Origin of the sequence: Staphylococcus sp. HMSC036D05 (assembly GCF_001836225.1) — a bacterium.
Lineage (GTDB): Bacteria > Bacillota > Bacilli > Staphylococcales > Staphylococcaceae > Staphylococcus > Staphylococcus caprae.
This window is the reverse complement of record NZ_KV827781.1, coordinates 170,011-227,681: the sequence shown is the minus strand read 5'-3', so window position 1 is coordinate 227,681 and position 57,671 is coordinate 170,011. Positions and strand designations below refer to the sequence as shown.

The following is a 57,671-nucleotide window of genomic DNA, read 5'->3' as shown; positions in this document are numbered from 1 at the left end:
TTACGATAGTTAATATTATTGATTACGTAATATAATTAAATGTGTTGAATTCCATATTCATTATATCACGCTTGTTCTACTAATTAATGTGATTATGCTTTAAATCAAAGTTGAAATTTATAACGTTTGATATAACATCTATCTCATTAAAAATTTTACTAAACTCCTACAATTTAGACAAACTAAAAAGAGAGTAAAACTGTACTCATTTGGAAAAAATGAATACAAAGTTTTACTCTCCTAGTTTTAACTTATAATTAAATAATGATGTTATTAAATTAAAAGCGTCATTTAAAGTTGTTTCGGTTCACTTAGAATTTCTGACCATATTAAACCGTTGATGACCTCATCGTTGTCAAATTTGAAAGCTGAATGAGACATACTTCGTTCAACATTTTGAGAATTCAGTAGCTGTTTTAAGCGATAACGTTTTGTTCTTTCTGATAAATATTTATCTTTAATAATATCTCTCGCTTTTTTCTCAATCATTTCTAGTTGTTTTTCTTTTTCTCTATCAATCTCACTACGAACGTTTTTTAAATCCTCAGTTAAACTAGCTTCAAGTTCTTTTCTTAGTTTTTCAGCACTTTCGTCTCTTGATGTTGTGGCAACAGGTTGAGGTCTGTTGTTCTCATTGTTGTATGGTGTTGGATCTGGTTTAGGATGTGTATGAGTTTGTGACGGCGTGGTTGTTTCTTTATATGGTCTATCTTCTTCCTCATCTAAATCTTTATTTATAGGAGGAAGTGTTTCTTCAAAGTCTTTACGTTGTTTCTTTTCAGTTTCACCATTTAATTCATCATTAAGTTCCTTAAAAGTTTTCTCAAATTCTTCAAAGAAACCACCCTTTTTAGGTTGTTGTTCGCCTTGTGATTTCTGAGGTGGTCTTTGATTTTGTCTGTCTTCGTGGCTCTTGTCACGAATCGCACTAATGGCTGTAACAATTATTGATATTATAAATATTATAATACCGATACTCATCTAATCACCTCATTATATTATTGTTCTGGTGATTCATCATCATTTTGATCAGTACGTTTGTTAATCGCTTTTCTCATGCCAGTATCTGCTTCGATATTCTTCAGATTATAATAATCTTTAACTCCGATATTACCTGATCTTAATGCTTCAGCCATAGCTAATGGTACTTCTGATTCTGCTTCAACAACTTTAGCTCTCATTTCTTGTACTCTAGCTTTCATTTCTTGTTCAGATGCTACAGCCATAGCGCGACGTTCTTCGGCTTTAGCCTGTGCGATATTCTTATCTGCAAGTGCTTGTTCAGTTTGTAAATCAGCACCAATATTTTTACTAATATCAACATCTGCAATATCGATAGATAATATTTCAAATGCAGTTCCAGAGTCTAACCCTTTACTTAATACAGTTTTAGAGATGTTGTCCGGATTTTCAAGAACTTCGGTATGATGTTCACTTGAACCAATAGTAGAAACGATACCTTCACCAACACGGGCGATAATTGTTTCTTCACCAGCACCACCGACTAATCTAGCAATGTTAGCACGTACTGTGATTCGGGCTTTTGCTTTAACCTCGATACCATTCATTGCCACACCTGCGATAAATGGTGTTTCGATCACTTTAGGATTAACTGACATTTGAACAGCTTCAAGTACGTCACGACCTGCTAAATCGATAGCGGCACCACGTTCAAATGGTAAATCTATATCTGCGCGTTGTGCTGCAATATTTGCATCTACTACTCTATCAACGTTACCACCAGCTAAGTAATGTGATTCTAATTGATTTGTAGTTAACTTTAAGCCTGCTTTATGCGCTTTAATTAAAGGTGCTATGACCTTTCTTGGTGATACTCTTCTTAGTCGCATACCTACAAGTGTACCAATGCCGACATGAACGCCAGCTGCTAATGCAGAAATCCATAATCCTACTGGTACAAATGAAAATAGGATTAATAATGCAACTACGATAATTACAGCTATGATTATAAAACCAATACCAAACATTGAATCGCTCCTTAATATTATTCTATTTCTCTAACAACTACACGTGTACCTTCTACCTCAAGAATTTTTACTTGTCTATTACGTAAAATAAACGTGCCATCTGATACAGCATCTATTCTTTCATCGTCACAAGTGATAATTCCTGCAGGTCTAAGATCGGTAACTGTTCGAGCGGTTTTACCCACGAGATGAGAGCGGTCTTCATGTGAACGATAACCAGCCTCAGAATTTGTTGAATCTTTTAAGATTACTTTATCTAGAAATGGAATTTTTCTTTTGAAGATTTTCACTAATAACACCCACTCTATAATTGATAATATTAATGCAATCACTACATTACCAAGCATGAGTATAATATTATCACCTAGCATAATAATACTTAATGTAATAAGTGTCATACCAATAATGCCAATGACTGCACCAATAATAAACAGCTCTATAATAACTAGTATTACGCCTACTGTAAATAAGAGTACAGATAATACGTTGACATCCCCATTAATAAGGAATCCTAAAAATAGTAATAATAATGCTAATGAAGCAATGATTCCTATGATATTAATACGTTTTGAATATAATTGGTATAGAAAACCTAGGAAGATAATACATGTAAGTATTAGCGAAACGAAAGGTTGAGTTATCATATGCGCAATATGATCAACCCAATTATTTCCACTAGTAAGTTTCGTTAAAAGCAACGTATGTATTAGATTGGAGTAATTCACTATTTCACCTCACCCTCATTATGATTATACATGAAAACGCCCACATTATATAGCATTTCACTAATATATAAATTGCTAAATTGTAGAAAAGTAATTTAATTTGAAGTAGTTTAATAATATTTGATTAATTTTCTGAAAAATAAAAAGTATAAGAATTGGGAGCTGTCTATTGAAGAGTTTTATAAAAAGTAACATCGAAATAGGAAAAAAGTTTATAAAAAAACCCTAGTTATAAAAACTAGGGCGATATTTATAATTAACATTCGTGTTGAGGGAGTCAACAGAGCTATTAATTATTTGAATTTACGTTTACGTGCAGCTTCTGATTTCTTTTTACGTTTAACGCTTGGTTTTTCGTAAAATTCACGTTTACGTACTTCTTGAATTGTTCCACTTTTTGATACTGAACGTTTAAATCTACGTAAAGCATCTTCTAGTGATTCGTTTTTACGTACTACTGTTTTAGACATCTGTATTTCCCTCCCTCCAAATATCAACGGAACTTTATAGTCGATGCACAGTAAAAACTATGCAACTATTAGTATAATATAACTCAAATTGGTGGTCAATTAGTAAAATTTACATTTTTTAAATATTTAGACAAGTACTTCTTCTTCTGATTTATTCGTTGCATGTTCAACCACGCGAATGGCTTTACCATCATTTAGTGGATAATCTGCTTTAAGTATTTTTACTTTAACAATTTGTCCAATTAATGATTCGTCACCTTCAAATTGAACTTTCATATAATTATCTGCATATCCAACTAATGTGTTAGGTTTTTCCCCTTGTTCTTCTGGTATCACTTCAAGAACTTCATTTTCAAATTTAGAGGCATATTCTTTAGCAAGTTGATTGCTAAGTGTAATTAATTTATGCACGCGTTCATTTTTAATTCCTTCATCAATTTGGTCATCCATTCGAGCTGCGGGTGTACCAATTCTTGGAGAATAAGGGAATACGTGTAATTCAGAAAATTGATGTTTGACGATGAAGTCGTAAGTTTCTTGGAATTCTTCTTCAGTCTCACCAGGGAAACCTACAATTACATCACTAGTAACAGCTAAATCTGGTAAAGCCTTGTGTAATTCAGTTAATCTTTCTGAAAAGCGTTCCATCGTATATTTACGTCTCATACGTTTTAATACACTGTCAGAACCTGATTGTAACGGTACGTGTAAATGTCTTACTACTTTATTTGAATTTCCAATGACTTCTATCACTTCATCAGTTAATTGACTTGCTTCAATAGATGAAATACGAATTCGTTCTAGGCCATCAATTTCGTCTAAATCTCTTAATAATTGAGCGAGATTATAGTTTTTTAAATCTTGACCATATCCGCCAGTGTGAATACCTGTTAAGACAATTTCTTTGTAGCCTGAGTTAACAAGTTGTGAAGCTTGTTCGACAACCTTTTCAGGATCTCTTGAGCGCATTAAACCACGAGCCCATGGAATGATACAGAACGTACAGAAATTATTGCATCCTTCTTGAATCTTTAATGAAGCTCTAGTTCTATCTGTAAAATAAGGAACTTCAAGTTCTTCGTATGTACGGTTCTTCATAATATTACCTACACCATTGATAGGTTGTCTTTCTTGTTGAAATTGATCTATATAATCAAGTAATTTATGACGGTCTTGTGTTCCTACAACGACATCAACGCCAGGAATTTCCATAATTTCAGCTGAAGAAGTTTGTGCGTAACAACCTGTCACACAGACAACAGCTTCTGGGTTTTGTCTAATTGCACGACGAATAATTTGTCTACTTTTCTTATCACCAGTATTGGTTACTGTACAAGTATTGATTACAAATACATCCGCATTTGTTTCAAAATCTACTCTATCATAATCTGCTTCTTTAAATAATTGCCAAATTGCTTCAGTTTCATAGTGGTTTACTTTACAACCTAATGTATGAAATGCAACTGTTGACATAGTCTTCACCCCAATAATTCTTTTTCAAAACTAACTGCACTTAAAGCATATAGAGGCGCAGTTTCTGCCCGTAAAATGCGTGGGCCTAAACCAACAAGTGTACTATGCTCTTGGAATAACGACACTTCTTTATCTGATAGTCCACCTTCAGGCCCAAATATCATTAAAACACGATCTTGTGCTTCAAATTGTTTTAAAATATGTTTAAAATGACTTAAATCTCCATGCTTCGCTTGTTCTTCGTATGCAATTAGAACGTAGTCATAATGATTTATCATATCATAAATTGCTTTTAAATTCGACTTAAAATAGATATTGGGAATAGTTAATCTATAACTTTGTTCGGCTGCTTCTTTAATAATCTTTTGCCATCTATCTATTTTTTTAGCTACTTTAGATTCATTTAATTTTACGACTGAGCGATCCATTCCCACGGCGATAAACTCGCTTGCACCCATTTCAGTAGCTTTCTGGATCATCCATTCATATTTATCTGCTTTAATCAAACCGCTACAAATAGTAATATGTTGAGGTAATTCAGTATTAATATCTTGTTTTTCATCTAATTGTAGTTCGATATTATTGTCGTTGATAGAGATAATTTCGCATTTATACACCTTTTTATCTGAAAAGGTAATAATGATATGATTACCTTCTTTATAACGCATTACATGAGTAATGTGATGTACATCTTCCCTATCTTCAATAAAAAAACGCTGATTTTCATCAGCGTTTTGATTAATAAAATACCTTTGCAAATTAATCACTCACTTTCTGACCAACTATACATACCCAACCGTTGTCATGTTCAACAGAAATGATATTAAAGCCAACACGCTTCATTTGAGATTCTATTTCTTCATATTTTTCTTCTATAATACCAGAAGTTATGAAATAACCTTCTTCAACTAAAGTATTATAAGCATCTTCAATCATTTCTTCAATAATGTGAGCAAGAATATTTGCTATAACAATGTTAAATTTTTTATCTTCATCTTGTAATAAATTACCTGGAACTGCTTCAATTGCGTTTTCACAGTGATTCTTCTTGAAATTTTCTTTTGCAACATTTACAGCCATTTCATCAATATCTAATGCTTTAATTCGTTTTACACCAATTAAATGACTTGCGATACTCAATATTCCAGAGCCTGTTCCAACATCTATCACAGAATCTGTAGGCTTGACATATTTTTCAATGGCTTTCAGACACATGCTTGTCGTAGGATGATCTCCAGTACCAAACGCCATGCCTGGATCTAGTTCAATACATAATTCATTATTACTTTCTTTTTCATATGTTTCCCAACTTGGAACTATTGTAAATCGTTCTGAAGCTTTAAATGGATGAAAATAGTTCTTCCATTCATTAGCCCAATCTACTTCAGCGATTTCTTTTTCCGAAAACGTAACTATATTTTTATCTAATTCTGGAAGGTTCAGAACTGCGTTTTTAATATTAGTTCTAAGCGTGTCATCAAAAGTGAGTTCATTGAAATACGCTTTTAATCTGACGCCTTGATCAGGATAGTAATCAGGGTTTAATTCATAAATTTCTCCAAATTTATCAGCAGGTTGATTCACTAAATCTTTGGAGTCTTCTATCACAACGCCATTAGAACCATGACTTTCAAGTATGTCTGTTACATCATATTCTACTTCGTGATTGACTACAATTGAGAGTTCCGTCCAATTCATTACTTATTCTCCTTTGAAGAATCGTTTTGCTCTATCTTTAAAATTAGATGGCTGTTCATTCACTTCTTCACCATTAATTTCAGCAAATTCTTTCATGATTTCTTTTTGTCTGTCATTCATTTTAGTTGGAGTAACTACTTTAATATTTACAAATAAGTCACCGTGACCATAGCCATGAACGTTTTTAATACCTTTATCTTTAAGACGGAATTGTTTACCTGTTTGTGTTCCTGCAGGGATTGTAAGAACAACATTACTTTTTAATGTAGGTATTTTGATTTCGTCGCCTAAAGCAGCTTGAGGGAAACTTACGTTTAAATTATAGTATATGTCGTCTCCATCACGTTCAAACGTATCAGAAGGTTGAACTCTAAACACAACATATAAATCACCATGAGGACCACCGTTAATTCCAGGTGAACCTTCTCCAGCTAATCGAATTTGTTGTTCTGTATCCACACCTTCAGGTACAGTTACTTCTAATTTAACTGTTTTATTTTCAGTTCCTTTACCATGACATGTAGGACATGGTTCTTCAAATTCTTGTCCACTACCTTCACATTTAGGACAAACTTGTTCTGTGCGCACTCTACCTAGGATAGTATTTTGTTCCACAGATACGTGTCCTGCGCCGTTACAGTAACTACAAGTTTTCTTGCTTGTACCTGGTTTAGCACCTTCACCATCACATGTATGACATGTAACGTCTTTACGTATAGATATTTCTTTTTTAGTACCAAACACGGCCTCTTCGAACGTAACGGTCATAGTATATTGTAAATCATCACCTTTACGAGGTGCATTTGGATCTCTTTGTCTTGAACCACCACCGAAGAATGAACTGAAGATATCTTCGAATCCACCTCCGCTAAATCCGCCAAAGTCTGCACCACCGAAGCCTTGACTGCCAAATCCACCTTGAGGGCCTTCGTGACCAAATTGGTCATAGTTTGCACGTTTATTATCATCACTTAAGACTTCATAAGCTTCGGAGATTTCTTTAAATTTTTCATCTGCGCCTTCTTCTTTATTGATGTCAGGATGATATTTTTTGGATAATTTACGGTAAGCTTTTTTGATTTCGTCCTTAGAAGCGCTTTTACTTACGCCTAAGACCTCATAATAGTCTCTTTTGGCCACAACTATCTCTCCTTTTATACGTTTAACAAGATTAGTTTATCTAATTCACTCTAACTATCCAAATAAAAAGCCAAAGCCAATGTTCAATTGACTTTGACTTTTTTGGCTTAGTTATGAATTAAATTCATTTACTAACTCATCTCAGAATTATTTTTTATCTTCGTCGTCTTTAACTTCTTTGAAATCAGCGTCTTCTACAGTGCTATCTTGAGAACCTTGTTCTCCTTGAGCCTGTTGTTGTGCTTGTTGAGCTTGCTCGTATACTTTAGCTGATAACTCTTGAACAACTTTTTCAAGTTCTTCTTTTTTAGATTTGATGTCTTCAATATCTTCGCCTTCAAGCGCAGATTTAAGTGCATCTTTTTTCTCTTCAGCATTTTTCTTATCATCTTCGCCAATATTGTCGCCTAAATCGCTGATAGTTTTTTCAACTTGGAATACTAAGCTATCAGCTTCATTGCGTAAGTCAACTTCTTCACGACGTTTTTTATCTGCTTCAGCATTTTCTTCAGCGTCTTTCACCATACGGTCGATTTCTTCATCAGATAAAGCTGAGCTTGATTGGATAGTGATATTTTGTTCTTTGTTTGTACCTAAATCTTTAGCGGTTACATTAACAATACCGTTTTTATCGATATCGAATGTTACTTCGATTTGAGGTACACCACGTGGAGCTGGTGGAATATCAGTTAATTGGAAACGACCTAATGTTTTGTTGTCAGATGCCATTGGACGTTCACCTTGTAATACATGGATATCAACTGCTGGTTGATTATCTGCAGCTGTTGAATAAACTTGTGATTTAGATGTTGGAATAGTAGTATTACGTTCGATTAACGTATTCATACGTCCACCCATAATTTCGATACCAAGTGATAATGGTGTAACGTCTAATAATACTACGTCTTTAACATCACCAGTGATAACGCCACCTTGGATAGCTGCACCCATTGCTACTACTTCATCTGGGTTCACACCTTTATGAGGATCTTTTCCTACTTCTTTTTTAACTGCTTCTTGTACAGCTGGAATACGAGTTGAACCACCAACAAGGATTACTTCATCGATTTCTGAAGTTGATAAACCAGCATCTTTTAATGCTTGACGAGTTGGTTCCATTGTTTTTCTGATTAATGAATCTGCTAATTCTTCAAATTTAGAACGGCTTAGGCTCATTTCTAAGTGTAATGGACCACTTTCACCAGCTGAGATGAATGGTAGTGAAATTTGAGTTTGAGATACGCCAGATAAATCTTTTTTAGCTTTTTCAGCAGCATCTTTTAATCTTTGTAATGCCATTTTGTCTTGAGATAAATCTACGCCATTTTCTTTTTTGAATTCAGAAACTAAATAGTCAATGATAACTTGGTCAAAGTCGTCACCACCAAGTTTGTTATCTCCTGCAGTAGATAGTACTTCGAATACGCCATCGCCTAATTCAAGGATAGATACGTCAAAAGTACCGCCACCTAAGTCGAATACAAGAACTTTTTGATCTTTATCAGTTTTGTCTAAACCATAAGCTAATGCAGCAGCTGTTGGTTCATTAATAATACGTTCCACTTCTAAACCTGCAATTTTACCAGCATCTTTAGTAGCTTGACGTTCAGCGTCGTTAAAGTAAGCTGGCACTGTGATAACTGCTTTATCTACAGTATCACCTAAATAGCTTTCTGCAGTACTTTTTAAGTTTTGTAAAATCATAGCTGAGATTTCTTGAGGTGTATATGATTTACCTTCGATATCTACTTTATAATCTGTACCCATATGACGTTTAATAGATTGAACAGTGTTAGGATTTGTAATTGCTTGACGTTTAGCAACTTCACCTACTTGAGTTTCTCCATTTTTAAACGCAACTACTGAAGGAGTTGTACGTGCACCTTCTGGATTTTGAATTACTTTTGGTTCGTCGCCTTCTAATACAGCAACACAAGAGTTTGTAGTACCTAAGTCGATTCCGATTACTTTACTCATAATAAAATTCCTCCAATTTAATATGTTTTAAATTTACAATGTTTTTTCAATCAACTTATTGATTTACTTTAACCATTGATGGTCTTAATACACGATCCTTAAGTTTATATCCTTTTTGTAATTCTTGAGTGACTTCACCTGATTTGAAATCAGGATTATCATCTTGAACCACTGCTTGATGTAAATTAGGATCAAATTCTTGCCCTTCGGCTTGAATTTCTTCAAGACCATTATCTTTTAAAGCTCTTAGTAAACTTTCGTGTACCATTTGCACACCTTTTTGAAGTGATTTAAAAGATTCATCATCACCTTCAATTTGAAGTGCGCGTTCAATATTATCTATTGACGGAAGAATATCAGTTAAAACACCTTGAGCTTGATAAGTTTTATTAATTTGATTTTCATTTTGAATTCGACGCTTATAATTTTCGAATTCAGCATATAATCTTAAATATTTTTCTTCATTATCATTTGCTAATTTTTCTAATTCTTGAATTTTTTCATCTTTTGGATCAACATCTTCTTGTTGATCTGTTTCTTCAGAATCATCTTGCAATTGATTATCTTTAACTTCATTCTTATCAGTGTGATCTACTGATTCCTCGTTATTTTCAAAAGTTTGATTATCTTCGCTTTCTTTTGAATTAACTTCTTCCTCAGTTTGATTCACTGTATGATCTTTTTCTGTCATTGTCTGACCTCCAATACAACTCTCATTACTACCATATTTGGTTAAGTAATTGAATTACATTTTGATAATGCATAGCAGTTGGTCCTATGACCGCAATTTGACCTTTTAGTGACTCGTCAAAATGATACTGACTTGTCACGATAGAAATATCACTTAAACTTTCATCAATTTCTTTGCCAATACGAACATTGATTTGAGATGTTGATATTTCATCTAATAATTCAGTGATTCGATTTGATTCGATATATTGAAGAATTGGTTGTATAGATGACACGTTTGTTTCATTCAACGCATCAATAAGTTTAACCTTTCCTCCCATATAAATGCTATTACTTTGATTATTAATATGTTGTTCCATCAAATCAATCATTTCGCTTACTAACTTTTTCTCTTCATCTGAATTTACAACCATATGAATATCACGAGATAAATTTTTATGATTCTCATTAAAATGTGTAGTCAAAAAGTTAGCTATTTTATTTAAGTTAAGACGATTCAGTTCTACATGAGTTACAACATGAATGTTCTCAACATGACCTGATGAAAATACCATAATTAAAATAACCAAATGATTGTTAGCTTGAATCAAATGAATATTACTAATAATATCTTGATTGTGATTTGGACGTACAACCAACGTTGCATATTGAGATTGCATTGATAATTCATTTGCAAAATAAGTCAATGCGGTAGAAATATCATAATGATTCTCAATCAATAACTGATTTAAACGTTGAATTTTGTTTTGATTTTGATGAGATGTTTGTTCTAATAAACGATTGACATAATATCTAAAACCTAATTCGGATGGTATCCTACCTGAAGAGGTATGTGTCTTCTCAATGAAGTTCATATCTTCAAGTTGTTTCATTTCATTTCTAATGGTAGCAGGACTAACATCTAAATTATGTCGATGAATTAAAGTTTTAGAACCAATCGGTTGTCCAAAATCAACATAATCTTCAACAATTGCATTTAGGATGCTTAATTGCCTATTTGTAATCATGTTTTCACCTCATTAGCACTCTTTTATCTCAAGTGCTAATTATAATTTATCAAAAAGGTCAAAGTAAGTCAATGTTAAAGCATTAAAATATCGAAATTTTTAGAGGTTAAGTAAAAATGCCTCGAAAACCTCATTACCAATCACTTTACCACGTTCAGTTAATGAAATGTTTTGTTGTTGTTTTTGTAATAGATTTCTTCCTAATAAATTTTCAATTGTTTGACCAAAAACACTTTCAATCGGTAATCCGAATTTGTATTCAAATCTTTCAGTATTAACGCCTTGGTTCATTCTTAAACCAAGAAACATTTCTTCTTCCATTTTTTCTTCAAAAGTTGGTTCTGTTTGAGTAAGTATAGGTTGTTCATTTTTATTAATAGCATCAATATAATGACGAACAGGATTTAAGTTGGTATATCTTACCCCGTCTACGTAACCACTTGCACCTGCACCAAATCCATAATATTCCTCATTTAGCCAATAAACTTTATTATGTGTAGATTCGTGCCCTGCTTTTCCAAAATTAGAAATCTCGTACTGCTTTAGATTTGATTGTTCTAATCTTTGCATTAAATATTGGTACATTTCAGCACCTAAATCTTCATTTGGAAGTTTAAGATGTCCCTTTCTATACATATTATAAAATTGAGTTTTAGGTTCTAGTATAAGCCCATAACTAGATATATGATCAATATCCATCTTTAGAGCTAATTCCAAACTTTGTTTGAAATCATCCAAAGTTTGTTGTGGTAGATGATACATCAAATCAAGACTAATTGATTCAATTCCAACTTTGCGTGCATTTTCAACAGCTTCGTATATGTCTTCTTTTTTATGAGTTCTGCCAAGTATTTCTAATAATTCTGGTTTAAATGTTTGCACACCCATTGAAATTCTATTGACGCCATACCTTTTTAAGAGTGCTACCTTTTCATAAGTTAACTCATCTGGATTAGCTTCAAATGAATATTCGCCACTTATAGTAAACGTATTATTAATCGCTTTAAGTAATTTTTCAAGTTGCGTTAAATTTAAAGCAGTAGGCGTTCCTCCGCCTACATACATCGTTTGAAGTTGTCTATTATTATTAACCTGCATTTCTTTAATAAGAGCATCTAAGTATTCATCTACTGGCTGTTTATCTATAAAATACTTATTGAAATCACAATAAGTACAAATTCGTACACAGAAAGGAATATGAATATATGCGCTTGTAACTGTCAAAATTATCCCCCCAATACTGAACATAAAAAAGAGCGGAAGCGAAATCTTGTAGTTAAAATGATTTCATCGCTCCGCTTCGTCAAGGATGATTAGTGCTGAACTAGTGGATAAAAGAAAAATCGGGTTTATTCGATTATCTCATTTTTAGGCACTTTCAATACGTTTTAAAGGCTGAGACTCATGTGTTTATGTCTCAACCTTTGAATTAAAGTTTTATTCATCATCCATTTTAAGCACTGCTAAGAAAGCATCTTGAGGAATTTCAACATTACCTACAGCTTTCATTTTAGCTTTACCGGCTTTTTGTTTTTCTAGTAATTTACGTTTACGGCTAATATCGCCACCATAACATTTTGATAAGACATTTTTACCCATCGATTTAATATTTGTACGAGCAATAATTTTTTGACCGATGGCTGCTTGCACTGGTACTTCGAATTGCTGTCTTGGGATAAGTGTTTTTAATTTTTCTACGAGTGCTTTACCTCTTTCATAAGCAAAGTCTCTATGAACTATGAAACTTAACGCATCAACTTTATCACCATTAAGTAGAATATCCATCTTAACTAAGTTACTTTCTTTATTCTCAATGAATTCATAATCGAAAGAAGCATATCCTTTAGTATTAGATTTTAGTTGATCAAAGAAATCAAATACGACTTCTGATAATGGAATTTCATACACAATATTTACTCGTATATCATCCAGATAGTCCATATTCACAAATTGACCACGTTTACGTTGACATAATTCCATAACAGCACCGACGTAATCATTAGGAACCATCATTGTAGCTCTAACGAAAGGTTCGTAAATATGTTCGATTTTATCTCTTTCAGGCATTTGGGCTGGATTATCTACAGTAACTTCTGAGCCGTCTTTTAAAATACATTGGTAAATTACTGATGGTGCAGTCGCAATTAATTCAATTCCGAATTCTCTTTCAATTCTTTCTTGAATAATTTCCATGTGTAACATACCTAAGAATCCAGTTCTATAGCCAAAACCAAGAGCTTGTGAAGATTCAGGTTCAAATTCTAATGATGCATCATTAAGTTGAAGTTTTTCCAATGCTTCTCTTAAATCATTATAATCTTTATTATCTATTGGGAATAATCCGCAATAAACCATTGGATTCATCTTTTTATAGCCTTTAAGTGGCTTGTCAGCTGGTCGATGAGCTAATGTGATTGTATCACCAACACGTGAATCATCTACATTTTTAATGCTGGCGATAATATAACCAACATCCCCTACTGTTAATTCTTCAACAGGTAACTGTTTAGGTGTATTGATACCCACTTCAGTTACTTCGAATTCCTTACCAGTCGCCATCATTTTAATTTTATCTCCAGCTTTGACTACACCATCTATAATTCTGATAGAAGATATAACGCCTCTATATGGATCATACTCTGAATCAAATATGAGGGCTTTTAATGGTGCTTCTGGATCTCCATCTGGAGCTGGTACGACTTCGACTATTTTTTCTAATATATCTTCAATACCAATATTTGATTTGGCACTAGCTAAAACAACATCGTCTTGATCTAAGCCGATAACATCTTCTAATTCTTGTTTTACTCTTTCAGGTTCTGCTGCTGGTAAATCAATTTTATTCACCACAGGTAATAATTCTAAATCATTATCTAAAGCTAAATAAACATTAGCTAAGGTTTGTGCTTCGATTCCTTGAGCCGCATCGACGACAAGAATTGCACCTTCACATGCTGCCAAAGAACGTGACACTTCATATGTAAAATCTACATGTCCTGGTGTATCAATAAGATGGAAAGTATAAGTTTGACCATCTTTAGCGTCGTATTTTAAACGAACAGCATTCAATTTAATTGTTATTCCACGTTCTCTCTCTAAATCCATAGAATCAAGTAATTGATCTTGCATTTCGCGTGTTTCGACTGATTTAGTATTTTCTAAGATTCTATCAGCTAATGTCGATTTCCCGTGGTCAATATGTGCGATGATAGAGAAATTTCTTATATTTTCTCTTCTATTATAGCGTTCTTGCTTATCCATCTTATCCTACTCACTTTCATAAAAATAACCCGATTTATGTATACATCTTTGATATGATAACGTTTTTAAAGTTTAAATGCAAATGAACTTAAAGGAAGTTATTGAGGTTGAGACATTAATAACATTTTCATTATTCCTAAGAAAACTTCATTCTATGTCATTACAATGGTTTCTATCCAGAATAAACCCCTTTATTCCAGTATCATTTAAGTTCTAACAATTTTAATTATATAGAGTTAATGGTCACTTTCCAATAGTTAAAGACTTTAAACTATATTCACAATACTGATAAATAAATGATTGCACAAAGATTAGACATTTGATAAAATATTTCTTGTTGTAATCAAATAAATTTTGATAAGTTAAGTTCACTTTTAGGAGGTGACAGAAATGCCAAACATTAAATCTGCAGTTAAACGTGTGAGAACAACTGAAACAGCTGAAGCACGTAATATCTCTAAAAAGAATGCTATGCGTACAGCAGTTAAACGCGCGAAAACAGCTATCTCAACTGATGCTGAAAACAAAAATGAATTATTAAATTTTGCGATTAAACAAGTTGATAAAGCTGCTCAAAGCAACTTAATCCACTCAAACAAAGCTGATCGTATTAAATCAAAACTTATGACAGCTAATAAATAATTCTACTTATTAAAAAGATCAAGCGGTGAGCTTGATCTTTTTTATTTTAAAGAGATAAGATAAATAGTTCTAAAATAAGCTGTTTATCCATATATGAAGATTTTAATTTATAATCAGTTTCTGCACATGAATCAATAATATTTAATAAATCATTTAATTGATAATTCCGAGCTTGATTTAAAGCTAATTTCACCCTATAAGGATGCGCATTAACTGTTTTAGCTATTTGTTGACCGCTGTAGCCCTTTTGACCTAATATTTTACATTGATAATACAATCTATAGTTACTTGTTATTAATGCTAAAAGTTTAATAGGCTCTTCTTTCATTGTGATTAAATCATTCACTAACTGTACTGCTTTATTTTTTCTGCCTTTTTGAATAAATTCAGTTAATAAAAACACATTTTGTTCTAAGCTTCTATTGATAATTTGATTGACATCATCTTTATTTATTGTAGGTCTATCCCCTAAGAAAAGCATTAATTTTTCAAGTTCTTGAGAGACAATATTAAAATTAATGCCTGTGAGCTCAATAAAAAGATTTAATGCATCTTGTTTTATATCTTTATAATTCTCATTTAATTTGCGCTGAATCCATTTTTTTATTTCTTCTTCAGACATCTGTTCTACTTTTTTTAATTGAGCATATTTTTTAAGCGATTTCGTTAGCTTTTTACGTTCATCTAATTTATTTTGATAAACTTCAAAGATAATTAAGTTTTCGCCATCATACTTTTCAATAAACTCCATGAGTTGTTCAGCACTATGATTGAGTTCTTTAGTTACTTTTTCGCCAGTAAACACATAGGCATTTTTTACTACAATAGCCTTTTTATCTGAGAAAAAGGGCATCGTTAATGTTTCTTCTATTATAGGCGTCAAGTCGTTTTCATACATATTAAATTTCACAAAGTTGAAATCATCTTTGTCTTGTCCAAGATATTGATTGACTATTTCAGAACTTTTCTTCTCAACAAGTTCAGGCACTTCACCGTATATAGCCACAATATTATCGCTCATAAGTACACCCTTCCTCTATTTCTCATACCTGTAAATTATATCATTTTATTGCGTTACTTCTCTAGCGTTAGTTGATTGACGTTGATATATACGTTGAATCTTCGTTTTTATGTCATCTAAATTAATACTTAGTTCCCCATTATCCTGTGTATCATAAACTTCGCTTCCATTCTCTTTTAAACGAGTTATAACATCATCATTGGGAAGATGATATTTATTATGCTTGCCACTTGAAATTAAACTTATTTTGGGTTGTATGTTTTTAACAAATTCTTCAGAACTGCTTGTTCTACTACCGTGATGTCCTACTTTTAATATATCTATTTTTGGCAATTTGTAATTTTGTAAAAGAATTGATTCATTGTTCTTAGTCGCATCCCCCATTAATAGAATATTTTTATTACGGTATTGGATGAGTGTGATAATGGATTGTTCATTTTTATCTGAACTGGCGGGTATAAATGTATTGAAAAATTTTAATTTAGTTACTTCAAAATTAATTTGAGAAATATTTTTAACCTCATGTATTTTAATATTCTTCATCTTGCCTTCCTTTATAATATATTTTAATAAATCATTTGGAAAACCATCACTATTCAAAATAATGTTTTTAATTTTTACGTGTTCAAATAGATATGGTAATTCTCCCATATGATCTGCATGTGGATGCGTTAAGATTAGATAATCAATCGTAGAAATTCCTTTTCTTTTAAGACTCGGAAGAATTTTAAACTTAGCTATATTATGATGACTAATACTTTTAGATTTGTTTTCATCTCCTTTACCTCCAGTATCTATCATAATCGTTTTATTGTTTCCTGTTTTGAAAAGTATACTATCACCTTGTCCGACATCAAACAGAGTTAATTCAGCATAACTTGGTTTATTAGTAAATGTGAGTAGAGATAATATGATTATAAATACTGATAAGGAAATAAATACCTTTTGATGTACGAATAAATAGTAAACGATAAATATTGATAATATGAATAGCAGTAATTGCTTTTCACTTAAATCAGGGATATACCATTTATAATGAGATAATTTATAAAATAAATTGAGTAACAGATCATGAACGTTATACAAAAATGCCATATAGCGATTCATGATTTCGAAGTGAGAAATTAAATGACTTGTGATGAAAAATAAGATAATAGATGGAAAAAGTAAGAAGCTATAAAATGGAACAAAAAGCAAGTTCGATAGAAAACCAATCCATTGGAATTGATTAAAATGATAGACGCTAATAATGATAGACCCAAATTGGGCTATACATGTTATTGCTAAGAGACTTTTTATAGGTGTTAAATTTTTAAGAAATGGTTGAGCCATTAGAATGAAGAAGCAAATTAAAAATGAAAATTGAAAACCTATGTTATAAATATACCCTGGATAAATAATGTACATAATTATAAAAATTAATGAAAGTAAATTGAGAGAAGATTTTCTAAGAGATTTGGGGAGTAATATTGCTAAAATAGCTATTGATATTGCTCTCACAGCGCTAGGAACAAAATCAGTATAAATAGCGTAAATAACTAATACGCATATGGTTAAAATTTTTATGATGAATAAAGGTGTATTAAATCTTACGAGAGATTGATGGATGATTAAAATAATTGCGGCTATATGTGTACCGCTTATAGCTAATAAATGATATATTCCTATCTCTTTTACTTTTTCCTTATAATCTGGATTGATTAATGTCGTATTGCCAGTAATTAATGCAAGGATTCTATTAGGATATTTCACTCCTGAATGGTATATCTTATTCGAAATGTATTCTTGATGATTATAAATCCATTGAAAATGACCATTAGTTTTACAAGAATCCAAGTTGATAGATGAAATCGTTATAGAAGGATGCTCATTATCAAATTTAAAATCCCCTTTTATGTAGCACGTCTTATTTTTTAAAGATGCGTAAGTTTTAGACATTTTAGTCTTAAAGAAAAATTTATAGTTTTCATTCTTATATATAAGATAGCCAGTAGTATACTTTTGTTTATTTTCTAATGATTTAAAAGTTACGTCATTTCGAACCATAGGATGGTTTCTAAGATAATTTTGCGATTTGGTTTCCTTTTGAGTATAAGAATAAATAATAAAATATGAAAGTATGGAAGAAGCAAACATTAATATAATAAGAGGGAGTTTGAAGTTCTTAATCGTCGCAAGTATGAACGCCAATAGAAATAGTGAGGTAGAGATAACTTTGAAATTCATCCAAAGTATCCCTACTAAAAATGAAAGTGCTATGTATATCATTGATTAACCTTGCGTAAGGTATTGTGCTACGTATTCTGGAGAGAATGGTATTCTTTTATATTCAATACCTGATTGTTGAAGTAGTTTAATAGCGTAGTCATGATTGTGATAATCTTCTGCATAATATATCGTCTTAATGCCAGCTTGTATAATTGACTTTGTGCAATTTAAACAAGGGAAATGAGTCACGTAAATTGTAGCGCCTTCTGTTGAAACACCTTGTTTAGCGCATTGTAGTAGTGCATTCATTTCTGCATGTATTGTTCTAATACAATGACCATCTTCAATAAGGCAACCTTCATCAATGCAATGAACTTCCCCTGCTACTGATCCGTTGTAACCACCAGCAATAATTCTATTATCTTTGACAATTGTAGCTCCAACAGAGAGTCTTTGACATGTCGATCTCAAAGCTAATAAATGACTTTGAGCCATAAAATATTCTTCCCATTTAATTCTTTCCATGTGTAGTTGCCTCCTTATGTAGAAAAACAATTAATATTTATAGCTTAATCATTTAAAGCAATAAATGCAATAATGAATCAAAGCTAAATAGTAAAGTGTTCTTTTAATTTTTCGAACGTTTTCTCGCCAAACCCTTTAATCTTTTTTAAATCATCTATTTTATCAAATCTACCGTTTTGTTCTCGATAGTTTATAATTTCTTTAGCTTTTGTTGGTCCAATACCTGGGACTCCTTTAAGTTCTGATTCAGTCGCATTATTAAGATTGACTTGTTTATTTTCACTATTTTGATTCGTAGTTATTGGAGAATTATTATTTCTAATAGTATGAGGTTGCTCTCCTTTTGTGGGCACATATATTAACTTTTGGTCTATTAATTTTTCTGATAGATTAATTTGGGAAACGTCTGCATTTTTAGAAAGTTTTGCCTTATTCAAAGCGTCAATGACTCGTTCAGTCGATAGCATTTGATATACATTAGGATGCTCGACAGCCCCTTTAATATCAACATAAACTTTTTCCTTACTGTTTTCTTTATTACTCATATTCTTATTATTTGTATTAGCTTTAGTATGAGATTGATTGTTTTTAATCTCATTTGAATCTAGATGATGATCTTTTGGAAACTCATTCATTTCATTATTCTCATTATGAGATTCATCTTTGTTAGTCAAAGTAAGAATCGCGATAATGATTCCGACAATCCCTAATATAAAATATCGTTTCCATCGCAAAATAAAATCGATATACTTTTTATCTATATTAAACAAAAAATCACTCCTTCATACTTATCAACGTACGAACGAGTGATTTTACTTCTTAATGTTAATATTTATTTTTTAACAACGAAAAATAATCGATCAGCATCTTCTTCATGTTTCTCTAGATTGAAATCTGTGAAAGTTTCAATTTTTGTAAAACCTATCTCTTTTAATAGTGATTTATAAGTTTCTTCTTCATAGGTTCTTTGGTAATGCGATTCATCGAAACGTCGATAACTACCATCTTTCTCAAGAATAAAGAATGACATTTCATGATAAACACTCAATGGTTCATCACCACGAATAGCTTCCCATCCTAAGAAAACATCATCAGTTTCATCAATATAGCTTTGATTATTAAACAATGTATTCATCTTGTGAACCGTATGCACATCAAAAAGAAACACGCCATCATTAGTTAAATGTTGGTAAACTGATTTGAATGTATTTCTGACATCATCAATTGTAGGTAAATAATTCAGTGAATCACAAAATATTGTAATAACATTAAACTTTTGGTTCAAATTAAAATCTGTCATATCTCCTTCTAACCATCTAACATTGTTAGATTTCTCGTTAGCAATCGTCAACATATCAATACTTAAATCCATTCCAGTTACATGTCCTAATGTGACTAATCGATGCGTTAAACTACCGGTGCCACAACCTAAATCTAGAATTTCATTAATTTGTTGCTTTGAAAAGGATTCAACAATATTGAACCATTCATCATACGGTTGGTCCTGTGTAAGTTGGTCATATACCAAACTCATATCTTCATACTGAGACATCTTTAAAAGACAGCCTGACCATATGATTCAACTGGAGCATCTTGATATAATTTCTCGATATTGTAATAATTTCTTTCGTCTTTGTGGAAAATATGAACTACAACATTGGCTAAATCAATAAGTACCCATCTTGCATCGTTATATCCTTCCATACGCTTTACATCAATATTTTGCTCATGAACAGCTTCTTTAACAGCTCTAGCAATAGATTGAACTTGACGTTCATTATTACCATGACACACAACAAAGTAGTCAGTCATATCACTGATACCTTGCATGTTAAGAGAAATTACATCTTCAGCTTTTTTGTTTTCTGTCGCTTCGACAGCAATATTTAATAATTCTTCTGAACTCATTTAATCATCCTTTATTCTTTCGTCACTATAATTATAATAATTCAAGCATGCAATCGTAGTGCCATATACCGTAATATCTTTACCAATTAAAAATAAAACTGTACGCTTAGAAATTTCATAAATTGTTTTATCTAAGCTACCTTGATTGTATGCCATATCTCTAATTTCTTCAACTCCGGGGGTCTTTCTGCCGGGTTCAATATAATCTGCAATAAAAATTAACTTCTCAGTTTTAGTCATTTGTTGACGACCAGTTGTATGATATTTAATAGCTAATAAGACTTCTTCGTCCTTGATATGATAGTCATGTTCCATTATTGCAGCACACACTGGACCATGGAGTATTTCATTTCCGTAACTAAGTAAATCACTCTCTAACTCGCATTGTCTAACAATCTGATACATTTTACTTAAATCATCATATTTGCAATAATCATGCAGTACACCAGCCAATTCAGCTTTCTCTTTATCACCGTCATAAATCTCTGCTAATTTCACTGCTGTTTCTGCTACTCTTAAGGAATGATTATAGCGCTTTTCTGGTAGCTTATCTTTAACGAGTGCTTTAGCTTCATTTATATCCATAAAATCCTTCCTCCTGTATATACTTTTCTACCTTTTTAGGGACTAAAACTTGTATCGTTTGCTTATTTTTAATACGATTTCGTACCATAGATGAACTTATATCTATACGGGGAATTTTAATCGATATCATACCATTTTCTACTTCTTGATATGCCTTATCACGATTTACAATCACAAAGGTAATCATTTTCTTTAACTTTTCAATATTATACCACTGATCTAATTGCTCATATTGGTCTGTACCAATGACAAAGTAGAATTCATCATTAGGCTGTGATTGCTTTAATTCTGCTAAAGTATCATATGTGTAACTTTGGCCTTTTCTTTCTAACTCAGCCGTACAAATATTACCAAAGCCTAAATCTTCTATTACAAGCTCAATCATTTTCATTCGATAGGATGAATCTAGAAAATCATCATGTTCTTTCAAAGGTGCCATATAGCTCGGTAAAAAGTAGAACGCATCTGGCTGCAATTGATGATATATCTCACTAGCTACTACCATATGAGCGGTATGAATCGGGTTAAATTGACCGCCGTACAACACAATTTTAGCCATTAAGGTAACGTAATTTCTTTGTTCTCTTCAGATTCTCTATACAGTACAATCATTGACCCGATTACTTGTACTAATTCACTTTTAGTCGCTTCACTTAGCGCTCTAGCTAATTCATTTTTATCGTCAAAATTATTTTGAAGCACATGAATTTTAATGAGTTCTCTATTCTCTAACGTTTCATCAATTTGATTAATCATATTTTCATTAATTCCACCTTTTCCTATTTGGAAAGTTGGATCTGTATTATGCGCTAAACTACGTAAATATCTTTTCTGTTTTCCAGTTAACATGATCTATCTCCTTTCAATTTATCTAGAACTGTCTGTTTCATCGTTTGGATATCAGGCATTTGATTCGTCCATATTTTAAAACTTTCAGCACCTTGATATACAAACATATCTAAACCATTATATATAGGATTGCCTTTATTTTCAGCTTCTTCTAAAATAGGAGTTCTATATGGAATATAGACAATATCGCTAACAAGTGCATTTGTATTTAGATTTTTCAAATTTAAAACACTTTCTTTATTTTCAGCCATACCCGCAGGTGTTGTATTAATAATAATATCAAATTCATCTAAATAGCTTTCTGCGTCTTCTAAAGAAATTGCATTAATATCAAGTTTCCAATCGTTGAAACGTGACATAGTGCGATTTGCAACAGTTAATTTAGGATTCACAAATTTTGCTAATTCATTTGCAATACCCTTACTTGCTCCGCCTGCGCCTAAAATTAATATATAAGCACTTTCTAAATCATCATATACTTGTCTTAAACCTGTGACATAACCTATGCCATCAGTATTGTACCCTATCCATTTACCTTCTTTGATTAAAACAGTGTTAACGGCTCCAACAGTTTTGGATTGTTCATCTATTTCATCCAAATAAGGTAGGATTCGTTCTTTATGTGGAATTGTGATATTAAATCCATTGAGCCCCTTTTCTGTAATGATTTCTTTAATCAAATGAAAATCTTCAATAGGTATATCTAATGCTTCATAAGTGTAATCTAATCCTAACTTAGTAAAGTTAGCATTATGCATTACAGGAGATAAAGAATGAGATATAGGATGTCCAATTACAGCAAATTTCATTCTTCTCACTCCTTTTATAAAATAGAATTTCTTAATATTACATCAACATTTTTAGGGACGCGTACAATCACTTTTGCACCTTCATCAATTGTAATGAAACCTAATCCTGAAATCATAACGTCACGTTTTGCTTTTCCTGTTTCAAGTCTAACGGCCTTTACATTATTTAAATCAAAGTTCTCAGCGTTATGCGGTGGCGTTAAAACTGAACCTAATTGTGATTTCCAAAGCTCATTTGCCTTTTCGGTTTTAGTTCTATGAATATTTAAATCATTAGAGAAGAAACATATTAAAGGTCTTTTACCTCCAGAAACATAATCAATTCTCGCTAAACCACCAAAGAATAGTGTTTGACCTTCATTTAATTGATAAACACGTTGTTTAATTTCCTTTTTAGGCATAATGGTTTTTAATTCTTTTTCAGAAACATAATGTGTCATTTGATGTTCTTGAATAATTCCTGGTGTATCATACATAAATGTTGTTTCATCTAGTGGAATATCAATCATATCTAATGTTGTACCTGGGAAACGTGAAGTTGTTACGACGTCCTTTTCACCAACACTTATTTCGATCAATTTATTAATTAAGGTTGATTTACCTACATTCGTTGTTCCTACTATATAGACATCTTCATTATTTCTATATTGATTAATCGATTGTAATAATTCTTCGATGCCCCAACCTTTGTCTGCAGAGATGAGCACTACATCTTCGGCTTCAAGGCCATACTTTCGAGCAGATTTCTTCAACCATTCTTTCACACGACGTTTATTAATTTGTTTAGGAAGAAGATCAAGTTTGTTTGCTGCTAAAATAATTTTTTTATTTCCAACAATTCGCTTAATCGCGTTAATGAATGATCCCTCGAAATCAAATACATCGACGACATTAACAACGATACCTTTTTGATCTGACAATCCTGTTAATAAATTTAAGAAGTCTTCACTATCCATTCCAACGTCTTGCACTTCGTTGTAATTCTTTAACCTAAAGCATCTTTGGCAAATGACATCTTCACGAAACATATTATGTTCAGGTACATATCCTGGTGCGTTTTTATCTTCAGATTGTAGCGGTGCACCACAACCAATACATTTTAGTGTTTCACTCAATCAATTTTCCTCCCATTTGATATAACCTTTTTTTCTGAAATGATTCAACAAACGTCTTTCGATGAGACGATTGAATTTCGTTATAAATCCATCTGTTCGTTTAACCGGAACAACCATGATAGTATAAAGTCCATTACGATTACCACCAAAAACATCAGTCAACATTTGATCTCCTATGACTACTGTCTCTTTTGCTTGAATATTCATTTGTTTGATGGCTTTTTTAAATGCTTTGCCCATAGGCTTTCGCGCCTTGAAAATGAAATCTACTTCTAAATCTTTTGAAAAACTAGATACACGTTCTTCATTATTATTTGAAACTATCGTTACAGTGATTCCTAATTTTCGAGCTTTTGCAAACCACTCTTTAATTCTTTCGGTAGGTTCTTTAACATCCCACCCCACAAGTGTGTTATCCAAATCAGTTATAATACCTTTGACTCCATTACTAGCTAATTTCTCAATATCTATTTCAAACACAGATTGTACATATGCATTGGGCATAAATAAATTTTTAACAATTCCCATTTTATATTTTCACCTTTACTTTTTATAATGATTTAACTAATAATTCAACTGTTTCACTAGATGAAACTGCAGCTTTTCCTAAGAATTCTTCAAAAGAGATTTCCGCTTCTCCATTAGCTAAATCTGATACTGCTCGTGTCACAATGAATGGAACTTTAAATTGATAACATGTTTGAGCGATGGCAGTAGCTTCCATCTCAACTGCCATTGCTTTTGGAAATTGAGATTTAATTTTACGGCGTTGTTCAACACTTCCGATAAAACTATCACCACTAACAATTAAACCTACTTTGCCATTTAAATCTTGTTGTTTAAGTATGGATATCGTCTTATCTAATAACTTAGTACTAGATTCGTAATGCTTAGGCATTTGAGGAATTTGTCCATAATCATAGCCGAATGCAGTTGCGTCTGCGTCATGATAGGTTACCGTATCACTTACAAGTACATCTCCTACAGATAAGCTTTCATCTAATGCACCGGCCGATCCAGTATTTATGATAATGTCTGGATTAAATTTTTCTATTAATAAAGTTGTTGAAATAGAAGCATTTACTTTGCCAATTCCACTTTGAGTTAATACTATGTCTTTATTGTTAAGCGTTCCTGTATAAAATTTTACATGAGCGACGTTAATTTCACTTAAGTCGACAATTTTATCTTTAAGAATTGTCACTTCTTCTTCCATTGCTCCGATAATACCTATCATTTCTTTTTACACCTCTTTTATAAAGTCCTAGCATTGGTATTTTATCACATTTTAAAAGTCATCACGATAGAGATAAATCATTTCTCAAATAGGAGGTCGGGATAAAAGTGTTTAGGATTTGAGCAGAACCGAACGATGAGCAAAATTGTTTCTCAAATTTTGTCGAATTGTGAGTGTTACTGCCGAAAATCCTGCTTTTGGGACGCCGTTAATCGGTTTCCCAGAGCATAAAATATAAAGTTCCCAGTCTCTTCATTTTCACAAAAAAATACTCCACACCATAAAGATGTGAAGTATGTATATTATTAACCTTTCCAAAGGCTAGCTAAATCTTGTAGTGAAAAAATTCCTGTGATAATTGTTACGATAACTGCAACAATACCAAATACAAGCATCCAAGTAGGATGTTTGTAATCACCAACGATTGATTTCTTACAACTTGCGATTAAAATGGCACCTAAAGTAATTGGTAAAATCCAACCGTTAATTGCGCCTGCAATAATTAATAAGCTCACTGGCTTACCGATAAATAAGAAAATCAATGTTGAAATTACGATAAATACAATTACAATTAAATTATTTTTATTGAATAAAGACTTATGAAGTGTCTTTAAAAATGTTGCACTTGTGTACGCTGAACCAATCACTGAAGACATTGCGGCAGCAAAAATAACTACACCGAAAATATTCTTACCAATTGGTCCTATTGCATGTTCAAATACTGATGCTGGTGGATTATCTGAACTTAATGTCACACCAGTCACGACTACACCTAACACTGCTAAGAAAAGTAAAGTTCTCATAATACCAGTTGTCAAAATTCCAGCAATAGCAGAACGATTGACGAATGGTAAAAATTCTTTCCCTTTCATGCCTGAATCGAGTAGTCTGTGTGCACCTGCAAATGTTATATAACCACCTACAGTTCCACCTACTAAAGTAATAATTGGTAAAATTAATTTAATAGGATGTTCTGGAGCAAAAGTATGAACTAATGCATCGCCATACGGAGGGTTAGAAACAACCATAACATACGCAACGACTAAAATCATCACGACCCCTAAAATCATAGATACAACGTCCATAATCTTTTGACCACTTTTACTTATAAAAATTAAAATTGAGAAAATAGCAGTAATCGCTGCGCCCCATTTGATATCCAAGCCAAACATTGCGTTTAGACCTAGACCTGCACCTGCAATATTACCTATATTAAATGCTAATCCACCAAATGCAATTAAAATGGAAATAATGGTTCCTAGACCTGGAACAACTTTATTTGAAACTTCCTGTCCGCGTAACCCAGTAACTACAAGTACGCGCCAAATATTAATTTGAGCCCCTATATCAATTAATATTGAAATTAAAATTGCAAATGCGAAACTCGCATAAAATTCTGCAGTAAATACGGCTGTTTGGGTAAGGAAAGCAGGGCCGATTGCTGAAGTGGCCATTAAAAATACTGAACCGTATAATAAACGTCTATGACTTTTATTAAATTTGAATTCTTTTTTTGTCTGATTCGTGTCTTGCTTAGTACTTTGTTTTAAATTTTCTCCCATCGCTGGTACCCCCTATAAGGATTGAATATCAATGCCTTCTTTCGTTAATTTTTTTCTAATTTGAGTTACAAACTCTAGTGCGTGTTCGCCATCACCGTGTACACAAATGGTATCTGCTTTTAAGTCTATTTCTTTGCCATTTTTACTAATGACTTTGTTTTCAGTTACCATTTTTAATACTTGTTGTAGTGCTTCATCTGTATTGCTAATCGTTGCATCTGGCTCTTTTCGGCTTACAAGTTGTCCGTCGTCTTCGTAACGTCTATCTGCGAAAACTTCTGAAGCCACTTTTAAACCAACTGCTTCAGCTTCAGTAATTAATAACGTATTAGATAAACCTACAAATACAAGTTCTGAATCAAAATCGTAAACCGCTTGTGCAATGGCATGTGCGATTTTAGAATCTCTTGCACCCATTTGATAAAGTGCGCCATGAGGTTTCACATGATTTATTTTCACACCATGAACCTTGCAAAAGCCATTTAGAGCGCCTAATTGGTAAATAACTAAATTATAGATTTCTTTTGGAGCAATATCCATTGTTCGGCGTCCAAATCCTTGTAAATCTGGTAATCCTGGGTGTGCGCCTATACCAATATTATTTTCCTTTGCGAGTTGAATCGTTTCATTCATTACATTTTCATCACCAGCGTGAAATCCACAAGCAATATTAGCTGATGTAATTAAAGGTATAATATCCTTATCTCCGCCGAATGAATAATTACCAAAAGCTTCACCTAAATCACAATTCAAATCAATTTGCATTATAGTTCCACCCCTTTAATAATTTGGTGTTTCTCTAAGAATTTAATATCTACATCTCTTGCATCGCCCTCAGCATACAATGGATAACTTAATACTGCATATAAGAAATCCGCTGTAGTTGTAAATCCTTCGATAACCATCTCATCTAGAGCCACTTTTAATTTATTAATTGCTGTTTGTCTATTTGAGTCTTTTACAATGACTTTAGCAACTAAAGAATCATAATACGGTGAGACCTGATATCCAGAATATAATAAAGAATCAACTCGAATATTAAAACCTTGTGGTAAATGTAATTTTTTTACTTTACCAGGCGTAGGTTGGAATTTCTTTTCAGGATTTTCCGCATTAATACGTGCTTCAATAACGTGACCATTAAAAACAATATCTTCTTGTTGGAATGGTAATTCATCATGTTGCAATAAGTAAAGTTGAGCTTGTAATAAATCTCTATCAGCACGCATTTCAGTAACGGTATGTTCAACTTGTATACGCGCATTCATTTCTATGAAATAGTGTGCGTCTTCCGTAACTAGAAATTCAATGGTTCCTGCGCTTCGATAATTTGATGCTCTAGCTACTTTAACAGCGTCGTTACATATTTGCTCTCTTCTTTCTTCAGATAGAGCAGAACATGGTGATTCTTCAATAAGTTTTTGATTTTTACGTTGAACTGAACAATCACGTTCACCTAAATGGACATAATTATCTTTTCCATCGCCAATGACTTGAACTTCAACGTGTTTCGCAACTGGTATAAAGGCTTCTACATAGACACGATCATCGTTAAAATATTTTTGTCCTTCACTTTTAGCTTCTTTTAAAGATTTCTCCAACTGTTCCGGTTCTTTAACGATTCGAATACCTTTACCGCCGCCCCCACTAGCAGCTTTAAGAACGACGGGATAACCTATATCTTCAGCGAGTTCTTTAATTTCTTCAACATTTTGAACTTCATCAGTTGAACCAGGAATGACTGGGACACCAGCTGCATCTACAGTTTGACGTGCTGTGATTTTATCTCCCATCAATTCCATCGTTTTCTTGTTCGGTCCGATAAAGTGGATGTCATTATCTTCAACAGCTTCTGCAAACGTAGTTGATTCAGATAAGAAACCATAACCAGGATGAATCGCATTCGCACCAGTCACTTCTGCAGCGGAAATAATGCGATCAATATTTAAATAACTATCTAGAGGGTTAGCTTCGCCGATACATATGGCTTGATCTGCTAAACTTACGTGTAGACTATCTTCATCGCCTTTCGCATAGATAGCAACAGTTTCAATCTGCATTTCTCTGCACGCTCGGATAATCCTTACGGCAATTTCCCCTCTGTTTGCAATCAAACAACGATACATAAGTTCATACCCCCTTACTTCACTTTAACTAGTACTTGATCATATTCGACATTTGTACCATGTTCAACTACGATTTCAGAAACCTCTCCACTTACATCACTTGTTACTTCGTTCATTACTTTCATTGCTTCGATGTAACCAATCACATCACCTTCATTAACTTGGTCGCCCACTTCAATTTGAGGATCAGTTAATTCTTTACTGTCTTGTAAAAAGAATGTACCTACCATTGTAGATTTGATTTCTTTAGCATCTGATGATGATTGGCTTTCAGCTTGTGAAGATGATGGTTGTGCATTTGTATTTTCACCAGCTTGTACACTAGGTGTTTGAGGTACAGCTTGTGTAGCAGTCCCTTCAGTAAAATCAAGTTCGATTTCGTTTTCAAAATCTTTATATTTAAATTTTTTAACATCATTTGATTTTACTAGATTTATAATTTCTTCAATTCTATCTAAATTCATTTTTAATTATCCTCCTTGATAAGTGATGCTAATTTTTTAGAAGTAGCTCTCACATTATCTAAATTAAATAGTGGTTGTTCTGTAACATTTTTAATTAATTCTTTAAAAGTCTGCTCGAATTCTTGTAATTGTTGTGTTGCTTCTTCTACTGATATCCATTCAAAGTGGATTGTTTCACCAGGTTTAAGTTGCGCTAACTTTTTCAAATCGAGCTGTGTCACAGTAGCAATTTTAGTGTATCCGCCTACAGTTTGTTTATCATTTAAGAGAATGATAGGATTACCGTCATTAGGAACTTGAATACTTCCCAAAGCAACAGGTTCAGAAATGATATCAGCTGTGTCCTTAGGAGCGACAGATGGCCCATTTAATCTGTATCCCATACGATCAGATTGATCAGAAATTTTAAATTCTGATTCAACAAATGTCGTTACTGCTTCTTCAGAAAATGAATCAAACTGTGGGCCTTTAATCACATGAATGACATTATCTTCTGGTAAGGCTTGATAATCTACAGCTTTACCTAAATTTTCTTTAAAATATTCATTGGATTGAGTAGGAATAACATCATCTTTTTTAAGCGCACGACCTTGAAAACCACCTAGTCCACTTCTCGTATGTGTAGAGTAACTATCAGCAATTTTCTCTATGTTTAATGGATTACCAAAAACAAGATAGCCTCTTGCGCCCTCACTAATCTGGCCGATTTCCAACACATCATTTTGTTTTACCTCATAAACAGCTTGAGTGTCTATAGGTTTGTCATTTAATTTTGCGTTTGAAGTGCCACCAATAATAGTAAACGTGTTATCACTTAAAAAGTGTATTTTAGGTCCTATTACTGTATATTCAATTGCTGGACCTTCGTTGCCAATAAGTGTTTGTGCGACTTTCAAACTGTATTGGTCTAGTGCACCAGCTCCTGAAAAACCTAAATCCTGATAACCTATTCGTCCTTCGTCTTGAATCGTTGTAAATAAGCCAGGTTGTAATATTTTAATACTCATCTTGATATGTCACCCACTTATCTATATCAAAATTTCCATTACGGATGTCCTCAGAAAGTTGATCGTATTCTTCTTGATCGATTTCATAAAACTGAATGTAATCACCGGCCTCATACATTGTCATAGGTTCTCGATTTAAATCAAAAACTTTTAATGGTGTACGTCCAATGATTTGCCATCCACCAGGAGAGTCCATAGGATAAAGACCTGTTTGATTGTTGGCAATGCCTACTGATCCAGCTTCAATTTTAAGTCTTGGTTCTGAACGTCTAGGTGTATGCAATTTCTTATCTAGTCCTCCTAGATATGGAAAGCCAGGCATAAAGCCTAGCATGTATATGAGATACGGTTGCTGAGTATGTATTTGTACAACTTCTTTCTCAGATAATTGATTATGTTCTGCAACTTCTTCTAAATCAGGACCGTAATCATTACCATAAAGTACAGGTATTTTAATAATACGTTGATGACTTTGATGTGCTTCATCTTTATTTTGTAAACGGTTAAGTTCTAAATTTTCTAACAATTCATTTCCTTTGATTTTTGTATTATCAAAATAAATAAGAATTGCTCGATAAGATGGAATAATTTCAGTTATTTCAGGATGTGATTGTTCTTTTATGTATTCGACTGTTGCTCGAACTTGCTCATATGTTTGTTCACTTATTTCATTATTGAAATATATCATTACAGTTTGTTCGTTGATTAATTGTGTTTCCAACTTTAAAATCCCTCCCCTTTGAAATTTTTAAGGATTTATTTGCTGTAACTATTTAATTGTATCATTGCATTAGAAGATTTGCTTAATAATTAATTCAAATAGTTTGTAATAACCAATAATAATTTGAATTAAAGCATTTTTACTTTGCCAAAATATTGCATCTTCATATCAAAAAAATTACTAATTTTTATTTAATCATACATATTATTTTTTGTCATCGCATATATGCTTAATGACAAAAGTATTTTATCCTATCATTTTTTAAATAAACTTCTTTATATTTACGAAAGTACCTTTTAAGATAAAATTCCATCAATAATACTATAAAGAATGAGCGAAGACATGAAAGTTCATTCTTAAGAATCGATATCATGTCCCCGCTCTAATAATAAGGATAATTAATATTGAAATAAGTTAATCTCAATACAATTTGTATTAAATTTTCTTATCTATATATTGTTCATTATTTAATATCAACGATTTTAACGTTGATTTCTCCACCATTTGGTAGTGGCACGCGTACTTCATCATTTAAACCTTTACCGATAAGCGCATTTGCCATTGGAGATTCATTAGAAATTTTACCTTTAAAGGCATCTGCTTCAGCAGAACCTACAATTTGGTAACTTTCTTCTTCATCGCCTGGGAGCTCGATGAAAGTAACCGTTTTACCAATTTGAACAACATTGTTATCACCGTTATCTTCAATGATAAGCGCATTTCTAATCATGTGCTCAATACGTTGGATATCTTGTTCGATGAAACCTTGTTCGTCTTTAGCTGCATCATACTCAGAGTTCTCTGATAAGTCACCGAAAGAACGAGCAACTTTAATTTTTTCTACTACTTCAGGTCTTTTAACTGTCTTTAATTCTTCTAATTCTTGTTCAAGTTGTTCATAACCCTCTTGAGTCATTGGATATTGTTTTTGGTTTTCCATAATGTCATCTTCCTTTACTATTAAGTTACTATTTTTTGCTAACGAGTGATTGAATTTTTGTAGTCATAATATCTATTGCGACCTTATTACTTCCACCTTCAGGAATAATAATATCTGCATGTTTTTTCGTTGGTTCGATAAATTGTTCATGCATAGGTCTGACCACATTTAAATATTGATTAATGACAGATTCCATAGATCGACCTCGCTCTTTTGTATCACGAGTTAATCTACGTAAAATTCTTAAATCTGCATCTGTATCAACATAAATTTTTACATCCATCATATCTCGTAAAGTTTTGTTTTCTAAAGCAAAGATACCTTCTACGATAATAACATCTTTTGGTTCAAATGCAATCGTTTCCTTACTTCGTGTATGATTTGCATAATCATAAGTAGGTACTTCTACTGCTATACCATTTCGTAAATCTTTAAGATTCTGAATAAGTAAATCATTATCGAACGCAAATGGATGATCATAGTTCGTCTCAAGTCTTTCTTCAAATGTTAAATGAGACTGGTCTTTATAATAGTAATCTTGGGCTAAAAGTGCAACACTATGCCCTTCTAATTCCTTCATGATTTCATTTGTGACCGTTGTTTTGCCGGAACCAGAACCGCCAGCAATACCTATAATAGTAGTTTGATTCATACTAGCCGATTTCCTTTCTCATCATGTTATTTGCATAAATAGGTTGATCGACTTTAATTTGAACAATTTGTAATGGGTGTCTAGCAGCATCTAAATTATTACCTTCCTCATCATAAATTGCTTCAACAACTTGTTTAAAACTTTCAATTTCTGGACCGAAAAATTCTATTTCTTGGCCTGGTTTAAAGTGATTTCGTTGTTGAATTGTCGCTAGTTGAGTTTGTTCGTCATAATCAAGTACAAGTCCACAGAAGTCGTATGCTGATTTCTTAGATTGTGCTTCGCCAAACATTTGCTCTTCATATCCAGGCGTACCTTGGAAGAATGCTGGAGCGGTATCGCGGTTCGCACATTTTTCTAGTTCTTTGAGCCACTCTGGTTTAATTTTGAAGTTTTGTGGATCTTCCGCATATGCATCTATAACTTTACGATACACTGAAACGACTGTTGCAATGTAATGGATAGATTTCATTCGACCTTCGATTTTTAAAGAATCGATGCCAAGTTCCATCATTTGTGGGATAGATTCTATTAATTTTAAATCTTTAGGACTCATAGCAAATGGAATCACGTCGCCATCTTCATAATACAAATCAAGTTCACCGTCATCATCCACTTGTAGCAAATCATAATCCCAACGACAACTTTGACAACAACCGCCACGGTTTGAATCACGCGCTGTCATATGATTACTTAATGTGCAACGACCTGAATATGCTATACACATTGCTCCATGAATGAAAGCTTCTATCTCAATATCAACTTTCTCTTTCATCTCTTTCATTTCCATTGCGCCTGTTTCTCGGGCTAATACGACACGGTCTAGCCCTTCTTCTTTCCAAAATTCAACTGCCTTGTAGTTTGAAAGTGATTGTTGTGTTGATAGATGAATTTCTAAACGGGGTGCGACTTCTTTACATGTTTCAATAATAAGTGGATCAGCAACAATAATTCCAGTTGCGCCAGTAGCATCTAATTCACGTAGATAATCTTCTAAACCGTCAATATTCTCATCATGTGCAATTATATTGGTAGTCACGTAAATTTTAGCACCATAACGGTTCGCAAAAGCCACACCTTCTGCAATTTCTTCCATAGTGAAATTATCTGCATTTGAGCGTAAACCGTACTCTTGACCACCTAGAAATACTGCGTCAGCACCATAGTGTACCGCAATTTTAAGTTTCTCTAAGTTACCAGCTGGTGCGAGTAATTCCGGCTTTTTCATTTTGGTTTTTGAACTTGATTGAACTTCTTCTAAAGTTTTCATTTGTAATGATAAGCCTCCCTAATATACCGTTTGCTTATATAAGAAACCTTCGTCAAATGGACGATGTTCAGGTTGAATCTCCTCAATAGGATCAACTAACATGAATTTTTCATCTTCATAAGCTTCTGGATCTTCGTTATATAATTCAATAGCTTCTCTATATTGTTCTGTAACCACATTGATATACGCTTCACTTTGTAAAACACCATCAATTTTAAACGCATCAATACCTGCTTCAAAGAATGGTTCTAATTCTTCAATTAAGCATATATCATTTGGAGACATAATGTGCGTACCATTATAATCTTCGAATACAGGATATTTATTGTCGCGTTCTTCATCATATAGTAGTAAATCATTCTGCGATTCGTTACGTTGAATTTTCATCTGTCTATCTTGAAAAGTATAATAATTACCTAAAAGCATGCGTTTAGATTGGAACATACATGTCATTCCATGCACTTGTACTTCTATTTCAACATTGGCGTTTTCTTTAATATTGATGATTTCATCTAAACTCAATTCTCTAGCGAGTACCGCTCTTGATGCGCCCTTCTTACCCCAATAATTACATTGGAAATAGTTAGTCACAAGTGTTTCAGCATCCCAATGAAGAGGGATCGGATGAGCTTGCTTTTTAACAAACATCACGACAGCAGGATCTCCAAATATAATTCGATCTACACCTATGTCATGTAAAAATTGTATGTAGTCTTCTAAAGCATCCAAATGATAATTATGGAAAAGCCCATTAACAGCAGCGTAAACTTTCTTATTGTGATGATGTGCGAGTTGAACAGCTTCTTTCATCATCTCTCGATTAAATTCTCCCGGAAGTCTTAAACCAAATTTTTGTTCACCAATAACAAATGCGTCTGCACCTTTCTCTATTAGTGTTTCCATATGAGTTATTGACTTAGGAGTAACTAATAATTCAACCATAGTCATTCTCCTTTAATTGATATTGCCAAACCATCGTCCATATTTAAAAAGTTCGTCGTATATCCTGGTTGATCCATTAACCATTGATTATATTGTTGTACCTTTTTGACCATTTGTCGTACATTTCTTGACCGTACGATATCAATATTTGAAACAAATCCATGATATAACACATTGTCAGTTACTACGAGCCCACCTTTTCTTAATAAAGGTGTGTATAACTCGAAAAATTTTTTTGATTGTGCTTTTGCAGCATCAATAAATATCATATCATATAGTCTATCACTGACACTGTCATACGTGTCGAGCGCATCACCTTCAATTAATCTAATTTGTTCTTCGTAATGATATTCTTGAAAATGATGTCTCGCTTGTGCCAGCATATCTTCGTTGCGTTCAATTGTAGTGACCTCTATATCACTAGCCACTGAAGCAAATTGCATAGAACTATAACCGATAGCTGTACCGATTTCTAAAATTTGTTTAGTATGATTCATACGAATTAATTGTTTAATCATATCTAAAGTGAGTTTGTCTACAATCGGAACTTGATTGTCTTCAGCGTAAGATCTTAAATTCTCAATATTTGTATCTAATCTTTGATGTAATTGAGTTAAATAATCTTGGTTTAAATCCATTTAAAATAACTTCCTTTACAGTGATGACTACAATGATTTGTAGACATAAAATAAATCAGTCGAACATTGATTATATCTTAATCAATAAGTATGACTGATTTCTAGAATGGTGCTTCTATATCTTTCATATTTAGAAGTAAATAATCGTTTCATAGAAATTAACTTTACATATTTTACCATAAATTACTCATAAATATAAGAGATAAATAAGTATTAAGGGAGTATAACTAAAATATCATTCAGCTAAAATTAATTTCGTGGGCCAACCCATCAAGGATGACGTATTGAATATAAAAAGAGCAGTAAGAAGATTTCAAATTGAAACCATCTTACTGCTATCATTTTCAGGGGATAATCTCCCCAGCTGTGCTACCATTTAAATCAATTATTCATTGATTTCTGTATTAACTACCTCTTCGATCATATCCCATTCCTCATCTGTTTCGATTGGTACTAATTTACCGCCATCTCCAGATTCGTCAGGTTCGTTAATCATTGGTACAAGTTCAATCATATCATCTTCGTCTGATTGTGCACCTTCTTCAGCTAATACAACATATTCTTTTTTGAATTCAGGATGATAAAATTCTAACATTTTACGGTATAAAACTTCATTGCCATCTTCATCGAATAAAGTTAATAATTCTTCCTCGTTGTTAATGTTTAAATCAGAATCATGATTGTGTTCATGGTTATGGTTATGTTCAGTCATTTTTATATCTCCTTTATTGGATAGAGTCTAAATAGCCTTGTAATATAAACACAGCTGCCATTTTATCTATTACTTTTTTACGTTTTTGTCTAGAAACATCCGCTTCTAAAAGCGAGCGTTCAGCAGCCATTGTGCTTAATCGTTCATCCCACATAATTATTTCTATGGATGGTAAGGCTTCTTGAAGCTTCTCCTTGTATTGTAACGAAGCCTCACCACGAAATCCAATAGAATTATTCATATTCTTTGGTAAACCGATGACGACGGTGCCTACTTGGTTATCTTGAATAATTTCTACTAACTTTTCTATACCTAATTCATTTTGTTCTTCGTTGATTCGGAGTGTGTCTAAACCTTGGGCAGTCCATCCCATTAGGTCACTTATAGCAATGCCAACAGTTTTGCTTCCCACGTCTAAGCCAATAATTTTATGTTTTAACATATTTATTGGTCAGACTCTTTTAAATAAAAAGAGACAAGCTCTTCCATAATAACATCTCTATCAATATGGCGAATTTGGTTTCTTGCTTCATTTTGGCGTGGAATGTAAGCCGGATCACCAGAAAGCAAATAACCTACTATTTGATTTACGGCATTATATCCTCTTTCTTCCAATGTACGGTGTACATTTTTAAGTACTGCTTTGACATCTTCTTTCGGAATTTCTTCATAGTCAAATTTCATTGTTTTATCAAAATTTTCCATACGTGACACTCCTTTTTATGCGTATTATCATTCATTATAATTCTACAATATTATGAAATTAAGTTATAGATTTTTAATATAATCTTTAATAAAGCGTAATGCTTCTGTTATCTTCTCAGGTTGAGTGCCGCCACCTTGAGCCATGTCAGGGCGTCCGCCACCTTTTCCTCCTACTATTGGTGCCATATGTTTAATTAAGTCGCCAGCTTTAACTTGATCAGTTAATGACTTAGGCACAGTTGCAATGATTGACACTTTACCATCAACATTACTTGCTAATACGATAATCGCATCTTGTAATTTAGATTTGAAATCATCCATCGTTGAGCGAATTGCTTTTGCATTAGGAACGTCTACTTCAGTTGCTAACACTTTTAAATCATTGATAGTTTCTACTTGGTCCTCGATATTACCCATTTTAAGAGAAGTAATTTCTTTATTACGTTGTTCTAGTTGTTTTAGTAAGTTCTTCTCTTCTTCTTGTAACTGAGTAATCTTGCCAACAACTTGATCATCTGATTTAACTTTAACATTATTTTTAATTGTATTGAATTTAGATTGTATGTCTTCAAGGTATAAGAATGCTGATTTGCCAGTAAGTGCTTCAATACGTCTTACGCCTGCGCCAGTACCAGACTCACTTACTATTTTGAAAAGGCCTATTTCAGAGGTATTGTTTACATGTATACCTCCACATAATTCAATTGAAAATGGTGCCATGTTAACTACACGTACGATGTCGCCATATTTTTCTCCAAATAAAGCCATTGCACCCATTGATTTCGCTTCATCAATGCCCATTTCTTGTATGCGCACATCTATGCCTCTCCAAATTTCTTCATTCACTCTTCGTTCAACTTGATCGATTTCTTCTTGAGACATTGGACCAAAGTGTGAAAAGTCAAAACGTAATCGGTCAGCCTCTACTAATGAACCTGCTTGGTTGACATGATCTCCTAATACTTCTTTTAATGCTTGATGTAATAAGTGTGTGGCACTATGGTTCTTTTGAATAGCGCGACGTTCATCTTTATTGACACTTGCATCTACTTCTGCGCCAACTGTAGCTTGTCCAAATTGTACTGTACCTTTGTGAAGATTTTGTCCATTAGGTGCTTTAGTTACTTCTGTAACTGCAATTTCAAAATTTTCATTTCCTACTGTACCTTCATCGGCAACTTGACCACCACTTACCGCATAGAACGGCGTTTCTTTTAAAATAAAGTAAACTGTTTCACCCGCTTCAACTGATTCAACTTCTTCACCATTGTAAATAAGATGTGTGATAGTTGATTGATAATCAGTTGTTTCGTATCCGACGAATGTACTATCATCTGTAATGTTTTTAAGCACTTCACTTTGAATTTGCATTGATTGAGAATTTTGACGTGCTTGTCTTGCACGATCTCTTTGTTGTTGCATTTCATTTTCAAATGTAGCCATATCAACAGTTAATCCTTCTTGAGTGGCTAATTCTTCGGTTAATTCAACTGGGAAGCCATACGTATCATATAATTTGAAAGCATCTTCACCTTTAATCTCATGATTATCTTTCTTAGCTTTCTCGATGAATTGATTTAAAATCGCTAAGCCTTCTTCAAGCGTTTCATGGAATCGTTCTTCCTCAGATTTAATTACGCGTTTAATGAAATCCGCTTTTTCTTTTACATTTGGATAATATGGTTCCATAATCTCAGCTACAATATCTACGAGTTTATACATGAATGGTTCATTAATACCTAATGACTGGCTAAATCTTACGGCACGGCGTAATAATCGACGTAAAACGTAACCACGACCTTCATTTGCAGGTAATGCACCATCTGCAATCGCAAAGGCAATCGTTCTAATATGATCAGCGATTACTTTAAATGCAACATCTTGTTCATCGACTTCTAAGTATTTTTTACCTGAAATGTTTTCTACTTCGTTAATAATCGGCATAAATAGGTCAGTTTCGTAATTTGTTCTTACGTTTTGTGAGATTGAAGCCATACGTTCTAATCCCATGCCGGTATCAATATTTTTATTTGGAAGTGGTGTATACGTATGATCTTTATTATGATTAAATTCACTAAATACTAAATTCCATACTTCTAAATATCTTTCATTTTCTCCGCCTGGATACATCTCTTCTTCTGGATCATTTTGACCATAAGCTTCGCCACGATCATAGAAGATTTCAGTATTCGGTCCTGATGGTCCTTCACCTATATCCCAGAAGTTACCTTCAATTCGAATAATTCGACTTTCTTCTAATCCGATATCTTCATTCCAAATTTTATATGCACCTGTATCTTCAGGATGAATCGTTACATATAATTTTTCAGGTTCCATACCCATCCATTTATCACTAGTTAAGAATTCCCATGCAAATTCTATCGCTTCTTGTTTAAAGTAATCTCCAATTGAGAAGTTCCCTAACATTTCAAAGAAAGTATGATGACGTGCTGTGAAACCTACATTTTCAATGTCATTCGTACGAATTGCTTTTTGTGAATTGACAATTCTTGGTTTTCTTGGAGTTTCACGTCCATCAAAGTATTTCTTTAAGGTTGCCACACCTGAATTAATCCATAGTAATGAATCATCATCAATAGGTACTAATGGTGCAGAAGGTTCGACCATGTGACCTTTTTCAACGAAGAAATCTAAATATTTTTGTCTAATTTCACTTGCTTTTAAATTTTTCATTTAAAAAACACTCCCTTTTGGAATTTAGTATTTTGAAAAATAAAAGTATCAATTCAAAACGTAAATGTAGTACATCAATGAAAATAAAAACGTTCATCCACAAAGGGACGAACGTTCTCGCGGTACCACCCTAGTTATAAGGAATTTCGACAACATCAACCACTTAATAAAATGATGTGTATAATCGAATTACTTATCACTTATAGTTACGTATTCAAACTAACATAAAGTAGCGTTCAGTGACTTAGATTGCACTTCTCACCAACCAGTGCATCTCTATCAATCTTAAAGTCACTTACTCATCTCTATGTGAACTTAAGTATATTTTATTTATTTTCGTTAAGAATGTCAACGCTCTGCAAAGTCGTAAGGTGTCATTTCTCCCATATTTATCATAGGGTCTATTTTAAATATCGTCGATTCACTTAATATTATATCTTTTTCAGATTCATCTATGACCGCTTGTTCTTGTTCGTCCAACGTTTCATTGTTGATGGTTTTATTTTCAGTAGTTAAAATGTCAGCTGATTCATTATCAACTTGATGATTACCAAAATAAGAGGTAAGCAAGCCATTTAATTGGGTTAAACGTTCTTGGCCTTTTGTGTTCAAGCCAATTTCAAATGCTTGTGGATCACCCAGTAACACGAGTGATTGCTTGGCACGCGTCAAACCTGTGTATAGAATTGGACGCTGTAACATTCGGAAATATTGTTTAACAATAGGCATAATAACAATTGGGAATTCAGAACCTTGCGATTTATGAATAGATGTACAATAGGCGTGGGTCAATTCTAGTAAATCTTGTCGTGTGAACGTAATTTCGTTTCCTTCGAAATCGACGACTAAGACATCTTTATTTAGAGCATTCTCTTTTGCCCAGAAAATGCCTACAATTACACCAATATCCCCGTTGAAAATATTATCGTTCGGTCGATTCACTAATTGAAGTACTTTATCGCCTTTTCTGAAAACAACATCACCAAATTCAATTTCACGACTATCATCCTTTTTAGGATTTAAAATCGATTGTAATACTTGGTTAAGGCGTTTAATACCAGCATTCCCTTTATACATTGGCGCAAGGACTTGGATATCACTCATATTATAACCTTTACTCACTGCACTCTGAACAACTTTATCTACGACATCAGGTATCTGGTCAGAGGTGCAGTTAATAAAACTACGATCGTGAAACCGTTGAGTAATATCTATGGGCTCACCCATCTTCATCCGATGCGCTAAATCGATAATACTTGAGCCATCTTGTTGACGGTATACCTCAGTTAAATTGACTCGGGGGATTGTTTTAGAATCAATAAGATCTTTGAATACTTGACCTGGGCCGACTGAAGGAAGCTGATCTTCATCTCCAACAAATATGATTTGTGCATCTAATGGAACTGCGCTTAAAAATTGATGGAAAAGCCACGTATCAACCATAGACATTTCATCTATAATGATTAATCGTGCATTAATTTCATTGTCTAAAATATCTTCAGGTTGCGTCTCTTGATTCCATCCAATAAGTCGATGAATCGTCATCGCTTCTAGACCTGTCGATTCTTGAAGTCGTTTGGACGCACGTCCAGTTGGAGCAGCTAATACTACAGGGTAATCGTCTTCATTATAATCGTCATAATCTAAGGATAAACCATGAATTTCTGCATAAAGTTCAACAATCCCTTTGATAACAGTCGTTTTACCTGTACCTGGACCACCCGTTAGAAGCATTACTTTCGAATTCATTGCTGTTTCAAGTGCTTCTTTTTGTGATGCGGCATAATTTACTTTATTGTACGATTCTATTTCTCCAATATGCATTTGGAGATCAGATTGTTCGATTTCTTTTAATTTTGTTGTGTTTGTCTTAATTCGATATAAATTTTGGACACTTTTCAGTTCGGAATAATATAAGCTTGGTATGGATACTTGTTCATCACTCAGAATTAATTTTTTCTCTTCAGAAAGTTGCAATATCATTTCTTCAAGGGTTTCTCTAGCAATAGTTACTTCAGTACTATCGTTTAACATCTCTTGTGTCGTATCAATGACATATGAATTCGGAAGATAAGTGTGTCCCTGTTTGATACATTCTTCTTCAAGTATATATAACAAACCCGCTTTCAAACGTTCAGGTGAATTTGCAGCAATACCAATATTACGTGCAAGTTGGTCAGCTTTATTAAACCCGATTCCTTTAATATCATAAACGAGTTGATAAGGATTTTCGTCCAAAATTTTAAGCGTATCACTCATATAGAATTGATAGATTGCCATCGACAGTTTTGGACCGAAACCTAAATCATGTAATCGAATCATAATTTTCTCAGATTCTTGATTTGCACTAATTTGGTCAGCAATTTGCTGTTGCTTTTTCTTAGGCAAACTCGGCACCTTTTGCAAAATTTCAGGATGATTTAATATATCATTAATTGCGTTCTCTCCTAGTGCATTAACGATATTCTGTGCCGTTTTTTTGCCGATGCCTTTAAATAAATCACTAGATAAATAGCTCACTATTGCATCTTTTGTTTGAGGCAATTCCTTTTCAAAGGTTTCAGCTTTTAATTGTTTACCATACCGTGGATGCTCTACAACTTGCCCTTTAAAGGTGTACACGTCTCCTTCAACTACATTTGGAAGAAACCCTACAACTGTTGGCATGCTATCAAATGATTCATTTGTTTCAATAGTATCTACTTTAAGAACTGTATAGAAGTTATCATTATTTTGAAATAATATAGCATCTACTGTGCCTTTGATCATTGAATAATCAAATAGTGTAGGGTCAGACATGTTACTCCTCCTCTTTCATTGTTTTAAAGGTTTTTAATGCGTGTTGACTTAATAAATGTTGGTCATCAATGGCAACGGCTTGTTCAAAATAAGCAATTGCTTCATCTATATCTTCATTCTTCATATAACTTGCTAAGCCAAGATTATAAATGGCGTCAACATGTTTAGCATCGATATTTAACACATGTTTCAATTGGTTAATTGCTTGGTCGAACATTTCAAGATGACATAAAGTTAAACCATATTGAAATTGAATTTCCGCGTCATTATTTTCATCTTTCTCTGCTGCTGTCATTAAGAAAGGTAACGCCTCTTTAAAGGCTTCTAATTGATTAAATGACATACCAATCATATAATTACAATCTACTACTGTTGTTACGTTATTCTTCAGTGCTGTTTGATATAATTTAATCGCTTCTTTATAGCGTCCTTCATTGTAATACACATTAGCTAGGTTATAATAGACAGCTCCATTTGACGGATCAATCGTTATTGCCTTTTGGAAGAATCGTTCTGCTTTTTCTATTTCTCCTGCGTCTGATAAGACAATTCCTGCATTAATATAATTTTCAACCGCATCAGGATTTTCTTCGATATTTTCAAATAATGCTTTTAAAGCATCCTCAAGCTGTCCATTCTTTATGTATTGATAAATTGTATTCTGCTCATGCATTCTCCGTACCTCATTTCTAAATGATTATAACATGTTTTAAAATGAAAAACCGTTAACCCAAAGATAAAAATCTTGTGAATTAACGGTATTCATACTTTAAACTACATAACTTAATTGACCTTCGTTCTTATATACATCATCGATAGTTGCGCCACCTAAACAAACTTCTCCATTATAAAATACGACTGCTTGTCCTGGTGTGATTGCACGTACAGGTTGATCAAATGTAACGCGTATTGAATTTTCATTTTCACGTTGCACAAACACTTTCGTGTCCTTTTGACGATAACGGAATTTCGCAGTACATTCGAATCCTTGTTCTAAATTAATTTCGCCTTCATTAACAAATGAATAATCTGATGCTACAAGATAATCACTATATAACGCATCATGATGGAATCCTTGTTCAACATAAAGCACATTGTCATCTAAGTTTTTACCAACAACAAACCACGGATCGCCATCACCGCCAATACCTAGTCCATGACGTTGTCCAATGGTATAGTACATTAAACCACTATGTTGACCCATCTTTTTACCATCTAGCGTTACCATATCTCCTGATTGCGCAGGTAAATATTGAGATAAGAATTCTTTAAAGTTTCTTTCTCCTATGAAACAAATACCCGTAGAATCTTTCTTTTTAGCTGTTGCTAAATCTTGTTCTTCAGCAATTCGACGTACTTCACTTTTTTCAATATCACCAATTGGGAACATAACTTTGGATAGTTGTTCTTGAGACAATTGATTCAAGAAATAAGTTTGATCTTTATTATTATCTACGCCTCGCAACATTTCAACATGTCCATCTTCGTGACGACGAATGCGTGCATAATGGCCTGTTGCTACATAATCAGCGCCTAATTTCAATGCATGTTCTAGGAATGCTTTGAATTTAATTTCTTTATTACACATCACATCTGGATTTGGTGTTCGACCTTTTTTATATTCATCTAAGAAATATGTGAAGACTTTATCCCAATATTCTTCTTCAAAATTAACAGCATAATAAGGTATGCCAATTTGGTTACATACAGCGATGACATCGTTGTAATCTTCAGTTGCAGTACATACACCATTTTCGTCTGTGTCGTCCCAATTCTTCATGAAAATTCCAATAACATCGTAACCTTGTTCTTTTAAAAGATAGGCCGTTACTGAGCTATCAACGCCACCTGACATACCGACAACTACTCGTATATCTTCATTAGACACTATGATTCCTCCTTAAATTTATGATAAATTTTATGAATTTCAGCTACTATATATTTAATTTGTTGTTCAGTCATTTCTTCATTAAAGCTAAATCTCACAGAATGTTTCGCACGTTCTTCATCTTCGAACATTGCAGCAAGTACATGTGATGGCGTTGTTGACCCAGCTGTACATGCAGAGCCAGAAGAGACATAAACATTTGCTAAATCTAGTAATGTTAACATTGTTTCCACATCGATAAATGGAAAATAGAGATTTAAAATATGCCCTGTTGAATCTGTCATTGAACCATTCAATTCAAATGGAATGGCACGTTCTTGTAGACTCACTAAGAATAATTCTTTTAGATTCATCAAATGAACGTTGTTCGCATCTCGATTCCGAACGGCTAATTCTAAAGCTTTAGTAAGGCCGACAATTTGAGGTACATTTTCTGTACCTGCGCGACGTTTAGTCTCTTGTTCTCCGCCTAACTGATTAAATTCTATTGGCGTGTTTTCTTTAACTAGTAAGATACCGGCACCTTTAGGTCCACCAAATTTATGACCTGTGATACTCATAGTGTCTATTTTAAAGTCATGAAAGTCTATATCTAAATGACCGATTGCTTGCACTGCGTCAACATGGAATAACGCATTAGAATCGGCAATAATATCTTCAATATCATACATATTTTGTACTGTTCCAATTTCATTATTTACAAACATAATAGACACTAAAATCGTTTTATCAGTAATCGTATCGCGTAATTGATCTAAATCAACAGCACCTGTATCATCAACATCTAAATACGTTACGTCATAACCTTCACGTTCAAGTTGTTCAAATACATGTAACACAGAATGATGTTCAATTTTAGAAGTAATGATATGATTTCCTAACTGTTCATTGGCTTTAACTAATCCTTTGATTGCAGTATTATTTGATTCCGTTGCGCCACTTGTGAAAATCACTTCACTCGGTTTAGCACCTACTAATTGTGCGACTTTACGACGCGACTGGTCTAGATATTTTCTAGCATTTCTACCTATTAAGTGAATAGAAGATGGATTACCATAATGATTCTTATAAATTTCCATCATTGCATCAACGACTTCAGGTTTCACTGGTGTGGTCGCGGCATAATCTGCATAAACTTCCATGTATAGACACTCCTCGTCAATTTATCAATGTTCCTATAATAGCACCAATCATTGCTTTTTTCTACCATTCTGTTTTTTGTAAGTATGGTTATAATTTAGAATTATTTTAACATTTATTTAGGTATCTTTTCGATGTATAATTCTTTGCTAAATTCATTTTTGAAAATGATCATTATCTATGCATGAGCATATAAATATTGTGATGAAGGTCTGACTGTTATACTTCAATTATTAAAATGACATGAAAGGAAGCTAAAAAATGAAAGATATTAAATTATCAGCTTTAAATCTTGTACCAATTAGAGAAGGTCAAAATGATCAAGATGCAATCAATGATATGGTTAATTTAGCGCAAGGTTTAGATGATTTAGGGTATGAACGCTATTGGATTGCTGAACATCATAATGCGCCAAACTTAGTTAGCTCCGCTACAGCGTTACTGATTCAACATACTTTAGAACATACTAAAAATATTAAAGTTGGTTCTGGAGGAATTATGCTTCCTAACCATGCCCCACTAATTGTAGCTGAACAATTTGGTACGATGGAGACAATGTTCCCTCGTCGTGTCGATTTAGGATTAGGGCGTGCGCCTGGTACGGATATGATGACAGCAAGCGCATTGAGACGAGATCAACATCATGGTGTATATCAATTTCCAGAAGAAGTAGAACAATTAGAGAAATATTTCGGACCTGGCAACCAACAAGCGTATGTACGAGCGTATCCGGCAGTTGGTAAGAACGTTCCTCTTTATATATTAGGTTCATCAACTGATTCTGCTCATTTGGCTGCGCGAAAAGGTTTACCTTATGTATTTGCTGGACACTTCGCTCCTCAACAAATGAAAGAAGCCATTCAAATATACAAAGAATTATTTGAACCGTCTGATGTTTTAAGTGAGCCTTATGTCATTGTTTGTTTAAACGTCATCGTTTCAGATACAGATGAACATGCAGAATACTTAGCAAGTACAATGGCACAAATTATGGTAAGTATTACTCGAGGAAGAATGCAAACGGTCCAACCACCTACTGATGATTTAAGAGGATTACTCACGCCGAGAGAATATGAGTTAGCTCAACAACGTTTTGCTGGTTCACTCATAGGTTCAGAAACATCTGTGAAAGAACAGCTTGAAAACTTTATTAGTGAGTATGGAGAAATAGATGAATTGATGGCTATTAGTTATATATATGACCAAGATAAGCAATTAGAATCATATCAACGTTTGCAAAATGCTTTAAAATCATAATTATGTATATAAAAAAGGAAGGGCGTTTGCCCTTCCTTTTTGTATTAATGATTAAGTGACTTATTTGTCGTCTTTATCTTCTTTGTCGTCGTTGTCTCCGCCACCAGTATATTCATTAATTTTATCTTTAGCTTTGTTCACTTGCTCGTTATCGCTATCCTTAAATTTTTCTGCTGCTTCTTTTGCTTTATCCATGAAACTCATAAATAATAGCTCCTTTCGAATTTTGAAAAATTATTTTTTTAAATTATCAATGAAGTCATTGGCTTTATCTTTGGCATTTTCAACGAATTCTTTCGCTTTGCCAGAAGTTTTATCCTCTTGACCTTCACTTTCAAGTTCTTCGTTGTTGGTAGCATTTCCGATTGTCTCTTTGATGTTACCTTTAGCTTGTTCAAATTTACTTTCATCTGCCATATTAACTACCTCCTCGATGTATTATTTGTAATACCACTTGAAAAAGAAGATAAACATATGAAAATAAATTTTTTAAAATTAAAGGATATCGTAATAAAATTAATATCAATATACTGAAGCGAAACTGATGAAACCTTTAGATATAGAACATATATCCATCTAAATCTTCATCAGTTTCTTTATAGTCAGCAAGATATTTTAAAGTTGTGTTATCTAAAACATCTCTTACAGCATCTCTCATTCTTAACCATAATTGTTTCTGTGCAGGTGGCTCAGATTCAATACTTTCTACAAATGTGATTGGACCTTCAAGTAAGCGAATAATGTCGCCTGCTGTGATTTCTTCAGCTGGTACTCTAAGTTGATAACCACCTTTAGCACCACGCACACTTCGAATTAATCCAGCATTTCTTAAAGGGCCGACTAATTGTTCAAGATATAAATCACTTAATTTATTTTCTTCAGCAATAGACTTTAAAGATACACAACCTTGACCTTCTCTTTTCGCAAGAGAAATCATCAGTGTTAGTCCATATCTCCCTTTTGTTGATATTTTCATTGTATAACCTCACTTAATTCGAATTATATATATTCCCATTCTATCATTTTTTGCGTTAAGATAATATTAGAAAGGTGTGACAAATGTGAGTACAGAACCTTTAGCGTCTCGAATGAGACCTATGAATATAGATGAAATTATTTCTCAACAGCATCTTGTTGGGCCAAAAGGCATTATTAGAAGGATGGTTGATACTAAACGATTATCATCAATGATATTTTATGGACCACCTGGAATTGGAAAAACGAGTATAGCCAAAGCGATATCTGGAAGTACTCAATTCAAATTTAGACAACTCAATGCTGTTACAAATACAAAAAAAGACATGCAAATGGTTGTCGAAGAAGCAAAAATGTCAGGACAGGTCATTCTACTCCTTGATGAAATTCATCGTTTAGATAAAGCTAAACAAGATTTTCTTTTACCTCACTTAGAAAATGGCAAAATTGTATTGATTGGTGCGACAACTTCTAATCCTTATCATGCAATTAATCCAGCTATACGTTCTCGGGCACAAATTTTTGAACTCTATCCATTAGATGATCATGACGTGAGAATTGCACTTGATCGTGCGATTGATGATAGTGACCGTGGACTAAAAAGCTATCATCCAGTTGTAGATGAAGATGCTATGGAATACTTTTCAACTCAAAGCCAAGGCGATGTTAGAAGTGCTTTGAATGCCTTAGAACTAGCTGTACTTAGTGCTGATGAAGAAAATAATCAACGACATATCACTTTAGATGATGCTAAAGATTGTTTACAAAAAGGTGCTTTCGTTAGCGATAAAGATGGAGATATGCACTATGATGTGATGAGTGCCTTTCAAAAATCTATTAGAGGAAGCGATGTTAACGCAGCATTACACTATTTAGCGCGATTAATCGAAGCTGGCGACTTACCTACAATTGTAAGACGTTTATTAGTGATTAGTTATGAAGATGTAGGACTCGCATCACCTAGTGCAGGACAACGTACCTTAGCAGCAATTCAATCTGCAGAACGATTAGGTTTCCCGGAGGCACGAATTCCTCTAAGTCAAGCTGTCATCGAGCTTTGTCTATCACCTAAATCAAATTCAGGCATTACTGCGATTGATAGCGCTCTGAGTGATATACGAAAAGGTTTAGTCGGTCAAATACCAGACTATTTGAAAGATGGTCATTATTCTGGTGCTAAAGAATTGGGAAGAGCCATTGGTTATAAGTATCCTCATAATTATGAAAATGGCCACGTCGTGCAACAATATTTACCAGATAAGCTAAAAAATAGAATTTATTATGAACCTAAAACCACGTCAAAAAGTGAACAGCAATTTAAAGCTGTTTATGAAAATTTATTGAACAAAAAATAAGAGTTAGCTTTATTTCACATAAAAGATATTCTGATTTAAGTGATTGTATCAGTTCAACAGTACTTATTTCGGAATATCTGTTTTGAAAGTTAAAGCTAACTCATTTTATATTTATTGCCCTTTATCTTTAATACGTCTCACAGGAATATCCTTGAGAATATCATTTATGACATAACTCGCACAGATAAGCCCTACAACACTTGGCACAAACGCATTAGAAGATGGTGGTATTTGTCCTTTTCTATTGATTGCATTTTTATCCCCGACTGTTTCTTTAACGTCTTCACGTATAACGATAGGACTCTCATCTGAAAAGACAACCTTAACACCTTTACGAATACCTTGTCGTTTTAAGCGATTTCTAATCACTTTAGCCATTGGATCTGTGTGTGTCTTAGAGATATCAGCAATTTCAAAACGCGTCGGATCTGTTTTATTAGCGGCACCCATACTTGAAATCATATTAATACCACGTTCTAGGCATTCTTTCATTAAATGTACTTTATAAATAATTGTATCACTTGCATCAATAAAGTAATCAATATCGTAATTATTAAAGATTTCTTCGTACGTTTCTTCTGTATAAAACATATGTAATGGTGTGACTTTACATTCTGGATTGATCAATTTGATACGTTCTTCCATCAACGTCACTTTACTTTGGCCAATAGTTGTAGTTAATGCATGAATTTGTCTGTTTACATTTGTGATATCTACATCATCTTTATCTATGAGTATAATGTGACCAATATTTGTTCTTGCAAGTGCTTCAGCGGCAAAAGACCCCACGCCGCCTACTCCTAAGACAGCTACTGTTTTATTTCTTAATAAGTCCAAACCTTCTTGACCAATTGCCAATTCATTTCTGGAAAATTGATGTTTCATTGTTTACTCCTTTATAAAACTTAACTTTGTTATGAGCTCATTTTATTATGTATATGGTTCATTGTAAAAATTCACATAAAAATACGCAAGACCGAAGTCTTGCGTACCGATAGAGTCCGTAGGTGCCGTAGTTGTAAAAAGCTTGATCATTCGGCCTGCTATATACAGGTGGGTGCCCTGTTTCTCGTTTTGCAAGTCCTCCTATAGAGGCGTGTGCGCTGCGAGAAAACCTATTGGGCTCCCTGATCAAAGAGTGTTAGGCCCAAATAAAAAGCAAACTTACGAACACCACAGATGACTATCTTATGAAAATATCATACCACAAAATCGTAGATAAAGATATTTTTAAAACTTATACTATCTGACATTTCTTAGCGAAATGTTTTTGTTGGGGCCCCTGTCCCGACTTCCATGGCCGGAAACTTTTCTTTCGAAAAGTTCTATGTCGGGGCCCTAGGCCCGGCTTGCATTGCTGGTAGATTCTCATTGCTGAGAATCTCTGTGCCGGGGCCCTAACCCCAACTTGCATTGCTTGTTGAGTTTTGTTGAAACTCTCTTTGTTGGGGCCCCTAGTGTCTGATTCTTAGTGATAGTTCTTGGAGTTGTTTGTCTGAGACTTGGCCTGGTGCGTCTGTGAGTAGGCATGTTGCTGATGCTGTTTTAGGGAATGCGATTGTGTCTCTTAGGTTTGTTCTGTTTGTGAGTAGCATCACAAGTCTATCTAATCCTAGTGCAATACCGCCATGTGGTGGTGCACCGTATTTAAATGCATCTAGTAAGAAACCGAATTGTTCTTGTGCTTGTTCAGCTGAAAAGCCTAAGACTTCAAACATTTTTTGTTGTAGTTCACCATCGTGAATTCTGATTGAACCGCCTCCAAGCTCATAACCGTTTAATACAATATCATAAGCATTTGCTTGAGCATTTTCAGGTTCTGAATCTAACTTAGCTATATCCTCTTGTTTAGGTGATGTGAAAGGATGGTGAGCAGCAACATAACGTTTCGCATCTTCATCATATTCAAGAAGTGGCCAATCTGTAACCCATAAGAAGTTTAATTTAGATTCATCAATAAGTCCTAGTTCTTTAGCAAGTTTGATACGTAATGCGCCTAAACTTTGCGCAACTACACTTGGTTTGTCAGCAACAAACATCACTAAGTCACCTGGTTTAGCACCTGTAAGTTCTTTAAGTGTTTCAACGTTTGCATCTTCGAAGAAACGAGCAATTGGACCACTTAATCCATCTTCAACGACTTTAACCCACGCTAAACCTTTAGCACCGTAGATATTAACGAATTCAGTTAGTGCATCCATGTCTTTACGTGTATATTTGTCAGCAGCGCCTTCAGCTACAATTGCCTTAATTTCGCCGTCATTTTCAACGGTATCTTTAAAGACTTTGAAATCCATGTCTTTACCTAATTGAGATACGTTGATAAGTTCCATATCAAAACGTGTATCTGGTTTATCTGAACCATAACGATTCATTGCTTCAGCATATGTCATACGTGGAAACGGAGCTGGAACATCAATGCCTTTAACGTCCTTAACCACTTTGCGTAACATTTCTTCGCCCATTGAAATGACATCTTCTTGATCAACAAAGCTCATTTCAATATCAACTTGTGTAAATTCAGGTTGGCGGTCTGCACGTAAATCTTCATCACGGAAACATTTAACAATTTGATAATATTTATCGAATCCACTAATCATTAAGAGTTGTTTAAACAATTGTGGTGATTGTGGTAATGCGTAAAATTCACCTTCATGTACACGAGATGGTACGAGATAATCACGTGCGCCTTCAGGTGTAGATTTAGTTAATACTGGTGTTTCAATATCGAAGAAGCCATTGTCATCTAAGTATTGACGTATTGAACGTGTTGTTTGATGTCTCATTTTGAAAGTTTGCGCTAATTCTTGACGACGTAAATCTAAGTATCTATATTTTAAACGGATATTTTCATCTACATTCACGTTTTCTTCGTTAATTGCAAATGGTGGTGTCTCAGATTTATTAATAATTTCAATATTTGAAACTTGTACTTCGACTTGTCCTGTTTTAATTTTAGGGTTAATCGTTTCAGCGTCACGTTTTGTGACAACACCTTCAACTTCAACTACATATTCAGAACGTACAGTTTCTGCAACTTTTAAAGCTTCTTCTGAAAAGTCTGGATTGAAAACAATTTGAACGATACCTTCACGGTCTCTTAAATCTACGAAAATCAAACCACCTAGGTCACGTCGATTGTGTACCCAACCTTTTAAAGTAACCTTTTCATTTAATAATTCTTCTGTGACTAAACCACAATATGTTGTTCTCTTACTCAAAGTAATACTCCCTTTCTACTCTTTAAAATAGTCAACTAATTGATCTAATTGTACTTTTTCTGACTCACCAGAAGCCATGTGCTTAATATCAATAGAATTGTTTTCAAGCTCTTGATCACCAATCACTATCGTGTACTTCGCATTCAATCTATCTGCTTGTTTCATTTGGCCCTTAATTTTTCTATTAAGATAATCTTTATCGGCTTTCACACCGTTCTTACGTAATTCATTTAACAATTTAACCGCATAACGATCAGCTTCTTCACCCATTGTTACGATAAATAAATCGAACTCTGATTCAATATCTAATTCGATGTCTTCCTCTTCAAGTGCAAGTAATAGACGTTCGATACTCAATGCAAAACCTATTCCAGTTTCACTTGGTCCATCTAACAATTGTAAGAGGCCATTATAACGTCCGCCTCCACAAAGTGTCGTAATCGCACCATCGTAATTTGGATTATCCATCATTACTTCGAAAGCTGTATGCGTATAATAATCTAGTCCACGCACTAAATTAGGATCTTCTACATAAGGAATGTTCAAGTCATCTAAGTGTTGTTTAACTTGTTCAAAGTAAGCTTTAGAATCATCATTAAGATAATCAGTGATGCGAGGTGCATTTTTAATTGCTTCTTTATCTCTATCAACTTTACAATCTAAAATTCTCATTGGATTAGTGTGTAAGCGTGATTGACAGTCTGAACAGAATGTATCTATGACTGGTTCGAAGTGCTTAACTAATGCTTCGTTGTATTCTTTACGAGATTCGCTATCCCCAATACTATTAATAACAAGCTTTAAGTGTTTCAATCCGAATGATTGATAAATGTGCATAACCATTGCTAACACTTCGGCATCTATAGATGGGTTTTCTGCACCAATTGCTTCTACGCCAAATTGATTAAATTGACGATAACGTCCCTTTTGTTTGCGTTCATATCTAAACATCGGCCCATTATAATACAATTTAACTGGCTGATTCGGTTGCCCTTGCATTTTATGTTCGATATATGAACGAACGACTGCAGCCGTACCTTCTGGACGTAATGTTAAACTTCGGTCTCCTTTATCTTGGAATGTGTACATTTCTTTTTGTACAACATCTGTTGAATCACCAACACCTCTAGCGAATAGTTCAGTACTTTCAAATATAGGTGTTCGAATTTCTTTATAATTGTATATTTCCATGAGTTCGTCTAATTTATTCTCAATGTAACGCCATTTTACAGAATCTTCTGGTAGGATATCTTGCGTACCTCTTGGAATCTTTATCATATCGTCCTCTCCTTTGTCGCTAATAATCATTGAATAGGTCTGTGTTACGACTAAGATGATAACTTTCCATTATTTTTAAAAATAAAAAACCCTTGCATAGTTAAAAACTATACAAGGGACGTATTAACCGTGTTGCCACCCTAATTGATCAAACGCTAGAATCGCGTTGACCCACTCAAAACGCTTAACGTGCGTCACCCGACATTAGTTTCCTAAAGTACCTCTTCTTGTGTTCAAAGATTTAAACTACTCAGTACAATCTTTCAGCCATGGATTGTATTTCTGCGCAATGATATGCTACCAATTTCATTTAAACTTTCAAGAATATTAATGGTTTTATTTATAAAGTTCATCAATAATGATAACGAGTTTTATTTTAATTTGCAAGTTCTATGATGAGAAATATTGCTTAAGTCCATCTACTACAGCTCGTTCCACGACCTGTCTATGTAGTTGATCATTAATCATTGCTTCATCAGTAGGATTACTTATATATCCGAGTTCTAATAGTACAGCTGGTACATCAGTTTGTCGAAGAACTTGATAATTTTGTTGTCGCGCGCCTCTATTAGTAAGTAAGGCTTTTTTCTGGATATTAGAATTTAAAGTTTGAGCGAGCGATTCTTGATTATCTTGTAACCAATAAACGGTTGCACCATTGGCATTAGAGGAATCTAAAGAGTCATTATGTATGCTAATAAATGCATCACCTTTAATATTTCTATCATCAAGGGATACATATTTATCTGAGGTACGCGTCATTTTGACTTTGGCACCTTCTTTAACTAATAATTTTTTGAGTTCTTTCGCAGTTTTTAATGTGTAATTTTTCTCTAAGCTTTTAGTAGGGGTATTACTTGATGCGCCCTGGTCACTACCACCATGACCAGGATCAAGTACAATTGTTTTACCTTTGAGAGGATTAGAAGCATTTGAATTATCGGCTTGAATATTCAAATTCGTATGCCAGCCGGCAACCCAGCCTTTTTCAGTTCCAGCACGATTTTGAACCTCAATCCATTTACCTTTTTTATCAACTTTTTTGAAGCTGTCGCCTTTTTCTATTTTATAAATCACAGGGTATGCAGCATTTGGCCCTGTTCTTAATTCGGCATTTTCAGTAATCGTAATTTGACCCGAATCCTCATCACTATGATTAAGAAACATAAATAGTAAGATAAGGAATAGAATAAACGCTATAACTACAACAAGTGTAAGTCGATTTTTTAGACCGTGACGCGTTAACCATTCATCTATCTTCTTCATAGAATTTTTCCATCCTGAGCTTCATAAATAATGGTAACTGGCCCATCATTATTAATTTCTACATTCATATGTGTGCCAAATTCACCTGTTTTCACTGTTAAACCATAAGATTCTAATTCCTCATTCAATTTTTCATATAGTTGCTTTGCTTCGTCAGGACTTTTAGAATTTGAAAATCCAGGGCGGTTACCTTTCTTTACATCAGCATACAAAGTAAATTGTGATACTGATAAAATTTCACCTTCAACTTGTTGAATATTGAGATTTAATTTGTCATTTTCGTCCTCAAATAATCGAGCATTAGCAATTTTTTTAGCAATCACTTTGGCATCTTCTTCAGTAGAGTCTTTACCTACTCCAACGAGTAGACAATATCCTTTTTCAATTTCATTATCGATCGCATTATTTGTTACTCTTGCATGTTTAACTCTTTGTACAATTATCTTCATTTCTTTTGCACCTCTAGTTCCAAACTCTCGATACTGTATATACGTCACCTAGTTGTTTAATTTTCTCAACGACGCGAAAAACATCGTTCACATTTTTTACCATCACACTAATGTTTATCACAGCATTTTTATCTACGTCAGAACGACCTGAAACTTTGATTAAACTTCCTGCTGTTGAATTTACAGCTTGCAATACTTCATTAAGTAACCCATTTCTATCATATGCGGTCACTTCTAAATCAACTTGATAACGTTGAGTTGAATCCTTTGATTTAACCCATTCAACAGAGATTAATCGATCTGTCTCATTCTTTATATTTGGACAATCTGTACGATGAACTTTAATACCATGACCTTTGGTGATATATCCTACAATATCATCACCAGGTATAGGATTACAACATTTTGACAACTTGATAAGTACGTTTTCTAATCCTTCTACATAAACACCACTATCGGTAATGATATCTTCTTTAATAGGCACAGATTTTGTGACTTCTTGAGCTTCATTTAAAGCTTTCTGTTTATCAAGAATTCTCTGTCTTTCAGTAAGTTTATTAACGATTTGTGCAGACGTTACACCACCAAAACCTACTGCTGCGAATAAATCTTCATCATTTGCAAAATGGTATTTATCATTTACAACTTCTAAATTCTTTTCGGTTAAGACATCTTCGACACGGAAACCTTGTTCTTTAATTTCTGCCTCGACCATGAATTTACCTTTTTCAATATTTGAAGATCGATCTTGTTTTTTAAAGAAACTTTTGATTTTACTCTTAGCACTTGATGATTTAACAATTTTCAACCAATCTCTGCTCGGGCCATAAGAGTGTTTACTTGTACGAATTTCTATAATATCTCCTGTTTGAAGTACATAATCAATAGGCACAATCTTGCCATTAACCTTAGCGCCAATCATTTTATTGCCTACCTCACTATGAATAGCATAAGCAAAGTCAATCGGTACTGCACCATAAGGTAATTCAATCACATCACTTGCTGGCGTAAAGGCATAAACTTTGTCACTTTGTAAATCATACTTTAATGACTCCATAAACTCTTGTGCATCAGTAGTCGTATGATCTGTTTCGGCTAATTCTTTTAACCAATTTAATTTGTTTTGGAAGTCTTGCGTCTTCTCGTTAACTGTTTTACCTTCTTTGTAAGCCCAGTGTGCTGCCACACCGTGTTCAGCAATTTCATGCATTTCGTAGGTTCTGATTTGTATTTCGAGAGGATCTCCATTTGGTCCAACGACAGTAGTATGAAGAGATTGGTACATATTTTGTTTAGGCATAGCAATGTAGTCTTTAAAGCGACCTGGCATTGGTTTCCATAAAGTATGCACAAGTCCAAGTATGGCGTAGCAATCATTTATCGAATTCACAATAACGCGAATAGCTAGCAAATCAAATATTTGGTCAAATTGCTTTTTCTGTTTCATCATTTTGCGGTAAATACTATAAATGTGTTTAGGTCTACCACTTATTTCTCCAGAAAGTTTCATTTTATCCATTTCTGCTTCGATTTTGCTGATTGCATTAGCAATATAAGCTTCTCGTTCACTTCTCTTTTTCTTCATTAAGTTGACGATGCGGAAATATTGAACGCTATCGATATATCTAAGTGCCGTATCTTCAAGTTCCCATTTAATTGTGTTAATCCCTAATCTATGTGCGAGTGGCGCATAGATTTCAAGCGTTTCTTTTGAGATTCTAACTTGTTTCTCTCTCGGCATCGCTTTTAAAGTTCTCATATTATGAAGTCTGTCCGCTAATTTAACTAATATAACTCGAACATCTTTAGCGATAGCGATAAATAATTTACGATGATTTTCAGCTTGTTGTTCTTCTTTAGAACGGTACTTCACCTTTTTAAGTTTAGTTACGCCATCTACAATTCTAGCGACTTCTTCGTTAAACATGCTTTTTACATCTTCAAATGTATAAGGAGTATCTTCTATTACATCATGTAAGAAGCCTGCTACAATGGTAGGTCCATCAAGTCTCATTTCAGTTAATATCCCTGCAACTTGAATAGGATGCATGATATAAGGTAAACCATTTTTTCGAAACTGGCCTTGATGGGCTTCGTAAGCAATATGATAACTTTTCAGCACATACTCATATTCGCTTGCCGATAAATATGATTTTGCTTTATGAAGAACCTCATCCGCACTGTATGGATATTCGTTGTTCAATATAAGACACCCCACTCAAATTTATTACTTTTAAATTCCTTATTTTTACAGAGGCTGAGACATAATTAATTGTCTCAGC

At 33.6% G+C, this 57,671-nt stretch carries 57 protein-coding genes and 1 other RNA gene; 3 read left to right on the top strand and 55 right to left on the bottom strand.

The window, feature by feature from the left end:
• Window positions 1-291 precede the first annotated feature (291 nt).
• The 13 genes from HMPREF2580_RS05800 to lepA form a co-directional block, all read right to left on the bottom strand.
• Window positions 292-981 carry an iron transporter gene (locus HMPREF2580_RS05800; protein ID WP_070831082.1) on the bottom strand — a complete coding sequence of 230 codons (690 nt, stop codon included), beginning with the start codon at window positions 979-981 and terminating at the stop codon, window positions 292-294.
• 17 nt (window positions 982-998) lie between these two features.
• A complete protein-coding gene (gene floA / locus HMPREF2580_RS05795; RefSeq protein WP_070831079.1) occupies window positions 999-1,988 on the bottom strand; it encodes a flotillin-like protein FloA in 990 nt (329 codons plus the stop codon).
• 17 nt (window positions 1,989-2,005) lie between these two features.
• Window positions 2,006-2,632: an NfeD family protein gene (locus tag HMPREF2580_RS05790; RefSeq protein ID WP_371106730.1), complete on the bottom strand. Its 627-nt coding sequence runs from the start codon at window positions 2,630-2,632 to the stop codon at window positions 2,006-2,008.
• Between the two features lie 374 nt (window positions 2,633-3,006).
• Window positions 3,007-3,183 carry a 30S ribosomal protein S21 gene (rpsU, locus tag HMPREF2580_RS05785; protein ID WP_000048060.1) on the bottom strand — a complete coding sequence of 59 codons (177 nt, stop codon included), beginning with the start codon at window positions 3,181-3,183 and terminating at the stop codon, window positions 3,007-3,009.
• A gap of 126 nt (window positions 3,184-3,309) precedes the next feature.
• Entirely contained in the window at window positions 3,310-4,656 is a 1,347-nt protein-coding gene (gene mtaB, locus HMPREF2580_RS05780) for a tRNA (N(6)-L-threonylcarbamoyladenosine(37)-C(2))-methylthiotransferase MtaB (protein WP_070831073.1), read from the bottom strand.
• Window positions 4,657-4,661: 5 nt separating this feature from the next.
• Complete coding sequence (locus HMPREF2580_RS05775) at window positions 4,662-5,414, bottom strand: 16S rRNA (uracil(1498)-N(3))-methyltransferase (protein ID WP_070831070.1); 753 nt, start codon at window positions 5,412-5,414, stop codon at window positions 4,662-4,664.
• A 1-nt stretch (window position 5,415) separates the two neighbouring features.
• Complete coding sequence (gene prmA / locus HMPREF2580_RS05770) at window positions 5,416-6,354, bottom strand: 50S ribosomal protein L11 methyltransferase (protein WP_070831069.1); 939 nt, start codon at window positions 6,352-6,354, stop codon at window positions 5,416-5,418.
• Window positions 6,355-6,357: 3 nt separating this feature from the next.
• Complete coding sequence (gene dnaJ, locus HMPREF2580_RS05765; protein WP_070831065.1) at window positions 6,358-7,494, bottom strand: molecular chaperone DnaJ; 1,137 nt, start codon at window positions 7,492-7,494, stop codon at window positions 6,358-6,360.
• 147 nt (window positions 7,495-7,641) lie between these two features.
• Window positions 7,642-9,471 (bottom strand): molecular chaperone DnaK, encoded by a 1,830-nt coding sequence (gene dnaK / locus HMPREF2580_RS05760; RefSeq protein WP_002443161.1) that lies wholly within the window; start codon window positions 9,469-9,471, stop codon window positions 7,642-7,644.
• A gap of 55 nt (window positions 9,472-9,526) precedes the next feature.
• Window positions 9,527-10,162 (bottom strand): nucleotide exchange factor GrpE, encoded by a 636-nt coding sequence (gene grpE, locus HMPREF2580_RS05755; RefSeq protein WP_002443163.1) that lies wholly within the window; start codon window positions 10,160-10,162, stop codon window positions 9,527-9,529.
• Between the two features lie 28 nt (window positions 10,163-10,190).
• On the bottom strand, window positions 10,191-11,168 hold the full coding sequence (gene hrcA / locus HMPREF2580_RS05750) for a heat-inducible transcriptional repressor HrcA (RefSeq protein WP_070831062.1): 978 nt from the start codon (window positions 11,166-11,168) through the stop codon (window positions 10,191-10,193).
• A 99-nt stretch (window positions 11,169-11,267) separates the two neighbouring features.
• Entirely contained in the window at window positions 11,268-12,392 is a 1,125-nt protein-coding gene (hemW, locus tag HMPREF2580_RS05745) for a radical SAM family heme chaperone HemW (protein WP_070831059.1), read from the bottom strand.
• 213 nt (window positions 12,393-12,605) lie between these two features.
• The gene (gene lepA, locus HMPREF2580_RS05740) at window positions 12,606-14,429 is read right to left on the bottom strand and encodes a translation elongation factor 4 (protein WP_070831056.1); all 1,824 of its coding nucleotides are present in this window, start codon (window positions 14,427-14,429) and stop codon (window positions 12,606-12,608) included.
• A gap of 390 nt (window positions 14,430-14,819) precedes the next feature.
• Here lepA and rpsT point away from each other — a divergent pair, with 390 nt between their 5' ends.
• Window positions 14,820-15,071 (top strand): 30S ribosomal protein S20, encoded by a 252-nt coding sequence (gene rpsT, locus HMPREF2580_RS05735; RefSeq protein WP_002443172.1) that lies wholly within the window; start codon window positions 14,820-14,822, stop codon window positions 15,069-15,071.
• A 46-nt stretch (window positions 15,072-15,117) separates the two neighbouring features.
• Here the strand turns inward: rpsT and holA are convergent, their stop codons facing one another.
• The 32 genes from holA to HMPREF2580_RS05575 form a co-directional block, all read right to left on the bottom strand.
• Complete coding sequence (holA, locus tag HMPREF2580_RS05730) at window positions 15,118-16,092, bottom strand: DNA polymerase III subunit delta (RefSeq protein ID WP_002443173.1); 975 nt, start codon at window positions 16,090-16,092, stop codon at window positions 15,118-15,120.
• A 45-nt stretch (window positions 16,093-16,137) separates the two neighbouring features.
• Window positions 16,138-18,360, bottom strand: a complete 2,223-nt coding sequence (locus tag HMPREF2580_RS05725; protein WP_070831053.1) for a DNA internalization-related competence protein ComEC/Rec2 — start codon at window positions 18,358-18,360, stop codon at window positions 16,138-16,140.
• A gap of 3 nt (window positions 18,361-18,363) precedes the next feature.
• Window positions 18,364-18,825 (bottom strand): ComE operon protein 2, encoded by a 462-nt coding sequence (locus HMPREF2580_RS05720; RefSeq protein WP_002443177.1) that lies wholly within the window; start codon window positions 18,823-18,825, stop codon window positions 18,364-18,366.
• Between the two features lie 83 nt (window positions 18,826-18,908).
• Window positions 18,909-19,595, bottom strand: coding sequence for a helix-hairpin-helix domain-containing protein (locus tag HMPREF2580_RS05715; RefSeq protein WP_070831050.1), 687 nt, complete (start codon window positions 19,593-19,595; stop codon window positions 18,909-18,911).
• Window positions 19,596-19,657: 62 nt separating this feature from the next.
• Window positions 19,658-20,377: a class I SAM-dependent DNA methyltransferase gene (locus HMPREF2580_RS05710; RefSeq protein ID WP_070831047.1), complete on the bottom strand. Its 720-nt coding sequence runs from the start codon at window positions 20,375-20,377 to the stop codon at window positions 19,658-19,660.
• Between the two features lie 2 nt (window positions 20,378-20,379).
• On the bottom strand, window positions 20,380-20,733 hold the full coding sequence (rsfS, locus tag HMPREF2580_RS05705; RefSeq protein ID WP_002443183.1) for a ribosome silencing factor: 354 nt from the start codon (window positions 20,731-20,733) through the stop codon (window positions 20,380-20,382).
• Window positions 20,734-21,318 carry a bis(5'-nucleosyl)-tetraphosphatase (symmetrical) YqeK gene (gene yqeK / locus HMPREF2580_RS05700; protein WP_002443185.1) on the bottom strand — a complete coding sequence of 195 codons (585 nt, stop codon included), beginning with the start codon at window positions 21,316-21,318 and terminating at the stop codon, window positions 20,734-20,736.
• Window positions 21,305-21,877, bottom strand: coding sequence for a nicotinate-nucleotide adenylyltransferase (locus tag HMPREF2580_RS05695; protein WP_002443187.1), 573 nt, complete (start codon window positions 21,875-21,877; stop codon window positions 21,305-21,307). Before HMPREF2580_RS05695 ends, yqeK begins: the two co-directional genes overlap by 14 nt.
• Window positions 21,877-22,167, bottom strand: a complete 291-nt coding sequence (gene yhbY, locus HMPREF2580_RS05690; RefSeq protein ID WP_002443189.1) for a ribosome assembly RNA-binding protein YhbY — start codon at window positions 22,165-22,167, stop codon at window positions 21,877-21,879. The genes HMPREF2580_RS05695 and yhbY overlap by 1 nt, the downstream gene beginning before the upstream one ends.
• Window positions 22,161-22,976: a shikimate dehydrogenase gene (gene aroE / locus HMPREF2580_RS05685; protein WP_070831044.1), complete on the bottom strand. Its 816-nt coding sequence runs from the start codon at window positions 22,974-22,976 to the stop codon at window positions 22,161-22,163. The genes yhbY and aroE overlap by 7 nt, the downstream gene beginning before the upstream one ends.
• Before the next feature lie 14 nt (window positions 22,977-22,990).
• Window positions 22,991-24,091 (bottom strand): ribosome biogenesis GTPase YqeH, encoded by a 1,101-nt coding sequence (gene yqeH / locus HMPREF2580_RS05680; RefSeq protein WP_002443194.1) that lies wholly within the window; start codon window positions 24,089-24,091, stop codon window positions 22,991-22,993.
• On the bottom strand, window positions 24,092-24,619 hold the full coding sequence (locus HMPREF2580_RS05675; RefSeq protein ID WP_044466731.1) for a YqeG family HAD IIIA-type phosphatase: 528 nt from the start codon (window positions 24,617-24,619) through the stop codon (window positions 24,092-24,094).
• 22 nt (window positions 24,620-24,641) lie between these two features.
• Window positions 24,642-25,328 carry a 5'-methylthioadenosine/S-adenosylhomocysteine nucleosidase gene (gene mtnN / locus HMPREF2580_RS05670; RefSeq protein ID WP_070831041.1) on the bottom strand — a complete coding sequence of 229 codons (687 nt, stop codon included), beginning with the start codon at window positions 25,326-25,328 and terminating at the stop codon, window positions 24,642-24,644.
• A 305-nt stretch (window positions 25,329-25,633) separates the two neighbouring features.
• A complete protein-coding gene (locus HMPREF2580_RS05665; protein WP_070831038.1) occupies window positions 25,634-26,890 on the bottom strand; it encodes an NRAMP family divalent metal transporter in 1,257 nt (418 codons plus the stop codon).
• Between the two features lie 12 nt (window positions 26,891-26,902).
• Window positions 26,903-27,655, bottom strand: coding sequence for a 5-oxoprolinase subunit PxpA (gene pxpA / locus HMPREF2580_RS05660; RefSeq protein ID WP_002443202.1), 753 nt, complete (start codon window positions 27,653-27,655; stop codon window positions 26,903-26,905).
• Window positions 27,655-29,016, bottom strand: coding sequence for an acetyl-CoA carboxylase biotin carboxylase subunit (locus HMPREF2580_RS05655; protein WP_070831035.1), 1,362 nt, complete (start codon window positions 29,014-29,016; stop codon window positions 27,655-27,657). The genes pxpA and HMPREF2580_RS05655 overlap by 1 nt, the downstream gene beginning before the upstream one ends.
• 14 nt (window positions 29,017-29,030) lie before the next feature.
• The gene (locus HMPREF2580_RS05650; protein ID WP_070831032.1) at window positions 29,031-29,480 is read right to left on the bottom strand and encodes an acetyl-CoA carboxylase biotin carboxyl carrier protein; all 450 of its coding nucleotides are present in this window, start codon (window positions 29,478-29,480) and stop codon (window positions 29,031-29,033) included.
• A 2-nt stretch (window positions 29,481-29,482) separates the two neighbouring features.
• Window positions 29,483-30,487: a 5-oxoprolinase subunit C family protein gene (locus HMPREF2580_RS05645; RefSeq protein ID WP_070831029.1), complete on the bottom strand. Its 1,005-nt coding sequence runs from the start codon at window positions 30,485-30,487 to the stop codon at window positions 29,483-29,485.
• Window positions 30,477-31,208 (bottom strand): 5-oxoprolinase subunit PxpB, encoded by a 732-nt coding sequence (pxpB, locus tag HMPREF2580_RS05640; protein ID WP_070831026.1) that lies wholly within the window; start codon window positions 31,206-31,208, stop codon window positions 30,477-30,479. The genes HMPREF2580_RS05645 and pxpB overlap by 11 nt, the downstream gene beginning before the upstream one ends.
• 463 nt (window positions 31,209-31,671) lie before the next feature.
• Complete coding sequence (greA, locus tag HMPREF2580_RS05635) at window positions 31,672-32,148, bottom strand: transcription elongation factor GreA (protein ID WP_002443210.1); 477 nt, start codon at window positions 32,146-32,148, stop codon at window positions 31,672-31,674.
• Window positions 32,149-32,176: 28 nt separating this feature from the next.
• On the bottom strand, window positions 32,177-32,800 hold the full coding sequence (gene udk, locus HMPREF2580_RS05630) for a uridine kinase (protein WP_002443212.1): 624 nt from the start codon (window positions 32,798-32,800) through the stop codon (window positions 32,177-32,179).
• 1 nt (window position 32,801) lies between these two features.
• On the bottom strand, window positions 32,802-34,070 hold the full coding sequence (locus HMPREF2580_RS05625) for a peptidase U32 family protein (RefSeq protein WP_070831023.1): 1,269 nt from the start codon (window positions 34,068-34,070) through the stop codon (window positions 32,802-32,804).
• Window positions 34,071-34,088: 18 nt separating this feature from the next.
• Window positions 34,089-35,012, bottom strand: a complete 924-nt coding sequence (locus tag HMPREF2580_RS05620) for a peptidase U32 family protein (RefSeq protein WP_070831019.1) — start codon at window positions 35,010-35,012, stop codon at window positions 34,089-34,091.
• 2 nt (window positions 35,013-35,014) lie between these two features.
• Window positions 35,015-35,650 (bottom strand): O-methyltransferase, encoded by a 636-nt coding sequence (locus tag HMPREF2580_RS05615; RefSeq protein ID WP_070831016.1) that lies wholly within the window; start codon window positions 35,648-35,650, stop codon window positions 35,015-35,017.
• 385 nt (window positions 35,651-36,035) lie between these two features.
• Window positions 36,036-36,362 (bottom strand): DUF1292 domain-containing protein, encoded by a 327-nt coding sequence (locus tag HMPREF2580_RS05610; protein ID WP_002443216.1) that lies wholly within the window; start codon window positions 36,360-36,362, stop codon window positions 36,036-36,038.
• Window positions 36,363-36,375: 13 nt separating this feature from the next.
• Window positions 36,376-36,804 (bottom strand): Holliday junction resolvase RuvX, encoded by a 429-nt coding sequence (gene ruvX, locus HMPREF2580_RS05605; RefSeq protein WP_002443217.1) that lies wholly within the window; start codon window positions 36,802-36,804, stop codon window positions 36,376-36,378.
• Between the two features lie 2 nt (window positions 36,805-36,806).
• Entirely contained in the window at window positions 36,807-37,067 is a 261-nt protein-coding gene (locus tag HMPREF2580_RS05600; protein WP_070831012.1) for an IreB family regulatory phosphoprotein, read from the bottom strand.
• 63 nt (window positions 37,068-37,130) lie between these two features.
• Complete coding sequence (gene alaS, locus HMPREF2580_RS05595) at window positions 37,131-39,761, bottom strand: alanine--tRNA ligase (RefSeq protein WP_070831009.1); 2,631 nt, start codon at window positions 39,759-39,761, stop codon at window positions 37,131-37,133.
• A 348-nt stretch (window positions 39,762-40,109) separates the two neighbouring features.
• Entirely contained in the window at window positions 40,110-42,560 is a 2,451-nt protein-coding gene (locus HMPREF2580_RS05590; protein ID WP_070831006.1) for an SF1B family DNA helicase RecD2, read from the bottom strand.
• Between the two features lies 1 nt (window position 42,561).
• Window positions 42,562-43,233 carry a tetratricopeptide repeat protein gene (locus HMPREF2580_RS05585; protein ID WP_044466736.1) on the bottom strand — a complete coding sequence of 224 codons (672 nt, stop codon included), beginning with the start codon at window positions 43,231-43,233 and terminating at the stop codon, window positions 42,562-42,564.
• 96 nt (window positions 43,234-43,329) lie between these two features.
• The gene (mnmA, locus tag HMPREF2580_RS05580) at window positions 43,330-44,448 is read right to left on the bottom strand and encodes a tRNA 2-thiouridine(34) synthase MnmA (protein WP_002443227.1); all 1,119 of its coding nucleotides are present in this window, start codon (window positions 44,446-44,448) and stop codon (window positions 43,330-43,332) included.
• Window positions 44,448-45,590, bottom strand: a complete 1,143-nt coding sequence (locus HMPREF2580_RS05575; RefSeq protein ID WP_070831003.1) for a cysteine desulfurase family protein — start codon at window positions 45,588-45,590, stop codon at window positions 44,448-44,450. The genes mnmA and HMPREF2580_RS05575 overlap by 1 nt, the downstream gene beginning before the upstream one ends.
• Before the next feature lie 259 nt (window positions 45,591-45,849).
• Between HMPREF2580_RS05575 and HMPREF2580_RS05570 the strand changes: the two genes are divergently transcribed.
• Complete coding sequence (locus HMPREF2580_RS05570) at window positions 45,850-46,845, top strand: LLM class flavin-dependent oxidoreductase (protein WP_070831000.1); 996 nt, start codon at window positions 45,850-45,852, stop codon at window positions 46,843-46,845.
• 60 nt (window positions 46,846-46,905) lie between these two features.
• Here HMPREF2580_RS05570 and HMPREF2580_RS12215 read toward each other — a convergent pair whose 3' ends face one another.
• The 3 genes from HMPREF2580_RS12215 to cymR form a co-directional block, all read right to left on the bottom strand.
• Window positions 46,906-47,049, bottom strand: a complete 144-nt coding sequence (locus HMPREF2580_RS12215) for an SAS049 family protein (RefSeq protein ID WP_002443232.1) — start codon at window positions 47,047-47,049, stop codon at window positions 46,906-46,908.
• A gap of 30 nt (window positions 47,050-47,079) precedes the next feature.
• A complete protein-coding gene (locus HMPREF2580_RS05565; RefSeq protein WP_070830997.1) occupies window positions 47,080-47,262 on the bottom strand; it encodes a CsbD family protein in 183 nt (60 codons plus the stop codon).
• A gap of 136 nt (window positions 47,263-47,398) precedes the next feature.
• A complete protein-coding gene (gene cymR, locus HMPREF2580_RS05560; protein ID WP_002443236.1) occupies window positions 47,399-47,821 on the bottom strand; it encodes a cysteine metabolism transcriptional regulator CymR in 423 nt (140 codons plus the stop codon).
• Between the two features lie 85 nt (window positions 47,822-47,906).
• On the opposite strand from cymR, the gene HMPREF2580_RS05555 reads away from it, so the two are divergent.
• Window positions 47,907-49,175: a replication-associated recombination protein A gene (locus HMPREF2580_RS05555; protein ID WP_002443239.1), complete on the top strand. Its 1,269-nt coding sequence runs from the start codon at window positions 47,907-47,909 to the stop codon at window positions 49,173-49,175.
• A 111-nt stretch (window positions 49,176-49,286) separates the two neighbouring features.
• On the opposite strand, the gene HMPREF2580_RS05550 is transcribed toward HMPREF2580_RS05555, so the two are convergent.
• The 7 genes from HMPREF2580_RS05550 to HMPREF2580_RS05520 all read right to left on the bottom strand — a co-directional run bounded on the left by HMPREF2580_RS05550 (window position 49,287) and on the right by HMPREF2580_RS05520 (window position 57,592).
• The gene (locus HMPREF2580_RS05550; protein WP_002443242.1) at window positions 49,287-50,060 is read right to left on the bottom strand and encodes a tRNA threonylcarbamoyladenosine dehydratase; all 774 of its coding nucleotides are present in this window, start codon (window positions 50,058-50,060) and stop codon (window positions 49,287-49,289) included.
• Between the two features lie 109 nt (window positions 50,061-50,169).
• Window positions 50,170-50,360: non-coding RNA, 6S RNA (ssrS, locus tag HMPREF2580_RS05545), on the bottom strand.
• 269 nt (window positions 50,361-50,629) lie between these two features.
• Entirely contained in the window at window positions 50,630-52,396 is a 1,767-nt protein-coding gene (aspS, locus tag HMPREF2580_RS05540) for an aspartate--tRNA ligase (RefSeq protein ID WP_070830994.1), read from the bottom strand.
• A 15-nt stretch (window positions 52,397-52,411) separates the two neighbouring features.
• Complete coding sequence (gene hisS / locus HMPREF2580_RS05535) at window positions 52,412-53,674, bottom strand: histidine--tRNA ligase (RefSeq protein WP_070830991.1); 1,263 nt, start codon at window positions 53,672-53,674, stop codon at window positions 52,412-52,414.
• 390 nt (window positions 53,675-54,064) lie between these two features.
• Window positions 54,065-54,940, bottom strand: coding sequence for an N-acetylmuramoyl-L-alanine amidase family protein (locus HMPREF2580_RS05530; RefSeq protein WP_044466737.1), 876 nt, complete (start codon window positions 54,938-54,940; stop codon window positions 54,065-54,067).
• The gene (gene dtd / locus HMPREF2580_RS05525; RefSeq protein WP_037541488.1) at window positions 54,937-55,389 is read right to left on the bottom strand and encodes a D-aminoacyl-tRNA deacylase; all 453 of its coding nucleotides are present in this window, start codon (window positions 55,387-55,389) and stop codon (window positions 54,937-54,939) included. The genes HMPREF2580_RS05530 and dtd overlap by 4 nt, the downstream gene beginning before the upstream one ends.
• Before the next feature lie 13 nt (window positions 55,390-55,402).
• Window positions 55,403-57,592 carry a RelA/SpoT family protein gene (locus tag HMPREF2580_RS05520; protein WP_037541489.1) on the bottom strand — a complete coding sequence of 730 codons (2,190 nt, stop codon included), beginning with the start codon at window positions 57,590-57,592 and terminating at the stop codon, window positions 55,403-55,405.
• Between the last annotated feature and the right edge of the window lie 79 nt (window positions 57,593-57,671).

Bases quoted from the DNA above. Each gene is read 5' to 3' on its own strand.
- HMPREF2580_RS05800 (WP_070831082.1), bottom strand. From the start codon at position 981: ATGAGTATCGGTATTATAATATTTATAATATCAATAATTGTTACAGCC.
- floA (WP_070831079.1), bottom strand. From the start codon at position 1,988: ATGTTTGGTATTGGTTTTATAATCATAGCTGTAATTATCGTAGTTGCA.
- HMPREF2580_RS05790 (WP_371106730.1), bottom strand. From the start codon at position 2,632: ATGATAACTCAACCTTTCGTTTCGCTAATACTTACATGTATTATCTTC.
- rpsU (WP_000048060.1), bottom strand. From the start codon at position 3,183: ATGTCTAAAACAGTAGTACGTAAAAACGAATCACTAGAAGATGCTTTA.
- mtaB (WP_070831073.1), bottom strand. From the start codon at position 4,656: ATGTCAACAGTTGCATTTCATACATTAGGTTGTAAAGTAAACCACTAT.
- prmA (WP_070831069.1), bottom strand. From the start codon at position 6,354: ATGAATTGGACGGAACTCTCAATTGTAGTCAATCACGAAGTAGAATAT.
- dnaK (WP_002443161.1), bottom strand. From the start codon at position 9,471: ATGAGTAAAGTAATCGGAATCGACTTAGGTACTACAAACTCTTGTGTT.
- grpE (WP_002443163.1), bottom strand. From the start codon at position 10,162: ATGACAGAAAAAGATCATACAGTGAATCAAACTGAGGAAGAAGTTAAT.
- hrcA (WP_070831062.1), bottom strand. From the start codon at position 11,168: ATGATTACAAATAGGCAATTAAGCATCCTAAATGCAATTGTTGAAGAT.
- lepA (WP_070831056.1), bottom strand. From the start codon at position 14,429: ATGGATAAGCAAGAACGCTATAATAGAAGAGAAAATATAAGAAATTTC.
- rpsT (WP_002443172.1), top strand. From the start codon at position 14,820: ATGCCAAACATTAAATCTGCAGTTAAACGTGTGAGAACAACTGAAACA.
- holA (WP_002443173.1), bottom strand. From the start codon at position 16,092: ATGAGCGATAATATTGTGGCTATATACGGTGAAGTGCCTGAACTTGTT.
- HMPREF2580_RS05725 (WP_070831053.1), bottom strand. From the start codon at position 18,360: ATGATATACATAGCACTTTCATTTTTAGTAGGGATACTTTGGATGAAT.
- HMPREF2580_RS05720 (WP_002443177.1), bottom strand. From the start codon at position 18,825: ATGGAAAGAATTAAATGGGAAGAATATTTTATGGCTCAAAGTCATTTA.
- HMPREF2580_RS05710 (WP_070831047.1), bottom strand. From the start codon at position 20,377: ATGTCTCAGTATGAAGATATGAGTTTGGTATATGACCAACTTACACAG.
- rsfS (WP_002443183.1), bottom strand. From the start codon at position 20,733: ATGAGTTCAGAAGAATTATTAAATATTGCTGTCGAAGCGACAGAAAAC.
- yqeK (WP_002443185.1), bottom strand. From the start codon at position 21,318: ATGGATATAAATGAAGCTAAAGCACTCGTTAAAGATAAGCTACCAGAA.
- HMPREF2580_RS05695 (WP_002443187.1), bottom strand. From the start codon at position 21,877: ATGGCTAAAATTGTGTTGTACGGCGGTCAATTTAACCCGATTCATACC.
- yhbY (WP_002443189.1), bottom strand. From the start codon at position 22,167: ATGTTAACTGGAAAACAGAAAAGATATTTACGTAGTTTAGCGCATAAT.
- aroE (WP_070831044.1), bottom strand. From the start codon at position 22,976: ATGAAATTTGCTGTAATTGGACATCCTATATCTCATTCTTTATCTCCT.
- HMPREF2580_RS05675 (WP_044466731.1), bottom strand. From the start codon at position 24,619: ATGGGAATTGTTAAAAATTTATTTATGCCCAATGCATATGTACAATCT.
- mtnN (WP_070831041.1), bottom strand. From the start codon at position 25,328: ATGATAGGTATTATCGGAGCAATGGAAGAAGAAGTGACAATTCTTAAA.
- HMPREF2580_RS05665 (WP_070831038.1), bottom strand. From the start codon at position 26,890: ATGGGAGAAAATTTAAAACAAAGTACTAAGCAAGACACGAATCAGACA.
- pxpA (WP_002443202.1), bottom strand. From the start codon at position 27,655: ATGCAAATTGATTTGAATTGTGATTTAGGTGAAGCTTTTGGTAATTAT.
- HMPREF2580_RS05655 (WP_070831035.1), bottom strand. From the start codon at position 29,016: ATGTATCGTTGTTTGATTGCAAACAGAGGGGAAATTGCCGTAAGGATT.
- HMPREF2580_RS05650 (WP_070831032.1), bottom strand. From the start codon at position 29,480: ATGAATTTAGATAGAATTGAAGAAATTATAAATCTAGTAAAATCAAAT.
- HMPREF2580_RS05645 (WP_070831029.1), bottom strand. From the start codon at position 30,487: ATGAGTATTAAAATATTACAACCTGGCTTATTTACAACGATTCAAGAC.
- greA (WP_002443210.1), bottom strand. From the start codon at position 32,148: ATGGAAAACCAAAAACAATATCCAATGACTCAAGAGGGTTATGAACAA.
- udk (WP_002443212.1), bottom strand. From the start codon at position 32,800: ATGAATCAAACTACTATTATAGGTATTGCTGGCGGTTCTGGTTCCGGC.
- HMPREF2580_RS05625 (WP_070831023.1), bottom strand. From the start codon at position 34,070: ATGAAAACTTTAGAAGAAGTTCAATCAAGTTCAAAAACCAAAATGAAA.
- HMPREF2580_RS05620 (WP_070831019.1), bottom strand. From the start codon at position 35,012: ATGGTTGAATTATTAGTTACTCCTAAGTCAATAACTCATATGGAAACA.
- HMPREF2580_RS05615 (WP_070831016.1), bottom strand. From the start codon at position 35,650: ATGGATTTAAACCAAGATTATTTAACTCAATTACATCAAAGATTAGAT.
- HMPREF2580_RS05610 (WP_002443216.1), bottom strand. From the start codon at position 36,362: ATGACTGAACATAACCATAACCATGAACACAATCATGATTCTGATTTA.
- ruvX (WP_002443217.1), bottom strand. From the start codon at position 36,804: ATGTTAAAACATAAAATTATTGGCTTAGACGTGGGAAGCAAAACTGTT.
- HMPREF2580_RS05600 (WP_070831012.1), bottom strand. From the start codon at position 37,067: ATGGAAAATTTTGATAAAACAATGAAATTTGACTATGAAGAAATTCCG.
- alaS (WP_070831009.1), bottom strand. From the start codon at position 39,761: ATGAAAAATTTAAAAGCAAGTGAAATTAGACAAAAATATTTAGATTTC.
- HMPREF2580_RS05590 (WP_070831006.1), bottom strand. From the start codon at position 42,560: ATGTCTGACCCTACACTATTTGATTATTCAATGATCAAAGGCACAGTA.
- HMPREF2580_RS05585 (WP_044466736.1), bottom strand. From the start codon at position 43,233: ATGCATGAGCAGAATACAATTTATCAATACATAAAGAATGGACAGCTT.
- HMPREF2580_RS05575 (WP_070831003.1), bottom strand. From the start codon at position 45,590: ATGGAAGTTTATGCAGATTATGCCGCGACCACACCAGTGAAACCTGAA.
- HMPREF2580_RS05570 (WP_070831000.1), top strand. From the start codon at position 45,850: ATGAAAGATATTAAATTATCAGCTTTAAATCTTGTACCAATTAGAGAA.
- HMPREF2580_RS12215 (WP_002443232.1), bottom strand. From the start codon at position 47,049: ATGAGTTTCATGGATAAAGCAAAAGAAGCAGCAGAAAAATTTAAGGAT.
- HMPREF2580_RS05565 (WP_070830997.1), bottom strand. From the start codon at position 47,262: ATGGCAGATGAAAGTAAATTTGAACAAGCTAAAGGTAACATCAAAGAG.
- cymR (WP_002443236.1), bottom strand. From the start codon at position 47,821: ATGAAAATATCAACAAAAGGGAGATATGGACTAACACTGATGATTTCT.
- HMPREF2580_RS05550 (WP_002443242.1), bottom strand. From the start codon at position 50,060: ATGAAACATCAATTTTCCAGAAATGAATTGGCAATTGGTCAAGAAGGT.
- hisS (WP_070830991.1), bottom strand. From the start codon at position 53,674: ATGATAAAGATTCCAAGAGGTACGCAAGATATCCTACCAGAAGATTCT.
- HMPREF2580_RS05530 (WP_044466737.1), bottom strand. From the start codon at position 54,940: ATGAAGAAGATAGATGAATGGTTAACGCGTCACGGTCTAAAAAATCGA.
- dtd (WP_037541488.1), bottom strand. From the start codon at position 55,389: ATGAAGATAATTGTACAAAGAGTTAAACATGCAAGAGTAACAAATAAT.